The organism is Chloroflexaceae bacterium (assembly GCA_025057155.1).
Lineage (GTDB): Bacteria > Chloroflexota > Chloroflexia > Chloroflexales > Chloroflexaceae > JACAEO01.
This window is the reverse complement of the sequence record JANWYD010000015.1, coordinates 28337-86007: the sequence shown is the minus strand read 5'-3', so window position 1 is coordinate 86007 and position 57671 is coordinate 28337. Positions and strand designations below refer to the sequence as shown.

Sequence of the window (57671 nt, the reverse complement as noted above, 5' to 3'; positions counted from 1 at the left end):
TTCTCCCCGCGACCTGGCCCAGCCTTTATTAATCGCGTCGGACTGGCCATGGTCCGGCTCGCTGAGCCAGTGGAGCCGGGAGTCGCCGGCGAAGGCGCGCAGGATAGCCAGGGTCTCGTCCTGGCTCCCGCCGTCAATGACCCAGTACTCGAGGTTGGGGTAATCCTGTTCAAGGACGCTGCGCAGAGTGGCTTCAAGGAAGCGTCCCTGGTTGAGCGAAGGGGTGACGATGCTCACCAGCGGTCGCGCCGGATCGCGCATCCGGGGCGGCGGAAGCGGCTGCAGAGGGGCGTAGGCCGCCCAGGCGGGCGCCGTGAGGGCCAGGGGGAGAAGTTCCATCTTGATGCCGTTTCGGATTTTGGATTTTGGATTTTGGATTGCAGTATATGGCGTCCTGATAAGACATTTGACATTGTGGATCGGCTATGGCGCATCAGGTGAGCCGGGGTGTGGGGAAACCCGGTTTCTCCCTACCGTTTCAACGGGCCAGGTTCGCCTCAAGCATTGCCAATCTCCCGATACAGCGCCAGATGGCGCTCAACCATCAATTCTAAGCCATATTCGCGCTCGGCCACGGCGCGGCAAGGCTCGCGGAGATCGGCGCCAGCGGCAATGGCGTTTAGAGCCTCGGCGACAACCGCGGCCAGACCGGCGGCATCGGGCCTGGCGGCCAGCCAGCCCGTCTGGCCCGGTCGCACCAGGTCGGGCAGGCCGCCCACGGGCAGGGCGGCCACAGGCGTGCCGCAGGCCAGAGCTTCCTGAACGGTCAGGGGAGCGTTGTCCTGAGGCGCGGCGTGGATGAGCAGGTCAGCGGCGCTGTAGATGGTTGCCTGGCGATCTGCGGCGGCCACGAAGCCCAGGGAGACGACGCGCACCCCCGGCGCGCGCAGGGGCGGGCGGCCGGCGCCCATGGCCAGAAGGGTCAGACCGGGGGGCAGGGTGGGGCCCAGGGCGGGCAGCAGCCCGGCGCCCTTGCGGGGATCGCTCAGGTCAGGCATTGCCAGCAAAGCCACGGGGCCGTTGATGGGCAGACCCAGGGCGCGCCGGGCCGCGGCACGGGGCAGGGGCCGCCACTGGTCCAGCGGCAGGCCATTCGGGATATGCTCGACCCGGCGCCCCGCCCAGAGGCCCTGCCGGGCCGTGGCGGCCATCCAGCGCGAGGGGGTTACCGCGGCCAGGCGTGGCGTGGCGGCCACCAGCGCCCGACGTTCCTCCCAGGCCGGTCCTACCAGGTGGAGCGGCAGGGCGGGATAGACGCGGGGGGTAGGGCAGGCGGCGTTGCACCCGCTCATGAAACGCTCACAGGCATAGCTGTATACGCAGCGGCCCGTCAACGGCCACATGTCGTGGAGCGTCCAGACCACCGGGGCGTGCCGGGCGGCCACGGCCAGGAAGCGCGGCGACCATCCCGCTCCAATGCCGCCGTGGAGATTGTGCAGATGCACCACATCGGGTCGCAGGCGCCGCAGGGCCCGTTCCAGGGCCTCCTCAGCAGCGGGGCGCGCCAGGCGGTCGAGGAGAGCCTGCGCTGCCAGCGGCGCAACCCGACGCGCCGCCCGCCGCAAGGAGAACAACGGCGCGCCGAGGCGCTCCGTGTGCCACGGGTGGGGTTGGCGGTCGGGAAAGACCACCAGCCGCGTCACCCGCGCCCCGGCGGCCGCCAGGCCCATAGCCAGCCGGCTCGCCGCCACCGCCGCCCCGCCGCGCGTTTCCCAGTCTGAGAGCATAACGATGTGCATTGGTGTTCCAGGGCGCTGACTGTATTGATCCGCTGAGGACGCTGAGTGGTCTGTAAAGTAAGGCGCCTTGCATTTCCGCCCGCCTCCCGGTCTCCCCCCGCAGGTGGAGGAGCCGGACGCCCTCCCCCAGCGGGGGAGGGTTGGGGAGGGGGTGGGTTTAGCGAAAAACTTAGTTCACACACTACTGAGTGGTCTGTAAAGCAGGTTGCCTTGCATTTCCGCCCGCCTTCTGGCCCCCCTCCTGTTCGCCCCCTCCCTCTCCACCGCAGGTGGAGAGGGGGGGCAGGGGGAGGGTGAGGATCATACCCTTTTCCAACCCAGCCGCTCGCGGGCCAGGCGCCGCAGACGTCGCAGGCGCCAGGCGAGTTTGGCCCGCAGGTCCGGGTCGAACAACAGGCGCTGGGTGCGGGCATCCGAGCGTTCATCGGGCGCCAGCGCAGGCGGGTGGCGCAGGGGGAACGCCAGTTCGCCGGCCGGCAGATTGGCGGTGGGGCTATCGGGATTGGAGGTGTGGGTCGAGTCCGGGCCAAAGCCGATATTCTCGACCAGATTGACTGCCGGGAGCGCTGTCAGGCCACGGTGGCGCCAGCAACTGTACGTCCAGCGGTAGGCCCACGAATCGACCTGTCGGGCATAGACGGCGTCAAAGATGCCCCGCCAGCGGCGCGCAGCGCGCCGGTTGCGGAAGAGGTCCAGGAGCCAGCCGGTCTCGCGCAGGTGCGGCCAGTCGGCCATGGCCCCATCGTAGAGACGCCAGGCGCGCCGCCAGGTGGCCCAGCCAGAGCAATGGGGGAAGCGGGAGAAGGCGTAGCTGGCGTCAATGCTCATAGGGGTGAAGCGGTTGCCGGAGATGGCCATCACCCGCGGTTCGCCGGCGTAGTGTTCTAGCAATTCGGCGCAGAAGCGAAAGAAACTGTCGCCGGGCACGCAATCGTCCTCCAGAATGACAGCCCGATCCACGCTGGCGAAGACGGCGTCGAGGGCCGTCTCGAAACGCGCGGGCAGGCCCAGGTTCTGCGCTGCGTAATCGCGGGTCACTTCGCAGGGCCAGTCAATGTGTTCTACGACGGCGCGGGCGGCGGCGCAGGCGGCGGCCTCTCCGGGGCGGTCAGGGCGCGGGCCATCGGCGATCAGGAAGAGACGCCGAGGGCGGGCGCGGGCAATAGCAGCGAAGACGCGCGCCGTCAGAGCCGGCCGGCGGAAGAGGATCAGGACCACGGGAACATCGAGCGCTGTAGCGGGGGGCATGGCGGGAGCTGCGTTATGCGTTCGGCAAGTTCTTCGATGGGAGAGGCGCGGAAAACCTGGTTTCCCCGTGCCTCGTATAAGGCCTCGCGGGATGCCTATTCCGCGTCAAACACCTCGTCCACGCTCACCGCAAAACCTTCGAGCAGCCTGGATGCGGCCCGGTCTCCGCGACGAAAAATGCCATGCTCCGTGTATGCCTCACCCTCGAGTACGAGTACCGTGATGGTCTGGTCAAGCGGGTTGACAATCCAGTACTCAGGGATGCCAGCGCAGGCATAGTCCGCTCGCTTGACCCTGGTGTCACGCTCCGGGTCGTCCTCGCTAACGATTTCGACGACCAGATCAGCGCCAAGCCAGAAGCGATGCTGGCGCCGCGGGTCGCGCGCATCGCGAACCAGCAGAATATCAGGCTCGTAATACATCCCTTCGCGCACGCGCATCCGCAAAGGCGCAAACCGAACCTTGCCGCCGAGTTGCTCAATGAAGGTTTTGAGGGCGAGAAACAGCCATTCAATAATGGCCTGATGCTTATCGGTCGGCATTGGCAGGATATCGATGTAGCCGTCGGCGTACTCCAGCAGACGATTGGTCTGGTTGCTCAGCAACAGGTACTGTTCTTCGGTCCAATGTCCCTGGAGGGGATCGAGGCTCAGCACAAATTCATCGCCCTCTTCCCAGCGCATCCGAAGTCTGGCCTGACGCGCATCAACTGCCATGGCCCCTGACCTTCCCTATGTGACTGCTTTTTTTCTGCAGTATAGTCCGAGCACCGGTGGTTTCGCAATGCCGGCGCCGTTGCGCCTGCACATTTCAGGAATAACTTGCCCCTTCGCTCACCTGGAGGATCAGATGTTCCTCCTATCAGGCGATATGGCGTGTTACCCCGACACGAGGGCGGGGTTCGCAGAGGAGGGCGCGATGATCCGGCGCCGGGCCACATCTGGAAGAATCCGAACCCTGGGCCCAATAACGACACGTTGCACAACGGGCGCGTGTTCACCCTTACTTTCAACCGGGATGGGGAGAGCTTGCCCTCTCTGTGACCCTCCCTGCTGCAGCTTCAGGTGGGAGGTTGGTCACAGCGTCGCCCCGGACGTAGAACGTTGCTGCGCTAAAGATGGACGCGCCGGGCGTGGCCCCGGCATAAACGGTGGCGCTCCAGCCGTTGAACAGCGAGCCGAGGCGCGTCGTATAGTAAGCGCGATCGCTGTTATCGAGGATCAACGTACCGCCCGGGCGCACGCGCGGCGCGGCATGGGCAAGACACGACGGGCGCGCGCGTCCGTCAACCAGCACCAGGTCAAAGCTGCCCTCGGGAAACGCGTCAATCTGAGCCGCGTAGCGGGCGAAGCTCCACCCGGCGAAGGCGGGATCGCATGAGCGGTACGCTGCCGGGTCGGCGCAATCGGCGGAGTCGGCGGGGGCCGGTTCAGGCGGAACCAGCCGGTAGTCGAGCGGCGCGTCAGGCGGGATCGCCGCGCGCACCTGCTCATACCAGGCCGGGTCGTGCTCGATGGATACCACCGTGGCCCCCCGTCGCAGCCAGTAGAGCGTCGAGCCGCCGCTGCCATACTCGAATACTTGCCGCCCTCGAAGCTCCAGTCGCGCGAGGGCGTCGAGCGCGTCGAAGTTCAGCCAGGGCAGCCCGGCGCGCAGCAAGTAGCCGGGGCGTAACGAGATGAGCCAGCGGCCCAGGTATCGCCGCTGCCCCGGAAGGGCCAGCAGCCGGAAGGCGAAACGCAGGCGCGCCAGGCTGTCGCGTAATCCCAATTTCTGTTGAACAAAGTACATGCGTAGTACCGCCCGGTCTCTCTACAGGAATCCAGAATCTACAAGCCGAAATAGTATAACGTACCCATCACAAAAATCTCGCCAAAGCAGCGCGCGGGCCATAGTCACCCTGGTGGGGCGCAGGGCCGGGAACCGAAAGCACGAGCCGTGGACGGCCAGCCAGCAGGAGATCAGCGAGGCAATGGCCGCGCCTGGCCCGCCCAGGGGCGGGATGAGCCACCAGTTCAGCCCCAGGTTGGCCACGCAGCCCAGGGCCACGGCAGCCAGGTGCAGCCCGGTGGAGTTGTCAGCGGTGAGGAAGCTGCTGCGCGCCACTCCCGACGACCCGAACAAGCCGGCCCAGGTAAGCGCAACCAGCGACGGCGCTGCGTCAGCGTAGGCGGCGGCGAGTAGTAAGACGGTCAGCGGCCCGGCCAGCAGGGTCATCAGCAGGGCGAAGGCGATCAGCGGCGCGCCGGCCAGGATCAGGCCCGCCCGCAGCACCGCAGCCAGGTAGGCCAGCGCGTGGGCCAGGGCTGGGTCGCGGGCCGCCAGTCGCGCACGGAACCACAGGTCAATCATGGTAGAAGCCTGCAACACCCCGGTCACTCCGATAATCGCCGTCAGCGCCACCACGGCGGGATCATCGGGCCGCACACCGGCGGCCAGGGCGACGATCGCCAGGCTGGCCCCCAGGCCGCCCGCCAGGCGCAGCAGCGCGGTGCTGCCGAGCAGCCGTCCCGCGCCCGCCGGGTCGCGCACCGGTTCGCGCGCCAGGATGCCATCCCGCCCTGGGGTGGTCAGCGAGATGACGATGATGCTCAGGGCGATGGCGAAGTTATAGACCCCGAAGTCCGCCGGGCCGTAGTAGCGCGCCAGCCAGATCCCGACAAAGGTCCCCCCCGCAAGGCGAACCAGCCGTTCGGCGCGCATCCAGCCGGCGCTGCTCCCCGCTCGTCGCAGGCCGGCGTGCTGCCATGCGGAGCGGAGACGGGCGAGAGTTGTGGCGAGGAGGGTCATGGGGGTGAAGCTAGTTCAGGGGCGCGTTTCATGATTACATTTTTGAAATAAAGGGCAAAGCCCTCCGGGGCTTTTTCTTTCTCGACCGTTTATGTGGAGCGGTGGGGAAACCTGGTTTCCCTTTTTCTCTACCGAGCGAGGCTGGCAAGTCCTTTCTTGATCTGTAATTGATGATCTCTTGGTTAATAATGCGCATTTAAAAATGATCCTTACATGGCCGTTCAATAAATGACGTTTCATCCTCTGCGAAGGCCCCATGATTCCAGATGATATAAATGGGTTGTGCAGCGACCTTGCCACTCACGCGGCCGGATCCAGGAACGAGAAGACAGGGGGGCCTATGCAAGCACAGTGGTACGTCCTGCGCAGCAAGTCGCATAAAGAAGAAGCCCTTTACCATCACGCCACGTCCCAGGGCTGTACGATCTTCTACCCGCGCATTCCGGTACAGCGCGTCAACCCGCGAGCGAAGCCGATGGCGGCCTACTTTCCCGGCTACATGTTCGTGCGCACCAACCTGGCAGAGATGGGCGTCTCGACCTTCGAGTATATGCCCTATGCCCTTGGCCTGGTGGCCTTCGATGGCGAGCCTGCGGCCGTGGACGATGCAATCATCGCCGCGATCAAGGAGCGTGTCAAGGCGCTTGTGGCCGTCGGGGGCGAGACTTTCCTGGGCCTGAACCCCGGTGACCCGGTGGTGATCACCTCTGGTCCCCTCAAGGGTGTAGAGGCGATTTTCGACGCCCGCCTTAACGGCGGCGACCGTGTGCGTGTCCTGCTCGCCCTCCTTAGCAACCGCGCCGTCCCTGCGGAGCTCAGCGCGGCGCAGATCCGCAGGCGCGAGGTGTGAGGGGGCTGTAGCGCGATTTCGGATTGTGGATTTTGGATTTGCGATTGCCGGATATACCGTCGCGATTTCGGATTGTGGATTTTGAATTTGCGATTGCCGGATATGGCGTCTGAATGAGATCCGAGGATGATGCGCCGCACTCTATTCAACAGAAATTGGCATTAGTGAAGTTTCCCGCTGCGCTCGGCGCCCCCTCCCTCTCCGCCTGAGGTGGAGAGGGAGGGGGCAGGGGGGGAGGGTGAGGAGTGGCGCGCTACTGTGAGAGGACATAAATGCTTCACTACACTCAGTGTGTTAAAAACCAGGCAGTCCTGTTTACAGAGTTGAAGCCTGAAATAATGACCAGGTCTTCTGATCAGGTTCTGTAAAAACAAAACTGTTCGAAAACTTTCTCGCAAGCCAGGGCGCAGGAAAACCTGATTTCCCTGCTCTTCTCACTGACCATTCGGCGGAAGCGTTCCTGAAGGGCACGGCCCTCTCAGGGTCTTCCGATGGGATCGTTCGCTTATCGAGGGCGCCGCTTGAGGCGACGAATGTCGCAGTGGCGGAGCGTGCCTAGTGACGGGCGAGGCGAGGCGACGAATGTCGCAACGGCGGAGCGTGCCCGGTAAGCTAACGGGAGTAGCATGGCCCAGTACATTCAGATCGCAAAGCGCTGGTGGTGGCTCGTCGTGATTATGGGCGCGCTCGGCGCCGCCACCGGCTATGTAATCGCCCAGCGCCAGCCGCGCGTGTACGAGGCGCGGACGACGCTGCTCGTCGCAGCGGGAGCGCCAAGCCCCGAGGTCGCCGAGCGTCTCATCCCCGATAGTCGCAGCTCACTGGTAAAGACCTACCGCGAGTTGCTGCTCAAGCGCCCCGTGCTCGAGCAGGTGATCGCCGAGCTTGGGCTGGAAACCATTCCCGAGGAACTGGCCGAGCGGATGGCGATCAAAGACGTGCGCGACACGCAGATCATCGTTTTAAGCGCGCGCGACAGCGACCCCCAGCGGGCCGCGGCAATCGCCAACGCGACAGTGGCGGCTTTCAATCGGCAGGCCGGAACGCTGCTGGCTAACCCCTACGCGACCGGACGCGGCGGGCTGAACGTCGTCGAGCCGGCCTCCCCGCCGATTAGAGCGATCAGCTCAGGGCCGCTGCGCATGATCGCTATCGTGACCCTGGTCGCTCTGCTGCTCGCTGGCGCGCTTGTTTTTGCGATTGAGTTCTTCGATACGCGGGTGCGCTCCGAAATTGACATCGCCCAGCTCACGGGGCTGCCGACCATCATCGCGATGGGCTTCCTGGAGGGTCGCAAACCGCACCAGCGCCTGGTGACCCGCACCCGGCCCGCCTCGCACAGCGCCGAAGTCTACCGTATGCTGCGCCTGGTCCTGGAGAGCGACCCCGCCGCGCGCCCGATCCGCACCCTGATCGTCACCAGCCCTGACGCGGGTGAGGGTAAGAGCCTGACGGCGGCGAACCTGGCGATTGCCCTGGCGCAGACCGGGCTGCGGGTGATCCTGGTTGATGCCAATCTGCGCCGTCCTATGATCCACCAGTTGTTCGAGCAGCAGAATGACCGTGGGTTGACCACGGTGATGCGCCCCGACGGCGTCGGCGATCCCTACTTGCAGACGGTGGAGAGTGGCGTGGAGAACCTGCGGCTGCTGCTGAGCGGGCCGAAGCCCCAGCTCGGGCTGCTCAGCGCCGCGCGACTGTTGACCCCCGGCCGGTTGCTGACGCTGACCAGGGCCCTCCAACCGCACGCCGACGTCCTGGTGTTCGACAGCCCGCCCGTACTCGAGGTGATTGAGACGGCCCTGCTGGCCCGCTCGTGTGACGGTTCGCTGCTCGTGGTTGAGGCCGGCCGCACCCAGGCCGACAAGCTGCTGCGGGCGCGCCAGGCCCTGGCCCGCACGAAGGTTGACCTCCTTGGCGTCGTCCTCAACCAGGCCGAGCGCCCGGCGGTGGGGATGCTTGGCGCCCCCGAGCCCCAGCAGACGTTGCTGCGGGCCCCCGCGGCGCCCGGATACGGTCCGGCGCTGCCATATTCGCCGCTTGATGGGGCGAAGCCGCTCCCTGTTCTGGGAGAGGCCGGGCCACCAGCGAGGCTCGGCCCGCCAGGGGCGCCCGAACGCTGGCGTTAGTGCGATTGTCGATTGCAGATTTTGGATTGTGGATTGAGCCTGGCGCATCCGGGCGAGGTCTGCATCGTGCCGAAGCTCGAACGTTGATCGAGCGATCCCCAGTTCGTCGTGTCTGATGCGTGTGAGTTGATGTGGAGCGCCAGATGCGCCGCCTTGTTCGACCCGTTCTGGTGATTGTCGCCGTCGCCCTGATCGCCCTGGCGGCCTATCTCCTTGGCGGCCAGGCCGCGATCGGGACGCCGCCCGTCACCGTGGGGCCGGCGCCCACGGCGACCGCCGTGCCCGTTTCTTCGCGCCCCCCCTCAGTCGCGCAGGCCGCCGCGCCAAACCAACTGGTGGTTGAGGGGCTGGTGGCCCCGGTGCAGAGTGTGCAGTTGAGTGCGCCCCTCGCGGGCATTCCGGTCGTGGAGGTGCTGGTGCGCGAGGGCGACACGGTGAATGTTGGCGACCCCCTGCTGCGCCTGGACTCCCGCGACCTCGATCTGGAGGTGGCAGAGGCGCGAGCCGCCCTGAGCCGTGTCCAGGCCGAGTACGACCGTCTGGCCGCCGGCTCCAGCCCGGCCCAGATCGCCGAGGCCGAGGCCCAGGTGGCCGAGGCGCGCGCCCGTCAGGCCCAGATCGCCGGTCAGGTGACCCCCGCCGACATCGAGGCCGCCCGCGCCGCCGTCGAGCAGGCCAGGGCGCGGCTGCGACAGTTGGAGGCCGGCCCCCGTGACGCCGAGGTACGCAAGGCGCGGGCCGAGGTTGAGCGGGCGCGAGCGAACCTGGAGCAGCAACGGGCCACGCTCTCGGCGCGCAAGGAGGAAGCGCGTCGCCTGATGGAAGAGCGCGCCAACGACCTGCGAAATGCTCAGGTAACCTACAGCGCGGCGTATGCCGAGCGCCAACGCAACAGCGGCGACGATGCGCAGGGTCAGGCAGCCGCCGAGGCCCTGGCGCGGGCCGAGCTGGTCATGGCCAATGCCGAGTCGGCCCTTGAGCGGGCCAAAGTCGAGTATGAAGCCCGGCGCCAGGACGAAATCGCCGGCCTGGCCGCCGCCGAGGCGTCCGTGGCCGCGGCTCAGGCCAACCTCGACCTGCTCCTGGCAGGACCCCAGTCGGCCGAACTGGCCAGCGCCCGCGCGGCCCTCGTCGAGGCTGAAGCGCGCCTGGCGCGCCTGACTGGCGGCGAGCGAGCGGGTGCGCTCGCCGCGGCGGGCGCCGGGGTGGCGCAGGCCCAGGCCCGTCTGCAGGATTTGCTGACCGCGCCCAGCACTCTGGCCCTGGCCCGGGCGGCGGTGGTGGAGAGCCAGGTTCGGCTGCAACAGGCCGAATTGCGCCTGGCCCAGGCCACCCTTAGCGCGCCCATCGCCGGCACGGTCGTGGCGGTAAAGGTGGTGCCCGGTGAAACGCCCGGCGGCCGTGACCCCGTGATTGTGCTGGCCGACCTTTCCGCCTGGCGCGTGGAGGTCCGCGCTCTTACCGACCTCGAAATTGTGCGCGTGCGTGAGGGTGACCAGGTTTCGATCACCTCCTTTGCCCTCCCCGACCTCGCGTTGACGGGCCGTGTCGAGCGCATCCAGTTCCTCAGCCGCAGCGAGCAGGGCCAGACCCACTACACCGCAGTGATCGCTCCTGACACCTGGGACGATCGCCTGCGCTGGGGAATGACCGTGCAGGTCACCTTCGGGGCCTGAGCAAGCGGTGCACCGTCCCTTCCAGCAGGGGCAGGCATAGGGGCCGCCAGGTTCCCCGTCCCCTCCTGGCAGGGATTTGAACGACCCCGGGTTCCCCATACCTCCTCCAACCGCTCCTGTACGGGGAGGTTCGGAGGGGCGTAGCCCCTCCGAGATCTTCAACTCCGAATCAGAGAAAGAGAGCAAGACTAATGATTGATTATCGCCAACAGTTGCTCACAAAGATCGCCGATCGGGAGGCGCGGATCGCCGTGATTGGCATGGGCTACGTCGGCCTGCCGCTGGCCGTGGTTTTCGCCGAGGCCGGCTTCCGGGTGGTAGGCGTTGACGTTGACCGGCGCAAGGTTGAGGCGCTCAACGCCGGCCATTCGTATATCGAGGACATTCCCAGCGAGCGGCTGCGCCCGCTGGCTTCCGAAGGGCTGCTGGTCGCCACTACCGACTTCGCCGCGCTGCGCGAGTGCGACGCGGTGAGCATCTGCGTGCCCACGCCCCTGAACAAGACCGGCGACCCCGACATCTCCTACATCGCCGATGCCGCCGAGTCGATCGCCACCCGCCTGCGCCCCGGCATACTCATCGTGCTCGAAAGCACCACCTACCCGGGCACCACCACCGAGGTGCTGCTGCCGCGCCTCAGCCAGAACGATCCGGGGCTCAAGGTCGGCGAGAGCTTCTTCCTCTGCTTCTCGCCCGAGCGGGTTGACCCGGGGCGCAAGGACTGGACCACGGCCAACACCCCCAAGGTGATGGGCGGCGTAACCCCGGCCTGCCTGGAAGTCGGGCAGGCGCTCTACGGCGCGGCGATCGCCGCCATCGTCCCGGTTTCGTCGCCCGAGGCGGCCGAGATGGTCAAGCTACTGGAAAACACCTTCCGCGCGGTCAACATCGGCCTGGTCAACGAAGTGCTGCTGATGTGCGACAAGCTAGGCCTGGACGCCTGGGAAGTCATCGAGGCCGCGGCGACCAAGCCCTTCGGCTTCATGAAGTTCACGCCGGGGCCGGGACTGGGCGGGCACTGCATCCCGATCGACCCGCTTTACCTCTCATGGAAGCTGCGCACCCTCAACTACACCGCGCGCTTCATCGAACTGGCCAGCGAGATCAACACCGCCATGCCGCGCTACTGGGTGCAGAAGGTGCAGGACGCCCTGAACGACGCCGGGAAGGCGGTGAAGGGCAGCCGGGTGCTGGTGCTGGGGGTGGCCTACAAGAAAGACGTCAGCGACATCCGCGAGTCCCCGGCGCTGGACATCATCCACCTCCTGGCCGAAAAGGGCGCGCAGGTGAGCTACCACGACCCCTATGTGCCGAGCTTCAGCTACGACGGCGTGTCGCTGAGCGCGGTGAAGGACCTGGAGACCGCGCTGCAGTACGCCGACTGCGTGGTCGTGGCCACCGACCACTCGTCCTACGACTGGGCCGTGGTGCGAGAAACGGCGCGTCTGGTGGTGGATACGCGGCGCGCGCTCGGCCCCGTCCTGGCGAAGCGCGAGGTGGCGTAGACCTTCGCGCCTCCCCCAAACGACCGCGCGGCGAAACATGCCCGACGACCCGGCCAGGCAAGGAGAAAAACGTGGAAGCTATTAATCACCCGATCGGGCCGACTTTCCTTATTACGGGCGGCGCCGGCTTCATCGGCTCGCACCTGGCGGACGCGCTGATCGGCCGGGGTTACAGGGTGCTGGTTATTGACAACCTTTCGACCGGAAGCATTGATAACATCGCCCACCTGCTGAACAACCCGCTGTTTCATTTCGCCCGGGCCAGCATCACCGACGAGACCGTACTGGACCGGCTGGCCTCGCAGGCTCAGGTCGTGGTGCACCTGGCGGCGGCCGTAGGGGTGCAACTGATCGTCGATCACCCTGTACATACGATCGAAACAAACATCATGGGCACCGAGGTAGTGCTCAAGGCCGCGCTGCGCTACCGCTGCCGGACGCTGATCGCCAGCACCTCGGAGGTCTACGGCAAGGGCCTCAAGATCCCCTTCAGCGAAGACGACGACGTGCTGCTGGGGCCGACGGGGCGCAGCCGCTGGGCCTACGCGGCGAGCAAGATGGTGGATGAGTTTCTGGCCCTGGCCTACCAGCGCGAATTCGGCCTGGAGGTGGTGCCCTTCCGGCTGTTCAACACCGTGGGCCCGCGGCAGACCGGGCAGTACGGCATGGTCGTCCCGCGGTTCGTGCGCCAGGCGCTGCGGGGCGAGCCGATCACCGTGTTCGGCGACGGCACGCAGCGCCGCTGCTTCTGCGACGTGCGTGACGCAGTGGAGGCGATCATCGGGCTGGCGTTGCACCCCGAGGCGCCGGGGCGCCTCTACAATATCGGCAATCCCGAAGAGGTGAGCATCCGGGAGCTTGCCGAGCGCGTGCGGCGCCTGACCGGCAGCGCCTCGCCGATCGTCAGCGTGCCCTACAGCGAGGCCTACGGCCCCGGCTTCGAGGATATGCAGCGCCGCGTGCCCGACACCCGCCGCGTCCAGGCCCTGCTCGGCTGGCGGGCCACCCGTTCGCTCGATGAGATTCTGGTCTCGGTGGTGGAGTATGAGCGCAGCCGCGCCTGGTCAGCGGCCGATGCACCTCGTGTATGGGCGGTATAGCAATCTCTGAGCTCTTTCTAGAGATAAAACACGGTGATCTATGTGAAAGGAAAGGAGTGTAAAGAACATGGCTACTAGCAGCGATAATGTTAAACATCCACGCGCCGAACTGCGTAGCGAGGTGCAAAACAGAGATAAGGTGCGCACGGCTATACGGCGCGTAATCAATGTCAGAGGACCTATTTACCAGTCTGCTTCCCGGTTACTAAACCGGTATTGTGTTATCAAGTCAGAGGGGTTTGGCGTGTATCGAACATTGTACCGTCAACCTCTGCCTGGAGAGACTCAGCGCCATGTGAATTTTAAGAACTATCCCTACCCAATTTACTTTCGGCCAGGAACAACGGACGTGGGCGAGCTAGTTGATAATCTGATAAGACATCAGTATGGCCGAATCGACAGGTTTATTGAACCAGAACTTATCATTGATGCAGGTGGCTACATCGGAGATGTGTCTATTTATTTCTTGAATCGATTTAAAAACTGCACTGTCAAAGCCCTTGAACCTAATCCGGCAAATTTCGCGATTGCGAAACAAAATCTGCAGCCATATTCCGATCGTGTCAAGTTGCTCCAAAAGGGCCTCTGGAATAAAGAGATGACACTGTATTTATCGGGTTCGTTTTCCGGGGCATCAGTGATAAATGCTGATACACAGGGGGTAGAGATTGAGTGCACAACGATCAGTAATCTATTACAAAGCTCTGGAGCCGTCGCTCTGGACATCCTAAAAATAGATATTGAGGGTGCAGAGTTGGAAGTGTTGTTAAACGGTTCGGAATGGCTGCCACGAACCAGACTGATCATCGCAGAATTTCACGGCGAATACATACGAAAGTCATGCATTGACCAGTTGAAGATGCACGGTTTTCGAGGATATCAATATCGAAGTGTGAACTACTTTTGGAATGAACGGTTTCGGCAACAATAAGCAATTCAAATAATCAACCGTCTCAAGGAGTGTTAGTCATGATGCGCAAATTCTCGCTCGGCATTATTCAGCCTCGCGCAACCCAATTTGATGGGCCGCTGTTTCGCCGTATCGCCGCACTGCCCGATCTGGATTTAACTGTCTACTTTAATAAGTCAACAACTCCCGATATCTTTCATGATCCTGAATTAGGTCATACTCGTCAATGGGATAATGACACCTTGTCCGGATACCGCAAAATTGTCTCGCGCGGTGATGTGATCAGTCAGGTCAAGTTGCTTCGGATAATGCTTGCAGCCAACCATGATCTGATTGTAGTTTCGGGTTATCGAGAATGGTTGTATATTGCTATCGCATTAGCGGGAAAACTGCGCTCTATCCCGGTTGGCATTCGCACAGATAATGTGCTTCTCTATCAAAAGGAGAATTCGTGGAAGTGGCGCTTGAAAGAGGCGACGCTTCCGTGGTTTTTCAAGCTCTATGTTACGGGCCATCCTACAGGCACCCTGGCCAGGCAATACCTCAGACATTACAGGTTCAAGGACGAGGCGTTGTTTTTGTTTCCATACAATGTTGATAATGATTACCTGAAAAGCATTTCCAGCAAGATTTTTGCCGAGAGGGATAAGTCTCGGGCTAATCTGGGGATATCCCCAAAGGATTTCGTGGTTTTGGGTATTCTCAAGTTTGTGCCTCGCGAAGATCCTATGACGCTACTTCGCGCGTATGCGCGGCTGGTCAAGAAATGTCCTGACGCCCACCTGATCCTTGTAGGGGATGGTGAGCTTCGTGGCTCCATTGAACAGTTGATAGCGCAGGAGCAGCTTGATAAGGTCCATCTCGCCGGATTTGTCTCCTATTCGCAGTTGCCGCGATACCTTGCGATATCTGATGTCTTCGTACACCCGGCCACGCGGGAGTCGTGGGGCGTAACGGTGAATGAGGCCATGGCTTGCGGGGTTCCAGTGATCACAAGTGACAAGGTTGGCTCAAGCGCGGATCTTATCACGGTTGGTGAGACCGGATTTGTCTTTCGGGCGGGTGATCACCTGGCTCTGGAGGATCTTCTGATGAAGTTAAGGAATGACGAAAAACTGCGGGCTAAGCTGTCCAGGAATGGGTCTATCAGAATCAATGAGTGGTCATACGAGATGACCTGTAGAAACTTATTGATGGCGTTGCAGTATGTACAAGCAGTCCGAGGAACCCATTCACCGCAAACAGACATACACTGCTCTGGAGAAAAAAAGCCGTGAAGATCATCGGAGAACGGTCCCATGCGTTCAATCCAGGACATAAGCTTCAACCCCGCTCTTCGGCATGGCAGGCCTGCGGCACACATCGATGGCTTCTTTTACACTGGGATATAACGTCTTGAGACTTGCGGTCAGCAGCCAATGCCCGTCAATCTGCCATATGAACACAGCGCACGGGGATCGTTGAAAACTGTAAAAGCCATGTTTAACATAGACACGCTCCTGAGATTCGTGGGCCGCCAAGAGTGGCTCCGTGTCGGATTAAGATATTATACAATCAACCGATTTGTCAATCCAAAGAGGAGTGGCTCGCGTCATTTTGAGGTGAACTTCTATGGTTTGAAGTATAAGGGCGATCTGGGTCAATATATAGACTGGTGGGTCTATTACTTTGGAGCATACGAAAAGGCGGAACTGCTGCTGATGCGGGACATTGTTGCCCGCAGGAGGAATGCGGTTTGTGTCGATGTTGGTGCAAATGTCGGGCAGCACTCGTTGTTTCTATCGCGGTATTGTGCTGAAGTTCATGCCTTTGAGCCGTTGCAATATTTTGTTGCAGCCCTGCAATGCCAGATAATTCCTGCCGCTAATAAAAAATTCCGATGAACGTTTATGTTCGTAGAGGAACGACTGCGAATATGGCGCCCATTTTAAGAGGCGGCGCTTTAGAATGATATTGCGGATGCGAAGATACTATCATTACATTCTGTCGTCATCATCTTTTGGGAGCGCGCTCGCCCTTACGATGGGCGCCAATGTCTTCCTGGCCAGCCTGAGCCTAATCTCTGGAACCCTCGCGGCCCGGCTATTAGGTCCAATTGGACGAGGAGAGCTGGCTGCAATCCAGACCATTCCGATGTTACTCGCGATGTTGTCTACATTAGGTGTGCCAGATGCTTTGGTCTACTACTCCGCAAGGGAACCTGATAAAGCTCTCAGGTGGCTGTCCTCTGCTGTGTGCATTGCTTCCCTTGGTTGTTTGCCTTTTGTGATAATCGGTTACTTTTTGCTGCCCCTGGCATTAGAAGCCCAGCGTTCAGTTATTATCCAGGCCGCGCAAGTTTATCTTCTTTGGCTGCCGATCAGTGCCGTCTTTGGTTTTACAATTCATCCGCTCCGTGGTAGAAACGAACTTCTTGTCTGGAATGTACTGCGAATCGTTCCGCCACTCACATGGATTGGTGTCTTAGTCTTTCATACAGCAAGCTCACAGAGAGATCCTGTCGGTTTGTCTCAAGATTTCTTGATTTGGTACTCGATTACCGGTGTTCTGACCGCTGGTTTCGTCGCCATTCGAATGAGGGGAGGTTGGCGCCCTTCAACAGAAAGGATGAGGTCACTGCTGCGTTTCGGACTGCCCAACATGTTGGGAACCCTGCCAGCGGTTATAAATTTGCGACTCGATCAGATTTTAATTGCGGGCTTTCTTGGCCCGAAACTTCTTGGTCTATATGTTGCGAGCTTAGCGTGGAGCAACGCAGTAGTTCCGCTTGTGAATGCTATTGCAGCAGTTCTACTCCCCAGAGCGGCTGGTGCATCATCAGAAAAAAGGGGGGCGGTGATCGCTCAGGGTACGTGGCTGGGCCTTGCACTTTCAGTCGTGCTTGCCGGAATTGCGGCAGTTCTTTCACCAGTGATTATTCCGTTATTGTTCGGAGACGCTTTCAAACCGGCCATACCAACTGCCATTATCTTGTGTTTGGCCAGCGGTGTGTCCGCGTTCAATCAAGTTCTTACGGCTGCAATACAGAGCCTCGAACGGCCTCAGTACCTTTTTATAGCAGAGGGTGTAGGTGTTATCGTTACACTTTTATTACTCTGGTTGCTTTTGCCAGCATTTCAGTTGATCGGCGCCGCGATTACGTCACTGCTTGGTTATATGGTCGTCTCATTATTGCTTGGTGTATTTATAGGCAGAGAAACCGGGCCGAGCCTTTTATTCTCGAATCGCGAAATCTCTGCGTTGATCAATCGATTTCGAGAAAGAATTTTTGCTCAGTCAGATGATAGCAAGTGAGGATCATCTATTCGTACAAGATTGGGATGCCTGGCTATGAGCAGTGTTGGCACGTCTCGCGGACGCGATTGGCGGACTTCCAGATCGTTAATGCCTACTCTGGTACTGGTGTGCCTCTTTGCTGCGCTTCTTGTCGGCCTTTCTGCAATGTTTGACCCCGATACTGCTACCTATTCGGGAGCACTCTGGTTTTACATTGTCTTCCTCGGTTTGATGACAGCCCTACTTATGCTTGGAGGTCAGTTTCTTCGTTTACACGATCAAAGAATGCCTGTACTAGCTCATCCCCCATTCCTCATGACGATTTGGTGTGTTGCTCTTATCGGTATTCCTGGACTGGCGTCTTTCTTCAATCCGGTCTTGATAGACTCGATAGATGATCTTGTTGGTATTAATTACCCGTATGCTGCCTGGGCGTTGTTGCTGGTGACGACAGGACTTGCAAGTATTTGGCTTGGTTATGGATCTGGTTTGCTATTGTTTCGGCCAAGCATTCATAGTTCCAGGTTTTTTGCAGACCTGATCATTGTAACCCCCCACATCGTGTTGGTATTCTATTTCTTAGTTGTGCTAGTGCGACTGGTGCGAATCTCTGTGGTTGGCATTTCCTATGCTGCTGACCCGGGCGCCTGGGGAACCTTCTCAGCTTTTCATCAGTGGATTGGCTACCTGGAGAGCGGCGCGTACGTTGTGGTCTCACTGGTTGCGCTTCGAGTATTCCAAAGAAAATGGCCTTTCGGACTTCTGATCCTCGTTGGAGTTGTAGAATTAATCTTTGCTATAATTTCGGGAACAATGAAGCCGGCATTCTGGTTGATCGTACTATTGGCGCTTTCTGCCCTTTTCTGTGGTTATAATCTTTTGCGATATATTCCCTATATTCTTATTAGCCTGTATGTTGGAATAGCGATAGTGCCTGTGACCGAGTATTTGCGTCAAAATATAAACGATCTCAACGTCAATTCTCCATCATCAATGGTGCAGTCTTCCTTGAAAGCCTTCCGAGAGACATGGGGGCAGGGTGTGGATGTCGGTTGGAATATGTTTTCTGAAAAGGTAATGGGACGACAAGCTGAAATAAGTCAGAACATCGGCGTAATTCTCCGAAAAACACCTTCAGAATTGCCGTATGAGGGTTTTCATCAGTTTCTGGCAATTCCAGCCTATGTTGTCCCGCGCGCTCTCTGGCCGGATAAGCCGGTCATTACAGAAGGGGTTTCATTTAGCATTGCTTATTTAAATCATCCATCCAGCACGAAAACGTCTTCGGTGAGGACTATTTTTGGACAGGCATATATTTTTAGCGGTTGGCCAGGGGTAGTGCTGGCCTGCATCGTACTGGGATTTGCCCTTGCGCTATTTGTTCGAAAACTCGCCTATTCAGGCCTGGCGCCCGTTTATCTGGCTCTTATACCGGATTTAATAGACATCGAGAATTCATATGTCAGTTTAGTTATTCAAACCGCGCAAAGAGTTGTAGTGCTTTTGGTGATATGTGTATTTGTTGTATGGATTGCAAAAACTCTGAATGTTGGGAATGGAAGACGCAAGTATTTTGTGAAAAGGTTTGAAGATAAAGTGTTTTAGGAGGACTCACTTGAGCGTGGCGCCGTTTCGAATAGGTTTGGTAGTGCCCGCCCTCGCTGAAGGTGGTGGTGTGTCGTCCGTAGCTCAATTCTTGCACCAGGTGCTGGAGCGGTCAGGGCGCTATCGTCCTGCGATCGTCTCGTTGGCAACCTCGTCCCGTGATCCTAACAGTGTGCGCCTGGTTGCTCCAGGTAGTTGGCGGCGAGGCGCGCGGTGCACCGCAGGAGAGTGGCAAGGTTTACCATATCGCCATATTGGCGCTATTCTTGCCGAGCTTGAGTTTCAGCGCTACCAGCCGCGCCGCTGCCTCACTGAGCTGCTAGCCGAGTTTGATTTGATCCAGGTTGTGGCCGGGACGCCGGCATGGGCCCTTGTGACCCGTGAGGTTGGTCGCCCGGTATGCCTGTTTGTAGCGACTACCGTGCGGATGGAGCGTGTCGCGAGGCTCAAGCGTTTGCGGGGTTGGCGCAAGCTCTGGCTCGCGGCAATGACCCGTGCCGTTACGGCGATCGAGTTGGCTGCGTTACGACATACGGCCTGTGTGTTCGCCGAGAGCAGCTATACGCGACAATTGCTCGCCCCTCTGGTTCCACCCGAGCGGCTGGTCCTCAGCGTTCCGGGCATTGATACGGCCTTCTTCCGGCCGGGCGACTATCGCTATGATGGGCCTCTGTTGAGCGTCGGCCGCTGGGGTGACCCGCGCAAGAACTGCCGAATGCTCTTCGCAGCCTATGCCAGGTTAATCCAGGCGCTCCCCGCGGCGCCGAAGCTGATTTTAGCCGGCGCCACCGCCCCCTCGCCGGAGGACCTGACCTTTGCGCGGTCCCTCGGAATTGAGCGTCGCGTTGAGATACACGTTGACCTCTCCCGCGAGGCGCTCCGCGATCTTTTTCAGGAGGCTTCGCTGTTTGTGTTGCCCTCTGAAGAAGAGGGGTTGGGCATCGTGATCATCGAAGCGATGGCCTGCGGCCTCCCGGTGATCAGCACCCGCTGCGGCGGGCCGGAGACGGCCGTAGTCGAAGGCGAGACCGGCTACCTTACCCCGGTTGGTGACGCGCAGGCTCTGGCCAATCGCATGGCCGAGCTCATTGAGGCGCCCGAGTTGCGCCGCCGTATGGGCCAGGCCGGCCGGCGCGTCGCTGAGCAGCGCTTTTCGCTGGAGGCGGCCGGGAAGGTCTACCTTGACAAGTACGATGAACTGTTGAGCGCCAGGAGGCCTTAGCCTATGTGCGGCATCGCCGGATTGCTTTTCACCGGGTTATGGTCGGAGTCTCTCCTGGCCCGGCTGCAGGCCATGACCGATGCGCAGCGCCATCGCGGCCCCGACGACCAGGGTGTCGAGTTGCTCCGGGCAGCCGATCCGGCGGTCGGCTTCGGTCATCGCCGGCTGGCGATCATTGATCTCTCGCCCGCCGGCCACCAACCGATGGCTGATCCGGACCGTAACACCTGGATCACCTTCAATGGCGAGATCTACAACTTCCGCGCGTTGCGCCGGGAACTGGAGGCGCTCGGCCAGCGTTTCCGCAGCCAGAGCGATACGGAGGTCATTCTCAAAGCCTATGCCGCCTGGGGTCCCGACGCAGTGGCCCGTCTGCGCGGCATCTTCGCCTTCGCGATCTGGGACGAACGGGAGCAGACGCTGCTGCTGGCCCGCGACCAGTTGGGGGTGAAGCCGCTCTACGTCTGGCAGGGGCAGGGCCTGCTGCTCTTTGCTTCCGAGGTGCGCGCCCTGCTCGCGTCCGGGCTGGTTCCCCGCCGCCTGGATGCCGCCGGCCTGCAGTCGTACCTGGCCTATGGAGCGGTTCAGGAGCCGTTTACCCTCGTGGAGAGCGTCAGGTCCCTGCCGCCGGGGCATATGGCGCTCTGGCGGGCGGGCGCGCTCACAACCCGGCGCTACTGGCAACTGCCCGCTCCCGACCAGGTCCTGCCGCTGGCGCCGCCGGATGTATATGCGCAGATCGCCCAGCAACTCCGTGAAGCCGTGGGTTTGCAACTCGTGGCCGATGTGCCGCTCGGCGCCTTTCTCAGCGGCGGCATCGACAGCACCGCCATCGCTGCGCTTATGCGCCAGTCCGGCGGCGCCTCGGTCAGGACCTTCAGCGTCATCTTCGATGAGAAGGAGTACGATGAACGCGCCTATGCCCGGATCGCGGCTCGCCATATCGGCGCCGAGCATCACGAGTTGCTGCTGCGCGGCGATGAGGTGCGCCGAGCATTGCCAGAGGTGCTTGCCGCGTTCGACCAGCCCAGCATTGACGGGGTGAATACCTACTTCGTCTCGAAGGTGACCCGCGAAGCCGGCCTGACCGTCGCGCTCTCGGGGCTGGGCGGCGATGAGCTCTTTGGCGGCTATGAGGGCTACCGCAAACCCCTGCTGCTGGAACGCTGGGGCGCGCCGAAACGCTGGCTTCCCCCGGCTGTGCGGCGCGGAACGGCAACCCTGATGGAACGGGCGCCCGGCAGCCCGATGGTCCAGCGGGCGGGCGCGTTTCTACGCGCGGAGCGGCACCCGTACTTCGCGTCGCGCCAGATTTTCACGGAGCGCCAGATCGCCGCCCTGGTCGCGCCTGAGCTCCTGGACAGGGCGGCCGGATGGGAGGAGCGGTGCTTCGGCGAGCTGGAGGTCGAAACCAGGGCCTACGATCCGATCAACCGCGCCTCCGCCCTTGAAATGCGGACCTACATGCTCAGCATGCTTCTGCGTGACGCCGACCAGATGAGCATGGCCCACGCCCTGGAGTTGCGCGTCCCGCTGATCGACCACGTGCTGGTCGAGCGGGTCTTCGCGCTGCCGGGGGCGCTCAAAGTTGACCCGGCACAGCCCAAGCCGCTGCTTACCCGGGCGCTGGACGGCGCCCTGCCGCTGGCGTGTGTCAACCGGCCAAAGCACGGCTTCACTTTGCCGTTCGCGGTCTGGCTGCGCGAAAGCCTGCGTGCGGAGATGCGCGCGGTTCTGTGCGACGATGCCTCGCGGGGGAGCGGCCCGTTTCGCGGGGAAGGGCTGGCCAACCTCTGGCAGAGCTTCGAGCGCGGGCAGATTGGCTGGAGTCGCGTGTGGGGGATCTACGTTCTGCACGACTGGCTACAGCGGCAGAACATAGTTGCGTAAGGAAGGATGCAGGTGACATGGTCGAAGCGGCTGGCCGGCACACCACCCCAAGGATACTGATCGTCCTCGAATACTATTTGCCCGGATTCAAGTCAGGCGGACCCATTCGCTCGATCGCCAACCTCGTCGAGCGCCTGGGCGACCAGTTCGACTTCTACATTCTGGCGAGGGACCGGGACGCTGGCGACAGGCAACCCTACCCGGATGTGCAATGCAACGCCTGGGTACAGGTAGGCAAGGGCAAGGTGTACTACGCCTCGCCCGATCGGCTCTCGTTCCGTCACCTGCTGGCACTTGTCGGAGAGGTGCGCCCGGCCATTATCTACCTGAACAGCTTTTTCGCTCCGCTGGCGCGCAGGTTCCTCGTCCTCCGGCGACTGGGGCTCCTACCCGGCTCACAGGTCATCCTCGCGCCGCGAGGCGAGTTTTCGCCTGGCGCGCTCAAAATCCGGACGCGCAAGAAACAGCTCTATATCAACCTTTCGCTTCACGCCGGCCTGGCCAACCAGGTGATCTGGCAGGCTTCCACGCCGCTTGAGCAGGAGGATATTCGGCGCATCATCGGAGAACGCGCTCAGATACGCATCGCCTCGAATATGACCCCCGCGGCAGAGGTGCTAGCTCCAAAGATTTCCCGGATCTCAAAACGAGCCGGCAATGTACGTTTTGTATTTCTGTCACGGCTGGTGCCGAAGAAGAACCTCAAACAGGCAATTGCCATGCTCGCGCCGCTACAGGGCGAGATCTCGCTCGATGTCTATGGTCCCATTGAAGAGAAAGATCTAGCCTATTGGCACGAGTGTCAGGCATTGATAGCCCGGTCCCCAAAGCACGTTTCCATAACCTACCACGGAGAATTGGCGCACTCGGAGGTGGTGAGCACCCTGGCGCAAAGCCACTTCTTCCTCTTTCCGACCCTCGGCGAAAACTTCGGACACGTCATTCTTGAAGCGCTGCTCGCTGGCTGCCCGGTATTGTTGAGCGACCAGACGCCCTGGTTTACGTTCGCCGATCGGCCAATCGGCTGGGGTATTCCGCTCGATGACGAAATGGCCTGGAGAACCACGCTGCAGCACTGTGTTGACATGGACGATAAGGCCTACCAGCAGCATTCCGAGTCAGCCAGGGCCTTCGCTATGACCTTCGCCAATAACCCGGCGGCGATCCGGGAAAACGTGGAACTGTTTGCGAGCGCGCTGGGCTTGCCGCACGCGCAGCAACAGCGATCGCTGGCGCGTCCTTGAGATCGAGGCGGCCCCCTTTTGCGCCTCAACTCCATCCAGCGCGGCGCAAAGGGCACGTATCGCGCCGTCGTGGGCAAGCTGCCAAACAATTGAAAAGAGCCCGCTTTTGAGCCCTGACGGGTAGGCGTCAGGGCCCCGGAGCGTGAACAGGGTTGGCCGGTGCGTCTACCTGTCAGGTCTTTGCGTCATCTTCACGAGCGATAAGCAGCTGCCCTTCGCTTCGCAGATTGAACGATCGCTGGCAACATAGTCGCGAGGATCCCGCTCTGTTTCAGAATATGCCAATGGCAGCGCAAAAACGCGCCACGATATGCAGAGGTAATGGTATGTGTGGCATTGTCGGCACTGTTAACTGGGGGGACGCTGAGACGCTCTCAGCAATGAACACACTAATGGCTCATCGCGGCCCCGACGATGCGGGCCAGTGGCAGCACTTTGCCGCGGACGGCGCCTTCATCGGCCTCGGCAGCCGCCGGCTGGCGATCATTGATCTTTCGCCCGCCGGGCATATGCCGATGTGCAACGAGGATGGGATGGTCTGGATCGTCTTTAACGGCGAGATCTACAACTTCGCCCCGATCCGCGCCGAACTATGCCGCAAGGGCCACGTGTTTCGCTCCAATACCGATACTGAGGTCATCATTCACCTGTATGAGGAAGAGGGCCCCGACTGCGTCAGGCGTTTGAACGGTATGTTCGCCTTTGCCATCTGCGACCTGCGCGGGGCGGATCCGCTGCTGATGCTGGCCCGCGATCACTTCGGAATCAAGCCGCTCTACTACACGCAGCGCGGTGACCGGCTTGCCTTTGCCTCGGAGGTGAAATCGTTGCTTCAACTGCCTGAGATGAGCGTCGGCATAGATTTGGAGGCCCTGCACCAGTACCTTACCTTCCTCTGGGTGCCCGATCCGCTGACCCTGTTCCGAGGAGTCTACAAACTGCCCGCTGGCCACTACGCCCTATTTCGTAAGGGGCAGTTCGGGATCGTGCGCTACTGGGACGTGCGCTTCCCTGATCGTGGCGTAGCCTACAGGCTCTCTGAGGGTGAGGTGATCGAGGAGCTCCGCGCCCACTTCCGCCAGGCCGTTCGCTCGCAGTTGATCAGTGATGTGCCGCTTGGCGCGTTCCTAAGCAGCGGGCTCGACTCGAGCAGCATCGTGGCAATGATGGCGGAGGTCGCAGCAGAGCCCGTGAGAACCTTCACCATCACCTTTCCGCCTCACTACCGCATCGGCGAGTTGACCCTCGACGACCCGCAGGTTGCGGCGTTTGTGGCCCGCGCCTTCGGCTGCAACCATCGCGAGATCGTCGTCGAGCCCGATGTAGTGGACCTGCTGCCCCGCCTGGTATGGCACCTGGACGAGCCGGTCGGCGATCCCGCAATCATTATGGCCTACCTGGTCTCGCGTGAGGCCCGGCGCGATGTCAAAGTTCTGCTTTCCGGAGTGGGCGGCGACGAACTGTTTGCAGGCTACCGGCGCCATTACGCCCATCACTGGGCACAGGCTTACCGGCGGCTGCCGGCGCTGCTGCGTCGGAGGTTGGTCGAGCCCGTGGTTTACACGCTCCCTACCCTGCGCGGCTCAGCCTTGAAGGGGTGGATGCGGCTGGCGAAAAAGATGGTGCGCAGCGCATCCCTCTCGCCACAGGAAGCATTCCTAATGAACAACACGTTCTTGAATGATGCAGAAAAAGCAGAGCTGTATTGCGAAGCTATGCAGGCGCAGGTCGCGAACTATGAACCATTGAGTACGCATAAGGCACAACTTGGCCGGGTGGCTAACGCCGATTTGCTCAATCAGTTTCTCTACCTCGAGATGAAGACCTTTATGGTCAGCCTTAATCTAACCTATAGCGACAAGATGAGCATGGCCTCCTCGGTGGAGGTGCGCGTTCCGTTCCTCGACCGCGAGCTGGTCGAGTTTGTTGTGCGCAACGTCCCGCCCTCGCTCAAAGTGAAAGGTCAGCTCCGGCCCACAACGAAGTACATCTTCCGCCAGGCTATGCGCGGCATCCTGCCAGCCTGCGTTCTAGACCGACCCAAGACCTCGTTTGGCGCCCCGGCCGACTATTGGCTGAGCAACGATCTGCGGGAGATGGTTGACGACTTGCTCTCGGAGGAGCGTGTCCGCCGGCGAGGCTTCTTCGAACCAAAGGCTGTCCAGAAGCTGATTCGCGAACACCGCAATGCCCAGCAGGACTGGTCGCTACAGATCTGGCAACTTTTAACCCTTGAGCTCTGGATGCAGCAGTTCGTTGACGTTCGACGAACGTTATGCCCAATCTCCATACCACGGTGCGCCTAATCCCCCTGAAACAGATCACCCGGAACTGCCGCAGCGGCGCGTTGGCGGTCGCCGATGTGCCGCCGCCGGTCCTGCGCTCTGGCGGCGTGCTCGTCGCCGTCGCTGATAAGGTTAGATTGCGCTGCCACTGGATTATGTTGAAGTCACAGTCAACTACCTGCCCCGTAACGGCCCGCTTAGCAAGATTCCAGACTACGAGACATTTCACTTCACACCCCGCTTCGGCTGGAAGGGCCATATCGAGAGAGCAGGAATTCAGTTGTATGCAGAAGCCAACCTTCGATCGCGAGCAGCTCTACCTGCGCCTGCCGGCGCAGCTCCAGCACCTTGCCTGTAGCATCGAGGGCTGGTCGGTCCAGAGGCGGCGCTTTGGGGGCGACTTTCCCGCGCTCCTTGCCGAGGTGGAGGCGCGCAGCCGCTGGACGCCGGAGCGGATTGCAGCATATCGCGACCGGCGGCTCGCGGCGTTCGTCCAGACCGTGGCGGCTTCCTCACCCTTCTACCGTCGCCTGTTCGCCGACACGGGGATCGATCCCGCCTCGATCACCGGTCTCGACGACCTGCACCGTCTGCCTATCCTCACCAAAGATATCGTAAAGGCGCACTATCCCGAATTGATCTCCAGCGCCTTCCGACCCACTGACCTTGTCCCTGTGCACACCAGCGGCACCACCGGCGGCGGGCTGGGTTTTATGACAACACGCCGCGCTCTTCAGGAGCAGTGGGCGATCTGGTGGCGCTACCGGCGCTGGCACGGCATCACGCCGGAGACGTGGTGCGGCAGCTTTGCCGGGCGTCCTGTCGTGCCCCTCGCGCAGCGACGCCCGCCCTTCTGGCGCTACAACGTTCCGGGACGGCAGATCCTCTTCAGCGGGTATCATATGGCGCCCGACACCCTCGACGCATACGTCGCCGAGTTGCGCCGCCGGCGACCACCCTGGCTCCACGGCTACCCCTCGCTGCTGGCCCTCCTCGCCGCCCACATGCTGGATCGCTCCCTTGAACCGGGCTATCAGGTGCGCTGGGTGACAATCCGGTCCGAGAACTTGCTGCCGCAGCAGGCGACCCTCATCGAGCGGGCCTTCGGCGTGCGGCCGCGCCAGCATTACGGGTTGTCCGAGGCGGTCGCCAACATCTCCGAGTGCCCGCTCGGCAGGCTGCACGTTGATGAAGATTTCGCCGCAGTAGAGTTCTTGCCCAACCCCAATGGGCCAGGCTGCCGGATCATCGGCACTGGCTTCGCGAACCCGGCCTTTCCCTTTCTGCGCTATGACACGCAGGACCTGGTGACCGTCAGCGAGGAACGCTGCCCCTGCGGCCGTCCCGGGCGCATCGTCGCGCATATTGACGGGCGGCAAGAAGACTATATCGTGCTCGCGAACGGCAGCCGGGTGGGGCGAATGGATCCTATTTTCAAGGATCTGGTGCACATCCGCGAGGCGCAGATTGTGCAGCGGGAGCCCGGGGTCATCACCGTCCGCGTGGTGCGAGGGGCGGGCTACACGCAGGGCGACGAGCAACTCCTCAGGCAAGAGATAGCCAGGCGTGTCGGCGTGGATCTGGTGGTGCACGTTGAGTATGTTGAAAGCCTGCCGCGCTCCGGCGCGGGCAAGCTGCGCTTCGTAATCTCCGAACTAGATGCCGGAAAGCTGGAGCGGGTAACCCTATGAAACAGATCACCCAGAACTACCGCAGCGGCGAGCTCACCGTCGCCGATGTGCCGCCGCCGGCCCTGCGTCCCGGCGGCGTGCTCGTGGCCGTGGCCGCCTCGCTAGTCAGCGCCGGCACTGAGCGCGCGATGGTCACGCTGGCTCAGGCCAGTCTGCTCGACAAGGCCCGCCAGCGCCCCGACCTGGCGCGCCAGGTGCTGGAGAAGGTCCGCCAGGAGGGGCTGCTCACCACCTACCAGAAGGTAATGACCCGACTCGACAGTCTCTCGCCGCTGGGCTACTCCTGCGCTGGTACGGTGATCGCCGTCGGCGAGGGGGTCGCCGATCTGCAGGTCGGCGACGCGGTGGCCTGCGCCGGAGCCGGCTACGCCAATCACGCCGAGGTGGTCTTCATCCCCCGCAACCTGGCGGTGAAGATCCCTCCCTTTCAGCGCCCCGATCCAGACAGCGACCCCTCCCATCCCCAATCCAAAATCCAAAATCCAAAATCCCACATCTTCGAAGAGGCGGCCTTCACCACCGTGGGCGCGATCGCTCTCCAGGGCCTTCGCCAGGCCACGCCGACCCTCGGCGAGACAGTGATCGTCATCGGCCTGGGCCTGATAGGCCTGATCACCGTGCAGTTGCTCAGAGCCAATGGCTGTCGCGTCCTGGGTATGGATCTCAGCCCTGCCCGCTGCGAGCTGGCGCTGCGTTTCGGCGCCATCGGCGCGGCCGCTTCCGATGAGGACATGCGCGCCCTGGTGGCCAGGCATACCGGCGGCCTCGGTGTTGACGCGGCCCTGATCACTGCCTCCACCAGCTCCAGTGCGCCGCTGCGCCTTGCTGCCGAGCTGTGCCGCGATCGCGGGCGCGTGGTCGCTGTCGGTCTCGTGGGCCTTAATGTGCCGCGCAAACTCTTCTACGATAAGGAGCTCGACCTGCGCCTCTCGCGCTCCTATGGCCCCGGGCGCTACGACCCGAGCTACGAGGAGCAGGGTCACGACTACCCTATCGGCTACGTGCGCTGGACCGAGAACCGTAACATGCAGGCCTTCCTCGACCTGCTGGCCGAGGGGCGCGTGCAGGTCGCCCCGCTGATCACCCACCGCTTCCCGATCGCCGAAGCTGAGCGGGCCTACGCGCTGATCACCGGCGAGCGGGCGAGCGAGGCCCTGGGTGTAGTGATCAACTATCCCGAGACCGACTCCGCCGCCCGCCTGGCGCCGGTAGTCCGGCTGGAGCGGCCAGGCGCCGCACCTGCGACGCGCCTCGGTGTCGCCCGCGCCGGTCGGGGCGTGCCCAACGCGCGCCCGGTGGCCCTGGGCCTGATCGGTGCGGGCGCCTTCGCCCAGGGCGCTCTGCTGCCCGCACTGGCGAGCGTGCCCGGCGCGCCGCTACGGGCCGTGGCCAGCGCCACGGGCCTCTCCGCCCGCCACGTTGCCGCGCGCTACGGCGCAGCTTACTGCACTGCCGAGGCCAGCCGCATCCTGGAAGACCCCGAAGTTGATGCAGTGCTGGTGGCTACGCGCCACGGCTCCCACGCCGCCCTGGTGATCCGCGCCATCGCAGCGGGCAAGCCGGTCTTTGTCGAGAAGCCTCTGGCGGTAAGTGAGGAGCAGTTAGGGGCCGTGGTCACCGCCTACGAGGCGGCGCAGCAGCGCGCCGAGGGTGCGCCCAACGGCGCGTTGCCTGCAGCGCCGCCGCTGCTGCTCGTGGGCTTCAACCGCCGCTTTGCGCCGCTGGCAGTCACCATGCGTGATTTTCTGGCCGGGGCCGGCCCGTTGATGATGCACTACCGCGTCAACGCGGGGTTTGTGCCGGCCAGTTCATGGCTTCACGACCCGGCTGAGGGGGGCGGGCGCATTGTCGGCGAGGTCTGCCACTTTGTGGACCTGCTGCAGTTCCTCTGCGGGGCCGACCCGGTGAGCGTAGCCGCCACCGCCGCGCAGTCGCCGTCCGGCGCGCTCCAGGAGGACAATGTCAGCATTCACATTCGCTTCAGCGACGGCTCGGTGGGGAGCATTCTCTATGCGGCCGGGGGCGACAAGGCCTTTCCCAAGGAGCGGGTCGAGATCTTCGGCGGGGGGCGGGTCGCTGCCCTTGACGACTTCCGCACCCTCGAGCTGGCGCGCAACGGGAAGCGGCGCGTCGAGCGCACCCTGCTGCGCCAGGACAAGGGCCACGCCGCCGAGCTCCGGGCCTTCGTTGAGGCGGTGCGGGCCGGCGGCCCGGCGCCGATCCCCTTCGCCAGCCTGGTCCTCACCACCCGAGTCACCTTCCTCGCCCGCGAGGCGATCCACAGTGGGAGAGAGCTGCGCGTTTAGCGCCCTTTGCCTGGGATTGGTTTAAACCACTTGCAAACTCAGTGTACGGGCGCTTGTACGGTGGATGAAACGCCAGCACGATGTCACTTCTTGGAATACCCTGCGCGACCGGACGATTCGCGACGCCTTCTTCGGTTCGATTGTGTTGAATCCAGATTGTGCCATTACGAATGTCAATATGGATGAGCGTTCCCGGTCAGGCAATACACCACGTCTGACGCTGGTCGGTCCGTGGCAACAGCACCTATGCGCATTCTAATCCTCGCCCACTTCTATCCGCCCGAGATGGGCGGCCCGCCCGCGCGGCTGCACAGCCTGGCGCGCTGGCTGGCCGCGTTTGGCCACCAGGTTACGGTGATCACCGGCTTTCCCAACTACCCTACGGGCGTGGTAGCCGAGGAATACCGTGGCAAACTGCGCGCCATCGAGCGCCTGGACGGCGTTGATGTGCTGCGCACCTGGGTGTACGCTTCGTCGTTTCGCACAAGCTGGCGCCGGCTGGCCAATAACCTCTCGTTCGCCGGCTCGGCTATCGTAGCCGGCCTTACCTCCGGTCGCAGCTATGATGTGATCCTGGCCTCATCGCCGCCGCTGTTTGTGGGCCTGGCCGGCTGGTTCCTGGCCCGCACGCTGCGTATCCCATTCGTCTTCGACGTCCGTGACCTCTGGCCGGAGGTCGTGATCGAGGCCGGCGAGCTGGCCCCCAATGCGCCGCTGGCCCGCGCCCTGGCAGCGCTGGCCCGCTTCCTCTACCGCGGCGCGGACCATATCACGCCCGTTACGGAGCGCAAGCGCACCAAGCTAATCGCCGCCGGGGTGCCGCCGGAGAAGCTCACGGTGGTAAACAATGGCGCCGACCTCGATCGCGTGCCGGTAAATCTGAACGGTTACAAGCGGAGCGAACTAGGACTCGACGACAAGTTTGTCGTGCTCTACGCCGGCCTGATCGGCATTGCTCAGGGAGTTGAGATCGCCGTCCACGCTGCCGACCGGCTGCGCGAGCACAACGATGTGCATTTCTTGATCGTCGGCGACGGCGTGCGCAAACCTGAGCTGGTGGCTGAGGCCAAGCGCCTCAGCCTCAGCAATGTAACCGTGCTGCCCCGGCAGCCGCGCGAGTCCATCCCCGCCTTCCTCCGCGCTGCCGATGCCTGCCTGGTACCCCTTGTAAACGCCAGCCTCGACGACGCGGTACCCTCGAAGCTGCTCGAGGCCTGGGGCCACGGCTGCCCGGTGATCCTCGCGGCTGGCGGTGAGGCGGCCGATCTGGTAAGGCGCAGTGGCGGCGGCGTAGTTGTCTCGCCCAATGACCCCGGGCAGCTCGCCGAGGCTGTCCTTGCCCTCAAGCGCGACCGGACGCGGCTGGCCGACTATGCCCGAAGCGGGCGAGCCTTCGTGGCCAAGCACTTCGATCGCGAAGCGCTTGCCCGCCGTATGGAGCAGGTTCTGCAGCAGGTTGTTGCCGACCGCGCTGCGCACTGACAGACGGCTTCTCTCTACCCTGGCTTTTCCAGGGCAACTGGGTGCGTGTCTGAACCATCGGCATCAATGCTTTCGAAGCAAAGACAGACTCTGCTGCCCTCTGCGTCCTCTGCGGTGAATATCAAGAAATAGCAGCTTTCTCAAGGCTCCTCCGGTGATCTTTCCCATGCGTCTGGATCGCTCCCTCAAACTCCGCGCCGCCTGGCTGACCGCCCGCCGCGCGGGGCCGCGGCGCGTGCTTCGCCGCCTCGAACGCCGGCTCAGACTCGGTCTGGTGGACCCGTGGCTGGCCTCGCGACTCTACCCGGCGCCGGCGCTGGCCGGCGGCGCCAGCGGCCCCGCGCTGCCGACGCAGCTCGTCGCTCTGCGCCGCCTGGTCGCCCTGCGCCGGGCTACGCCCCTCGCGGCCGCCTGGGACGTGGCCGCGGGGACGGTTGCACTGCTCGGGCAGCCGCCGGAGCCCCTGGCCCCGCCGGCCAACTGGCTGGCGTCTCCGGTCGCCGACCCGCTCTGGGCCTTCAGGCTGCATAGCTGGGAGTGGGCCTGGCCTCACCTCGACGACCCAGCGCGGCGCGCGGCGCTGCTGGGCCTCTGGCGCGACTGGCTGGCGCGCGTGCCCGTTGGCCGCGGCCCGGCGTGGGAACCCCACCCCACCTCGCAGCGCCTGGTGGTCTGGTCCGCGGCCTGGCGCTTGCTGGGCGGCGATGAATCGCTGGCGGCGGCGATCGCCCGGCAGGCCGCCTTCCTCGCCGATCACCTGGAGCGTGACCTCGACAACAACCACCTGGTCGCTAACGCGAAGGCTCTGGCATGGGTGGGCCTGTTGCTGCCCGGTCTGCCCGACGCGCCCCGCTGGCAGCGCCAGGGCCTTGAACTCTTCTGGGCCACCCTGGACGCCCAGGTGCTGGCCGATGGGGGCCACAACGAGCGTTCCGCTGGCTACCACATGGCCGTCTGGCTGGACGCACTTGAGCTTGCGCTCCTCTGCCTGGCGAGCGGAGAGGCGCCCCCGCCAAGGGCATGGGCGGCTCTGGAGCGCATGCGGGCCTTCGCCCTGTCCCTGCGCCGGCCCGACGGGCGCCTGCCCCTGCTTAACGACAGTGTCGAGGACGAGCCGCTACCGGCCCCTGCGATCTTCGCCCTGGCCGAGGGGCTGCTCGGCGCTCCCCGCCGTGCTGCGGGACCTTGCCCCTCCGTGACGGCGTTGCGCGACAGCGGCTATGCCGTGCTGCGCGCGGGTAGCGGCGCCGAGGCCGTCTACCTGGTTTTCGATGCGGGTGACCTGGGGCCACCGCACTTTCTGGGCCACGGCCACGCCGATACGCTGAGCTTCGAGTTGTGGGCGCGCGGCCAGGCCCTCGTGGTTGACCCGGGCGTGTACCAGTATCCCGCCGGCCACTGGCGCGACTACTTCCGCAGCGCCGCGGCCCACTCCACTGTCACCGTCGACGGCTATGACCAGTCGATCTTCGCCGGCCCCTTTCGGGTGGCCGAGGCCGCCCGCGGGCGCATCGTCGCTGTCAGCGAGGACGCCGATGGCCCCACCGTCACCGGCGAGCACGACGGCTACCGCCGCCTGGCCAGCCCCGTCAGCCATCGCCGCAGCGTGCGGCTCCACGGCCCCTCGCGCCTCACGCTGGCCGACCAGCTCGACGGTGCCTGGCAACACGCCCTTGTCGGGCGGCTGCACCTGGCGCCCTGCCGGGTGGAACTTGAGTCCCCGCGGGTGGCCCGGGCAGTCTACCCCGGCGGGGCGCGGGTGGCCTACCGCCTCGTCAGCGACGCCGCGGCGTGGCGGATCGAGGAGGGCTGGACGAGCCGCCACTGGTACCGGCGCGAGCCTTCCCCGGTGCTGGCCTGGGCGGTGGAAACGTTGCTGCCCTTCACCCTGACAACCGAGATCACCATCGAACAGTGACAGGAGATTGGGGAAACCCACTGTCCCCGGGCTCTCAGGTGTAGGGTTTTTCGAGCGCGAAGGGGTTTTCGGCATTCCAATGCGCTTGTGAACCCCCCTGCCCCCCCTCTCACCTACGCGGAGAGGGGGAGTTGGGCGTCCCAATGCCCCGGATGGCGACTGGAGGATGTGCCGGAAAACCCTACACCTGAGAACTGTCCCCAGGCCCCTGCCTGACTGAAGGATGACCCGGGTATCCACACAGGCGCCAGGCGTCTCACCACATCAACACTCCCACACGGAGAACATCAGATGCGACTCCTGCATATTGTCGGCGCGCGCCCGAACTTCATGAAGGCGGCGCCGGTCTGGCTGGCTGTTGCCGAGGCCGGGGGCTTCGAGCAGGAACTGGTCCACACCGGCCAGCACTACGACGTCAACATGTCGGACATCTTCTTCGCCGAACTGGGATTGCCGGCGCCCCACTACCACCTGGGCGTCGGTTCAGGCACCCACGCCCAGCAAACAGCGGCGGTGATGGTGGCCTTTGAGAAAACCCTGGCCGAGGCCCGGCCCGACCTGGTGCTGGTCTACGGCGACGTGAACTCCACCGTGGCGGCGGCCCTGGTCTGCGCCAAGCTGCTGGTGCCAGTGGCCCACGTGGAGGCCGGGCTGCGCTCGGGCGACCGGACCATGCCCGAGGAGATTAACCGCCTGCTCACCGACCAGATTGCCGACTTGCTGTTCACGCCCTCGGCTGACGGCGACGCCAACCTGCTGCGCGAGGGCGTCGCGCCGGAGAAGATCGTTCGCGTCGGTAACGTAATGATCGACAGCCTGGTGCGGCTGCTACCCCTGGCCCGGCGCTCAGGCGTGCTGGAGCGGCTAGGACTCGCGCCCCGGGGCTACGCCGCCCTCACCCTGCACCGGCCCTCCAACGTAGACGACCCCGCGCGTCTGCGTGACCTGCTGGCGACACTCGGCGCCCTCTCAGCGCGGCTGCCGATCGTCTTCCCCGTCCACCCGCGCACCCGCAAGCGCATCGAGGACCTGGGCCTGAGCGCGATGGGCGACCTCAGGCTGACCGAACCTCTGGGCTACCTGGAGTTTCTGCACCTGATGAGCGAGGCACGTCTGGTGCTGACCGATTCAGGCGGTATTCAGGAAGAGACGAGCTACCTGGGCGTCCCCTGCCTGACCCTGCGGGCCAACACCGAGCGGCCGATTACCGTGGATCACGGCACCAACACCCTGGTCGGCCCCCGGGTCGAGCGGCTCGCGGCCCTCTTCAACGCCATCCTCGACGGCGATTATCACTGGGACCGCCGGCCATCCGGCGGGATTCCTCTGTGGGACGGCCAGGCCGCGCGGCGCATTGTGGCGGCCCTTGAGCGACTACATAGCGACACGCTCCACAGCGTTCACGCAACTTCGAAGGAGGCAACGCGATGATCAACGCGACGACGAAGGATACAACTATACCTGCGACCACCCGTTTCGAGCTGATCCCCCGCTTCTCCGAGCGCCGTCTACTCCTGATCGTAGGCGACATTGTAATGATCGCGCTGGCCGGCGGGTTGGCCATCTGGCTCAACGGGCTATTGCGCTAAGACGCCACCCAACTACGGCGACTGCACGGGAGACCTGACAGGCAGGCGCGGAGATCCTGCGGCGCGCACAAAGACAGCCCGTGTGCCTGCTGGTCAGGTCTTTGCGTTATTCTACGTAAATAGTAGCGTGGGAGCTGGAGGAGGAAACCATGCTCTGGCTGATATTCACCGTTGCCGTCTGGCTGTTGCTGCTTATGCTGATCGACGGCTACGACCTGCAGATCTCGGGCAACCGCTTGCAGGTAATGAGCCGCGTGGTGTCGGCAACGCTGCTTACCGGCCTGATCTACCTCTTCATCTTTTTCATCTTCGGACGCCAGGCCTTGCTGGCAGAGCAGATCTCGCCGAGCTGGCTGAACCTGTTGGACCTGAGCCCGCCGCCGCGGCTTGTCCCGGCGTTACTAATCGGTCTGGGGCTGCCACTGCTGCTGACCTGGCGCCTTGCCTACATCAGGCTCTTCAACAACCCGGCCCTGCGCCATCGAGCCGTGATTGTTGGCGCGGGCGAGACCGGCTCAATGCTGGTGCGCGACACGCAGCAGGCGACCGCCGGGTACGAGTACGTCGGCTTCATTGAGCGTGACCCGACTCTGCACGACCAGACCGTCGCCGGAATCAAGGTGCTGGGAGGGTACGATGTGCTCGACCGGCTGGTACGCACGCGTAGCATTGACGAGGTAATCGTCGCCGTCACGAACCACGGCGAGGACCGCTTCCTCAAGTCGTTGGCACTCTGCCATGAGTACGGTGTGAAGATCCGCTCGGTCGCGAACATCTATGAGGAGGTGCTCGGCCAGGTGCCGGTAGAGCACCTGGGACCGGAGTGGTTCGTTGACACCTTCAATAGTAACTTTCCAACTGTCTATCGGCTGTTCAAGCGCCTGCTCGACATCATTGTGGGGTTAGTGGGGATGGCGGGACTGGCGTTGATCTTCCCCTTTATCGCCCTGGCGATCTACCTCGACAGTCCCGGGCCGATCTTCTACCGTCAGGAGCGTCACGGACGGTACGGGCGGCGTTTCTACGCACTCAAGTTCCGTTCAATGATCCCCAACGCTGAGAAGATCGGTCTGGAGAAGCTAGGGCTTGATAAGTGGACCGAGAAGAACGACCCGCGCATTACACGGGTGGGCCGGCTGATCCGCAAGGCGCGCATTGATGAACTGCCGCAGGTCTGGAACATCCTCAAGGGCGACATGAGCGTGGTTGGCCCACGGCCTGAGGTGTCGCGCATGGTCGAGCGGCTGGAGCGTGAGGTGCCGTACTACCGGCTGCGCTTCGGCGTGAAACCAGGCCTCACGGGCTGGGCGCAGGTGCGCTACCGCTACGGGGCTACGATTGAGGATCAATTGGCCAAATTGCGCTACGACCTGTATTATATAAAGCATCAGAGCCTGGTGCTCGATCTACTGATCATCATCCGCACCCTGCGGGTGGTGTTATCCTTCCGCGGAGTGTGAACCCAATCTAATGCGCTGTTTCCTGGAACAAAGCTACCACGCATCACCGACTCTAGCGGTCCGTCGCGCCAGCGCTGCTCCAGCACAGAAGCACCCAGGTACGCACCTCACGTGGCGTAGCAGGGCCGCGAGGGCATGAACCGAGAGATGGGGAAGCGAGGCGGTCAGGATCGGGTCCGGCTTCGTCGGGTCCTCAGCCTGGGGGCGCTGCTGGCGCTGGTGCTGATCGCCTTCACTGCCGAGGACTGGCTGGGCGCCCTCGGGCGCTGGCTGGCGATCCCTTCGGCGCCCCGCCCGGCCGAGGTGATCGCCGTGCTGGGCGGAGGCCTCGAGCGCCTCCGCTATGCTGCCGAGCTGCGCGACCGAGGCCTTGCCCCCGAACTCTGGCAGACGGGAGGACCTGGAGACCGCGAGGCGGTGCTGGCCATCCGCTACGAGCGGGGCTGGCCAGCGGAGAGCGTCGCCTTCCTTCCCTCCGAGAGCACCTGGGAAGATGTCGCAGTGATCATCGCTGAAGCGGAGCGACGCGGCGTGCGGCGCATTCTGGTCGTCACCAGTTGGTACCACAGCCGCCGGGCGGTCTGTAGCCTGGAGAAGCAGCTCGCCGGGCGGGGCATCAGCGTCGCCTTTGCCTCACCGCCCGCCGCCGACCGCTGGTGGAATATCCCTGCCAGCCGCCGCCATGTCGCCAATGAGCTGGCGAAGCTGGCCGCCTACACTGCTCTCTACGGCCTGAATCCCTGGAACTGTACGTTGCCGTATACGACAAGCCACCCAGGCGATCAAGACGCCACGCATTCGCAGAAGGATGGGTAGTGGCCAAACCCTGGGCTGGACACCAAAGCCGGCCCGAACAAAGTGTTGATCAAAAGCGAAGACTACAACGCTTCTCTGCTATATTAGTATTAGTGTAGCCCAGGCGTATCAGGCGACGATCCAGGATCACATCCTCGACATACAGCTTCGAGCGCCTGCGCCGACCGCAATAAGGCGTGAGTCAGGATCTGTTCAACGCTCCTGGCTCACGCCTTCTGTTTTCGCGCCTCGGGCAGCTCCCGGCCGCAGCGTGTCTATCCTGCCTCGATGGTCCGAGCCAGCCCCTCACGCAGCGTAACGCGGGCCCGAAAGCCAGCGGCGGCAAAGGCGCTCACATCCGCGCGCGACCGCCGCACCTCGCCTTCGCGGGGCGGCGCAAAGATCGGGTGCACCTCTCGGCCGAGACAGGCACCGATCGTCTCCGCCAGGTCCAGCACGCTGGTCTCCTCGCCCCGCCCCACGTTGAAGACGGCCCCCGCAATCCCGGGCAGGGTAGCCGCTGCCCGCAGACTCTCCACGATGTCGCCGACATAGATGAAGTCGCGCGTCTGCAGGCCGTCACCATAGATCGTAGGTTGTCCTCCCGCGCGCAAGGCGGCGATGAAGCGCGGCACGACCGCCGCATAGGGCGAGGTCGGGTCCTGCCGCGGCCCGTAAACGTTGAAGAAGCGGAGAGAGACGGTTTCGAGACCGTGTAGCCGGGTGTAGAGCTTGAGGGCCTCCTCGGCGGCCAGCTTCGAGGCCGCGTAGGGCGAGAGTGGGGCTGGCGGGTCCTGCTCGCTGACGGGGAGCTTGTGCGTGTCACCATAGACGGCGCAGGTGGAGGCGAGGATCACGCGACGAATGCCTGCGCGCCGCGCTGCTTCCAGCACCTGCAGCGTCCCGGTCAGGTTGACGTCAAAGGTCTCAACCGGTTGCGCTACTGATTGGACCACGGAAACTATTGCCGCGAGATGGTAGATAACCTCCGTCCCTTCCGCAGCGGCAGCGAGCGCGCCAGTGTCGCGTACATCACCCGTATGCACTTGCACGTCCGTTCCGAGGTGCGCGAGCCGATCGAGCGAACCAGTGGAGAAATTGTCCAGTACCCGCACGTGATCGCCCGTCGCGACCAGATGTTCGACCAGGTGTGAGCCTATGAACCCCGCGCCCCCCGTCACAAGGACCTGCATCGTCGTTCCCTATCGCGTCGTCGTGGAATATCATTTTAGCATAGCAGGGACGGCCCGCCGGGCCGTCCCCCCCGTGGCCCCGCGGGCCAGACCGCACGACGCTGGCGCGCCCTACGGTTCAACCTGTGAAAATGACGCGCCGTGACCGCCATACAGTATAGCGTTTCTCGAAAAGGTTGCTCTGCAACGATGGCGGCACGCGCACCGCAAGCCACGCGGTTCCGTGTCCACGCTGAATCAAGCGTTCTGGTCAGTGCTCTAGCTGTTCAGGTTTGCCGCAGAGCACGAAGAGAATGAGCTTTTTGAAGCCCTTTGCGGCGGTGCGAACGTGTTCGGTAGAGGCGCACACTATCCCCATCCGCCTCCCTTGACACATCCCCGCGCCGGTGGTACCGTTCCCTCTGCTGCGCCTGACCGTCTGTGACGAGAACGCCGATGCTCGGCCACCTCCGTACCGTCCCGCTGCTGCTGGGCCAGCCCGTCCGCTTGCTGCGGCATTACCCGCGGGGCGCCCTGCGCGATGATCTGCTCGCCGGGGTTACGGTGGGCCTGGTGTTGCTCCCCCAGGCCCTGGCCTTCTCGCTGCTGGCAGGTCTGCCCCCGGCAATGGGGCTGTACTCGGCGATGGTGGCCTCGATTGCCGGCGCGCTCTGGGGGTCATCGAGCCATCTCCACAGTGGCCCCACCAATACCGCCTCGATCGTGACGCTCTCGGTGTTGCTGCCGATCGCCGCCCCCGGCTCGCCCGAGTTTGTCGCCGCCGCCGGGCTGATCGCGGTGATGGCTGGCGTCATTCGGTTGCTGCTGGGCATGGCGCGCCTGGGGCTGCTGGTCAATTTCGTTTCTGACTCGGTGGCGGTCGGCTTTACGGCCGGGGCCGGCATCCTGATCATCTCCAATCAGATCGAACCGCTTTTGCGCATTGATCTGCCCCCCTCGGCGGGTCTGTTCGAAACGCTGGTCGGCGCCGCCCGCCAACTTGGCGCTGCCCATCTCCCCTCGATCCTGCTGGGCGTGGCTACGATGCTGATTATCTTTCTCTGGCCGCGCATCACCCGTCAGGTGCCGGCGGTGCTGGTTGGCGTGACCGTGGTGGCCGTCGCCGCCTATGTGCTCGGCTTTGAAGGAATGGGCGTGAGCGTACTTGGTCCCCAACCCGCCGGGCTGCCCCCCCTGGCCAGTCTGCCCCTGCTCGACCTGGAGCTGATCGGCCATCTGGCGAACGGCGCCCTGGCCCTGGCTATCATCGGCCTGGTGGAAGCCGTCGCCATCGCCCGGGCCATCGCCAGCCACTCGCGGCAGCGCCTCGACAGCAACCAGGAGTTCGTAGGTCAGGGGATGGCCAACATCGCCGCCGGGTTCTTTTCGGGGTATCCCTGCTCCGGCTCTTTTAACCGCTCGGCGCTGAGCTTCCAGTCCGGAGCGAAAACGGCCCTCGGCAATGCCTTCTCGGGTCTGTTCATTCTGGGGGCGATGTTCCTCCTCGCGCCCCTGCTGGCGCACCTGCCCCGCCCGGTACTGGCCGGCGCGCTGGTGGTGACGGCCTGGAGCATGATCGATCTCAGGTCAATGCAGCGTCTGCGCCGCGGCGATCCTGGCGACGCGCTGATTATGGGTGTGACCCTGGTGGCCACACTGCTGCTGCCGTTGCAGTTCGCCATTCTGATCGGCGTGCTGATGTCATTGGGTTATTATTTGCTCCGCACCAGCGCGCCACGAGTGGTCGCCGTCCTTCCCGACGCCGAGTTCAAGCACTGGGAGCCCCACGCCGGGCGGCCACAATGCCCGCAACTGGCCGTGGTTGATATTCTCGGCGATCTGTACTTCGGCGCCGTTAATCACGTCGAAGAGGCTCTCAACGCCATTCTTGCCGCCACGCCCGGCCAGCGCTTCCTGCTGCTGCGCATGCACAGCGTGCAGCATATTGACATCAGCGGCATCAGAATGCTTGAAAATCTGCGCCAGAAGCTCCTCGAACAGGGCGGCGAACTGTTCTTCACCCGCGTGCGCGGCCCGGTGCTGGAGCGGATGCAGGCCAGCGGCTTCTTCGAGCACCTTGACCCCCGGCAGATTCTCGACGAGGATACGGCTATTGATACGCTCTTCTACCGCGTGCTCGATCCGGCGGTGTGCGTGTATGAGTGTGAGCGGCGTGCTTTTCTGGAGTGCCAGAGCCTGCCCAAGCGCACCCTGCCGGGGGGCGGCGCGCCTCACATTCCGCTCCTGCCGCTCGATGCCCGGCCTGCTCCAGTGGTGGCGCCGCGCGAGTTGTGGGCCGAGTTGCATAGCCCTGACCCGCCGCTGGTCGTGGATGTGCGCGAACCACGCGAGTTTCGCAACGGGCGCGTGCCCGGCTCGATGCTTGTGCCGCTGCCCACCCTGCTCAGCGACCCGCAGGCAGTGCCGCGCGACCGGCGACTGGTGCTGGTGTGTCGCAGCGGGCGCCGCAGCACCCGCGCGGCAGCCGTGCTCGTCGGTCGGGGCTATAATAATCTGGCCGTACTGGAGGGCGGCCTGCTGGCCTGGGAGGGGCAAAACTTGCTGACCGCGGTGGGAGAGGAGGAGGGCGCCCGGTCGCTCGCGTAGGATGCGGAGGGGCGCGGAGAGACGCCGAGGTGCACGTTTCTGGTCGTCCGCGGCGGGTTCGCGCCCGCTGCATCTCCCCCGAACAGGTGCGCAAGGGACCGCGCAGCCAGATCTACTCAAGGGGACCAGCATGTCCGAACCATGCCTGAACCGCAATACCGGCCTTGACCTGGTGCGGGCCACCGAGGCGGCGGCGCTGGCCGCGGCCCGCTGGATGGGCCTCGGGCGGCGTGAAGAGGCTGATCAGGCTGCAACGGCTGCCATGGTGGCGGCCCTGAACGAACTGGAGTTCGATGGGCGGATTGTCTGCGGCGAAGAGGGCCGCCAGGTGGTGCCCGAGGCCCTGGTGGGAGGCGCGCGGGTGGGCAGCGGGCGCGGAATCGCCGTGGATGTGGTGGTTGACGCGATTGATGGGCGTCGCCTGCTGGCCCGCGGGCGACCCGGCGCCGTGGCCGTTGCCGCCGTCTCCGTGCGCGGAGCAATGTGGGCCCCGGCGCCCGCAGTGTATATGGACAAACTCGTGGTTGACCGCGCCGTCGCTCCGGCGCTGGTCCCGGAGTGTCTCGACGCCCCCGCCGCCTGGACCCTGGGGCTGATTGCCCGCGCCAAACGTAAGCTGGTGCGTGACCTGACGGTCTTCGTGCTGGAGCGCCCGCGCCATGCCGACCTGATCGAAGAGATCCGCGCCGCCGGGGCGCGGGTGATGCTTGCCGACGATGGCGATATTTCCGGCGCGGTGCTCGCCGCCTCCCATGATAGCCCCGTGGATGCGTTGATGGGTGTTGGCGGCACGGCAGAGGGGGTGATTGCCGCCTGCGCCGTCAAAGCTCTCGGTGGCGGCATGCTGGGGCGCCTGTCTCCGCAGAGCCGCGACGAGGCGGCCGCCGTCGCCGCCGCCGGTCTTGACACCCGTTGCGTGTTCTCGCTCGATGATATGGTGCGCAGCAATCAGATCTTCTTCGTTGCCACCGGCATCACCGATGGCCTGCTGCTCAAAGGCGTGCGCTTCGAGGGCGACCGGGCCACCACCAACTCGCTCATCCTCCGCTCCGAGACCCGCACCCGGCGCCTGATTTTCGCCGAGCACTTGCTGGAATGATGAGGTTGGATGCGGCAATCCGGAAGGCAGGGCCGGCTCTAACCCTCGCCGGCCTGGCGCTTTGCCTTGACATCCTTCCGCCCACGGCGTACACTCTGCTCGTTGTGCCACTTCACACAAAGGAACACGCAGAATGGCCCTCGAACATATTCTCACCGATCCTCGCCGGCTCGTGCTCCTCTACGGTACCACACCTCCCCGCGCCAACACCCCTCCAGAGCGTATCCACCTCGCTGCGACCCGACTTGCAGGGCGCGTCGCCGCCCTGCCCCTCGATGGCCTCGTCGTCTACGATGTCCAGGACGAATCCGCCCGCACTGCCGAGCCCCGTCCCTTTCCCTTCCTGCCCACCATTGAACCGCCGATCTACGCCGCGCTGCTCCGCGAGTTGACCGGTCTGGCCACAGTGACCTACAAGTGCATCGTCAATGAAACCGAAGCAAGCTGGCCCGCCTGGCTCGACGAGGCCCACGAACGCTATGGGGTGCGTTACCTGTCACTGGTGGGGTTGTCGAGTTCCAAACTGGCTCACAGCAGCATCGCTCTCAGCCGCGCCTCGGAGATCGCCGCCGCCCATGCTGCGGGCTTCGTGCTCGGCGGTGTTACTATTGCCGAGCGCCACTCAGCCCAGCGTAGCGAGAGCCTGCGGATCATTCAGAAAACCGAACGCGGGTGCCGCTACTTTATCTCTCAGGCTGTCTACGACGCTGAACCAACCGTGCGCCTGCTCAACGACTACGCCCGCGACTGCGCCGAGCGCGGTCTCACACCCCGGCGCATTCTGCTCGACTTCGTTCCCGTCGGGCGCGAGCCGACTATGGCCTTTATTCGCTGGCTGGGCATTGCCATTCCCGACGCGACCGCGGCGGCTATCCTGAACGATGACGCCCCCCTCAGCCGTTCCATCGCCGTCTGTCGCGACATCCTGCGCCGCGTGCTCGATCAGCCCTACACCGGGCACATTCCCCTCGGCCTGTGCATTGAGAGCGTTTCGATCAACAAAGACGAAATCGCCGCTTCGATTGAACTCGCCGCGGTGCTGCTCGAAGTGGCCCGTGAGTACGGGCTGGAGGTTCATCGAGAGTTGCCGGATTGAGGGAGGGATCTACGAGGGTTCTGCACCCCTGGAGAAAGGGAGGGTCTGGAAAGACAAAGCTATCCCAGACCCTCCACACCTCCACACCTCCACACCTCCACGCCTCCACATCATCCACACCTCCTCACCCCCCATACAGCAGCCGAATAATCAGGGGTGAAATCAGTCCCTCCACAGCGGCTGCGACGGCTATCAGCGGCAGCAGCACCAGCACCCAGACCTTGGCGAAGGCAGCCAGGCTCCACAGCAGGTTTTCGCCTATCGTGAAGCCTGGCGGCGTCGCCAGCAGCGCCGCGCCGATGCGCAGGCCCAGCGCGGCGCTGAGCACAAAGGCCGGCAACTCGATCACCCCGTGGGGTAGCACGTAGGCCAGTAGAAACTGCGATGGACTATCCGCGCCCAGGGCCAGCCACTCTCCTCCCCGCGCCGTGAGCGCCCCGGCCACGAAGCCGATCTGGGTGAAGGCCACGAACGGCACGAGGAAGGCGAACAGCCCCAGGCTCAGCGCCGAGAGCAGGTTGGAGAGCAGGGAGACCCGCAGATTGTTGGCAAAGATCCCCAGCGCCAGGCCCGGCGATGGCGCCGGGGTGTCGCCCAGGCCCTCCAGCAGCCGGACAAGCGGGCGCAGCGGGGCCTGGGTTCCGTAGTACCAGCCCAGGGCCAGGCCGGAAGCCACGGCCAGCAGCGCGCAGAGCAACGGCAGGCGCAGCTCGCGCAGCAGGGCGGGGAACTCCTGGCGATAAAACCGGCCGGGTGAAAAGGGCAGCCCGGCATAGCTGGCGGACAATACCCCCGCGGGCTGGTGCTCGCAAAAGAAAAGCCGGAAGCGCGCCCGGAGCAGTCCCAGGCTAAGATCCTCATGCTCCCGCGACAGGATCTCCTCACGGTTGAATCCGGCCAGCCCGCTGCGGATCAACGCCAGAGCGACGAGCGCCATTGCCGCCAGCATGTACCAGAGCACATCGTAGCGTCGGGCGATGAACAGCAGCGCCTGCAACTGCACTGCCACTGCCGTCGGCAACAGCACCGCCGAGGCCAGCAGCGTCGCCGCGCGCACGCTGCCGGTATGCGTCGAGATCACCACCGCGCCGGCGACCATCAACACGCAGATCGCTATTAGCATCAGCGTGATCTGAGTGAGAACCTCCGGCGTCATTCCCGCTGCATACAGCGCCGGATGGATCAGTCGCGTCAGCCCCAGGAACACGCCCATGGCCGCCAGACTGCCGGCCAGCGGCGCCAGCAGCGCGGCCACGAGCTTGCCCGTGTACAACTGCCGGTCGTTGAGAGGCATGGCCAGGAGCGCCTCCAGGCTATTCCGCTCGCGTTCGCCCACAAACGACTCGATCGCCGTAATCAAGGCGAAGCTGGCCGGCACGAAACCCACCAGCACGCCCACGAATGGCACGAGGCGTCCCAGCACCTCGGCGCTGGCCACAAAGCCAAGCGCCCAGTTTGTCGCGGCCACCAGCGCCGCCGGCAGGCCCACTGTCAGGACGCCCAGCGGCAGCAGTACCCGCCAGTCGCTCAGGGTTTCGGCCAGTTCACGCCGGGCGATCACCAGGGCCAGGGGCGGGGGCGCCAGCAGCGCGGCGCGCGCCGCCGGTCGTCGGCGCAGCGGTTGCCACTGCCCCTGGCGGTGCTCGCGGGCCAGCAGTTCCTCGCGGTTGAAGGTGCGCATCCCGGCGCGGACAAGGATCGCCGCCAGCACGCCCAGCGCCGCTGCGATCAGCCAGAGCTGCGCCCAGCGCTCGTTGATGATCCAGAACGCCGCCAGTTGCATCACCCCGGCCATCGGCACCAGAATGAAGCTCGACATAAGATTGGCGGCGCGCACAGTCGAAATATGCGCCGAGATCACGACCGCGCCGCTCACCATCACCAGGGCCATGCAGCACACCAGCAGAATGAGCAGCAGCAGGCGCGGCAGGGTCATCATTCCGAAGTACAGCTCCGGCATGAACCCGAGCAACAATCCCACGTAGATCTGCATCGCCGCCAGACTGGCGACCAGCGGCGTCAGCAGAGCGGCGAGAAACTTGCCCAGGTAGAGCTCGGCATCTGAGAGCGGCATCGCCAGCAACGTTTCGAGACTGTTCCGCTCGCGTTCGCCCACGAAGGACTCGAGCGCAGCGATCAGCGAAAAACTGGCCGGCAGAAAGCCCACCAGCAGCGCGCCGAAAGGGATCAGGCGTATGGCGAAACTGGCATCTTCCAGAAAGCCGACGATCCGCCCCGCGGCGGCGACGAGCAGCATTGGCAGCGCCAGCGCCAGCAGCAGGATCGGCGTCACAATGCGCCAGTCGCCCAGCAGTTCGCGCGCTTCGCGCCGGACGATGAGCATGATTATGTCGCGGCGCGTAACTGCGCTGTCTGATGTGGCCATCGTTCCCCTTCAACGGTAGCGGTCGTCCTCGGAGGAGGCGGACCTTCTGCACCCTGCGCTAGAAGGGGTGCGGGGAAACCCGGTTTCCCTGCACCCTTTAACCAGCGACGCCGGTTGCGGTTCATCCGATGCGCTCATCGCGGCGGCGCGCCGCCTCGAGCAGCAACTCTTCAGGTGGCACGGCCATCGTGGCCTGAACATTGGCCGGCAGTCGCACGACCCTGAACAGGCCATCGGGCCACTCAATCAGACGAAATACCGCCTCAGGGCCTTCGCGCCCTTCGCATTGCGCGGCAATCACCAGGCCTTCGTCCACCCAGACGCGCGCCACGGCTTTCTCGCGCCAGGCTTCGATCTGCGCCGCGCGCCGCTCGTTGCAGAGCGTCTGAATCAGGGCTGCGGCGCTGATGGTGCTGAAACTGCCCTGCAAAAACATCACCGCTACCTCCGCGACTACACGGCGCGTCGCACGGCTGCCACCACGCTGTTCATGCTCGCTTTCAGCGTATCGAAGACCCCGTAGCCTTTGATCGCCGACGCCTCGAAGCAGGGGCGCCCTTCAATCGGCAGGCGCCGGCGCAACTCCTGGACGGGCAGGGCGTGCGGCAGGTCGCGCTTGTTGAACTGGACCACAATCGGAAACGTGTTGAGGTCATGGCCCAGTTCGATCAGGTGCTGTTCCATAGTGTACCAGGACTCCTCGTTTTCCGACATGCGTCCAGCCTGCGAGTCGACCACAAAAACGACGCCGTCGGTGCCCTGGAGGATCAGGCGCCGGCTGGCGGCGTAGTAGACCTGACCGGGCACAGTGTAGAGCTTGAACTTTGGTCTAAGGTTGGCAACCTTCCCGATCTCCAGTTGCAGAAAATCAAACAGCAGCGTGCGATCCTGCTGGGTCTTCAACGAGATAAGCCGTCCGCGCAAATTAGCTGGCGTGCGCGCATAGATGAACTGCAAATTAGTAGTCTTGCCGCTCAATGCCGCGCCGTAGTATACAATCTTCAAATTGATTTCGCCCAGCGCCCAGTTGATAAACATACATTCCTCCTACCAGATATTATCAAGGTGGGCGGCGAAATTGCGCACAAAATCGTCGTTTACAGCCGAGGGCGGCGGCGTCATGGCGGCCTTGCCGACGATCGCCAGGATGCGTTCCGCTGCACGTTTGATTGCCAGTCGCGACCATCCCAGGGGCACGTCTTTGGCTGTGGCCAGCAACAGGAACAGCCCCTCGCCAACCCGCGAGACGAGGATGGTCATATCGTCATGTTCCTGGACAATCAGATTACAGGTGCGCTTACCCCCCAGCAGTTGCGCGATCTCCATCGTGGCCATGAGATCGCCCGCGGCCAGCGCGGCGACGCTCGACACATCGAGCTGCCCGCGACCTTCCCAGCTTGCCAGTTCCTGGCCGCTCAGGTCGCCCAGAAATGCGCACCGTACATCGGCCTGCTGGCCGAATTGGGCGAGCAAGTTCTGGATAGCCGCCAGATGGGCTGGAGACAGAACGATAGAAGAACGTGACATGCTGGCGCTCCTGGTCATTCTTGATGCTGTAACGTGTCGCCAAACAGGCGCTCGAATTCGCGGTTCAGGGAGGCGCTGAGTTCGGCGGCGATGACTTCGCCCGGCGTTCCTTTCACCAGACGCATCCCCTTGAGTTGCTGGGCGCTGCGCTTGAGTTGCAGCCAGATATAGCCCAGCCGCGGTTCCACGAACTCTTTGGCGAACACAAGGGCAAGGAGGTGCTGGCTGCCCACGTTGGTCGCATAAATATCAAATTGGACCCCTTCCAGCACAATCAGGCAGCCGACCTGCTGGTCGCCCAGCGCCCGTCCTAGTTCGGCAATGTTGATTGAACTGCTGGCAATCAACGAGGTGATGGCGTCCACCTCCAGGTTCGCGGCATCCCCCTGCTGGGCCACGGTGTTGCCGAGATTATCGGTGTAGATCACAAATTGCGCCTGCGTCTGCCGCCGCAACATATCAAGGAGCAGCAGCACATCGGCCATCGTCGCCGCCGGGCGATCAGTGTCGGGCTGCGGCGCCGGCCCGATCCCTAACGGCAGCTCGAGGGCCTTGCCTACCGCCGCAACCAGATCTCTGGCCGACGCCGGCTGCGGCGCGAGGCTGCAACCGGCCAGTTCCGCTTCGCGCAGGCTGACCGCGCTCGCGTCGGGCGGGTGGAGCAACAGGGCGCGGAGGTTGGGCCATCGTTTGCGAAGCCGGCGGATGAGACTGAGGCTCTCGACCTGTAGACTGGCAATGACCAGATCGAAGGGCTGGCGTCCGGCCACAAGTTGGCCGGCAGCGACCGAACGCACGCTCTGCACATGGACCTGCAAGCCGTGGTCGGCCCCTGCAGCGGTGAGCGCCTGTTCCCAACTCTGGCTCAGCGCCGGATTCGCCTGAACGATCAGCACCCGGTACTTCATCCCCGTACATCCCCTCTTCGCGCGATTGTTAATCGCAAAGGCTGGATCGCAGATTGGACGGAGCGCGTCAGGGTGAGGTTGGGGTCGCGCTGTTCCCAGCCGCTCGCCTGGCGCTGGATCAGGCGTCCTTGAATCTCGAATCTCGCCAGGCGGTCTGGCCCTCGCCCCTTTACCTCCACACCTCCACACTGTACTCTGCGCGGCGGAGGAGCGCCTGTCAGGCAGGGCCGCCCAGAGATCTGAAACCCTCATTCGCAGCATTACGCTCCCCCGGCGGCGTCTGTATCAGCGCAGGGCAGCCGGAACGTGAAGGTGCTGCCGCCCTCGGGACGGCTGTCAACCCAGATCTGGCCGCCGTGTTGCTCGATCACTGCTTTGGCGATTGTCAGCCCCAGACCTCGGCCCGATACGCCCGCGCGTTCGGCGCTTTCGGCCCGGTAGAAGGGTTCAAAGACCTGCGCCGCCTCCTCTTCGCTCAGTCCATACCCGCTATCTTCGACCATGACCAGAACATTGCCGGCTTCGTGGCGCGCGGCGACGCGGATGTGCGCCCCGCCGGGGCTGTACTTGATCGCATTGTCAATCAAGGCATTGATCGCCCGGCCCAGCCCTTCTTCAGAGCCGATCACCCGCGGCAGGCCGGGCGCCAGGTCCACTGTCACGTGCTGGCCCCGTCGCCCGAACTCGGCGTATTGCAGGCCGACGGCGGCTTCGATCAGCAGATCGAGGCGCAATGGCGCGCCGACTTCCTGGGCCTGAAGGCGGATCTGCCCTAGCGAGAGCAGGTCGTTCACCAGCATTGTTAACTCGCTGTTCAGCCGCACCACCTGCCCGATCAGGCGCGACTGTTGCTCGTTGAGTTCGCCTGCTGCCGGCACGCTGGTGATCAGGGTGCGCAACTCCCGTAATGGAACCTGAATGACGCGCGAAAAGTTGCTCAGGAAGGTCTCTTGCTGCTCGCGTTCGCTCAGGGCGGCCGGCTGCTTCGGCTGCGGCGCCGGCGGGGCGCTCTTCGGCTCGCCGGCGGGGAAGATGAGGAAGCTCCAGAGGGCATCGTCAATGCCGCGCACCGTGACGTTTGCCTGCCCGCCCCGCGGCAACTGCACCGTTCCCTCCACTGGCCCATCGGCCATCAGCGCCTCGCTCAGCAGTGGCGTCAGGCACGACGCGCCGCTCTCGACCAGGCTGTGTCCGCGCGCCGCTTGCCCCAGGCCCAGGGCCGCCGCCGCCGCGGAGGTGTAACTCACCAGCCGGCCCTGGCCGTCCACCAGCACCACCGCATCGGTCAGGCGCTCGAACAATGCGCCGATATCGCCAGCCAGCGCCGCCTGGCGGCGCGCGCGCATCGGCCCGACCTCACCGGTTCGCGGAGCGGGCGCCGCGGCGCCCGGTCGGGGGGAGCGGGCGGCAGAAGCTGGCGAAGCGGCCTCGCCGACGGTTGGCGCGGCGATCCCGTGCGTGGCGCTGATGAGCGCGCCCAGACCGTGCAACGCTGCCCGCGCGGCGTTCGCCAGCGGGCGCTGGCTCGCCGCCAGCAGCAGCCCCCAGAGAGTGCCGTCCCGTTGCAGGGGGATCGCCGTCAGCGTCGAGGTTCCCAGCCAGCGTTGCCCCTCGGCGTCCAGGCCGCTCTCGGCGGCGCTGGCGGTGCTGCCGGGGCGTCTGCTGCGCAGCACCGTGTCAACCAGACGTCCCTGCAACCCGATCGTCGCCGGTCCTTTGCCGCCTATCGCAGCGAGCACCCGCATCTGGCGCCGGTCGGCGCTCAACGTCCCGATCAGCGCGCGATCCACCCCTTGCTCGTGGAGCGCCTGGCGCAGGTCGGGAGTGGCAAAGAGGGCGGGCAGGTCGGGGCAGCGGCCAGAGACCCGCGCCAGCTCGATCCAGCGCCGCTCGGCGGGCATCAGCGCGGGCAGATCGATCGCGTTCAAGCGCGGATCGGCCACCAGCGCCGCAACCAGTGTTCCCACAAAGGCGCGTTGCGGCTCGGGCGCGGCCAGTTCCGGCAGGCTCAGCGTCTCGTCGCCGAACTGGGAGAGCGCCATCACCGCGTGGTCCACCCGCTCCGGGTCGCTCAGCATCACGCAGCGAAAGCGCTCTCCCTCGGCGCGCGACACCAGGGCCAGGGCCCCCTGCTCGCCGGCAATAATCAAAAACGGCGCGTTCTGCCACGGATCGCCCCACAGCGTACCCTCTTCCAGATCGCCAAGCGGCCCGCCGAAGATAATCCGCGCATGCAGATCCGCCGGGCGGCGCTGTACTGCCAGCATCGCCAGATGCCGCACCTGATCGAGACTGAGCAGGCATCCGGCGCTGGCCGAAACTCCCAGCAAAGCTGGAAGCGAAACGGACGCCGCAGAACTGATCATGAACATCTCTCCTTCACAGGTTAAGACATCGTTGCGCTGCGCGACCTTCCGGGTTGCCGTTCGGACGCAGCCCGCAGGGTTAACGTTCCGCGATCCGGTAGTTCCGCCCGCGGCGGGCGCGCCCCCCAGCGATGCCGGGTCGGGTCTGCCGTCGCGGGCGGAACGGGAGTTGAGAGGAGGCGCAGCCTTCCCGCGGCCCTCCAGATGATGCCCCGGGTTTGAACCATCGCCGGGGCAGGTTGAAGATCTTTCAGGTGGAGAGCGCCCGGTGAGCGACCTGGAGCACGGCTAACGCCTCATGGGCGGCATAGTCTGGCGCCAGACGGGTGATGGCTTCCCCCAGGGCCTCGTAGCTCAGCCGTAGCGGGCTGTCGGGCAACCCCTGGTGAGCAAGCCAGTGCTGCATCCAGCGGGTGTAGTTGACAAGTGGATCGGCAGCTCCGGCAGCCATGCTGTCAAGCAGGTAGGCGATGTACCAGCTTACTTCCGTCGTTGTTTCCTCGCCGCCGGGGGCGACGCCCGCCGCCATCAGCCGTTCCGCCGTCTGCTCAATCAATTCGTCCTGTATTGACTGGAGCGCCTGGCAACTCTCACGTTGATAGGCCAGCGCCCCCTCGACCTCCGCCAGCGCGTTCCGGGCCTCCTGCGCCTGCCCCGGGGCGAGCCGCGCCGACAGCGCTTCGCCCAGCAGCCAGAGGACGTGCTGCATGTGGCCGGTGCACAGGCCGCGCCTGATCCACGCATCACGTTGCCATTGGACGTGCTGGCCCAGCGTGGTGGCGCTGCGCACGCCCAGGGCGTCAACCAGATAGTCAATCAGATACCAGCATTCGTACACCAGCCGCGCGCGCCCGTCGGCGCGATAGGCCGCCTGCCAGTGCCAGTGCCGGTCAAAGGTCGCCCTGGCCAGATCTTCGGCAAGGAGGTTCTGCTGCTCGGCGACCGCCCGTGCCGTAGCGTCGGCAAAGGCCAGCTTTTCCAGCGCTGTTTGCATGTATCCGAAAATGAACGAATGCCACTGCTCCGGCACATGCCTGGTAATGGCGCGCCACAGGTTGCCGTACATCTCGCGGATATGACCGGTCGAGCAGCCGAAGCCCCGGATCTGGTCGCGCCGCCAGCGGGTGTGATCCTCGAAAATCATTGGCGAACGGTAGCGAATACTCTGGATCAACACCCCAAAATTGCGATCCAGGTCCAGTTTCAAGCGCACGTGGATCCCTTCGCCATACCGTTGCACCCAGAACGGTTCCCGCATCGCCTGATTGATGGTGTCCTCGATGATCGCCAGGCGCTGATCTTCAAGCCGTTGCACAATTTCGAAGCTGTCCATAGCCTTTCCCTGATCCGCTTCCGCGACGCCCATGCCCGCCCGGGGCGTGCTGTCAAGGTAAAGAGCGAGTGGCATGGCGCTTATCCCCTGATAAACTGAGCCGCCAGACGGCGCGCGATGCTCCGCGGATCGCCGTCCATGTACTGGCCTCCCTGGACGCGCGCCCGCAGATCGGGCCGCTCAAAGAAGGCCATGCCGCCAAAGATGAACAGCGGACGTGGCGGTTCGATCCGGCTGAGGATCTGTCCGGCCTCGGTTAGATGGTGCGCCGCTTCTACCGTGGTTGCCGATAGCCCCAGGATCTGGGGGCGCAGGGTGCGCACCAGCGATTCCAGGGTTGAGTTTGGCACCGTTTGCCCCAGGTAGTTTACCCGAAATCCGGCCCATTTCAAGAACAGCGCGACGGTAAGCGGGCCAAGCTCGTGCAGTTCGCCCTGGGCGCAGCCGATGACCGCCAGCGGCCCGTGGGGATTATCCCGGTGGGCGGTAAACAGATTGTGCAACTTGCTCTCTACGAAGCGGCTGGCGAAATGCTCCATAGCTACCGAGACTTCGCCCCGGTGCCAGCCCTCGCCGATCGCCACCTGCACCGGCATCAGCAACTCGGTGCACAGCGCCTCCGCCGGGTAAAGCGCCCCGGCTTCGCGCCAGACCTCCTCGGCAGTATTCTGGTCAAATGCCACCAGCGCGCCCAGCAGGCGCCGCTGGTAGATCGGGAAGCCCTGGCTGGGCGGCAGCGATCCCGCCTGAGGCCCGGGCGTCACAACCGCCGGGCCAGCAGCCACGCCGCCAGTCGCCGCTTCTGCAGCTCCTGGAGGCAACCATGTCGGCAGGCCAAACGACGGAGCCGATGGCCCTGGCAGCGGTGCGCTCGCAGCGGAGATCGCGCTGAACGCCAGCGATGGCGCGGCCGCTGGCGACCCCGGAGCGGGCGCCGCCGCGAATCCTTCCGCCGCTCTGCCCGGTCCGAAGATCTCCGCTCCGGGCAAGTTCAAACCGCCATTCGCAAAGGGGGCGGCGGTGGGGGCGGGGGTGCCGGGGCCGAAGGGCGCGGCAGCAGCGGGGGCGGGGGCGCCGGGGCCGAAGGGCGCGGCGCCGAAGGGAGCGGCGGCGGCTGTGGCGCCGAAGGCCGTCTTCCGGGCCGCTGGCGCGCGCGGCGCAGGCTGGCCGGCGCTCTCCCCGCTAGAATCAATTAACTGTTCCAGCAACGTTGCCAGGCCCACCGCCCGTGCCAGCCCTTCCGCCTCGTGCGGATCGGGTTCCGCCTGGCCGATCAGCAGCACGCCCCAGGGCTGGCCGCGGGCGCTGATCGGGATGGCAAGCGCCGAAGCGGCCCCGCCGAGAAGGGCATACTCGGGATCGGTGGGCACCAGCGCCTGCATAGCGAGCTGGCGCTTCTGAAAAGCCTGCCCTACCAGTCCTTCGGTCAGCGAGTGCGGCGGCGGCGGACTGGCCGCGCTCCAGGCAACCGGCACCAGGGAACCGTCCGTGTAGCGATAGAGCAACTCGCCTACCGTGCCACAGAAGCGGCGCAGGGCGTCCATCGCCAGCGGCACCATCTGGTCGTACTCCAGTGAGGACTCGGCCAGCAGCGACTGCAATTCGGGCAGCTCGCCGAGGCAATCAACCAGCTTGAGGCGCTGCGCTTCCGAGTGGCTTGCCAGGGCGTAGGCGATCCTGGCCCAGCGGGCCGCATTACTCACCGGATCGCGCTGAGGCGCCTCGGGAGGCGCCTGGCCCCGCGCCAGGCTGAGGAGCAGACTGGCGCGGCTGACCACCCGCTCCTCGGCTGTCAGCACCCCCTCGAACTGGTAACGTCGCGCTGCGCTATTGGCGCGATCCACACTGACCCGGCTGATCATCGAGGCCCAGAATACCGGACTGTCAACGATCAGAAACCATTCCTGGCTTAACGGCGATCCTGCCGGCATCGGCACAAAGGTCACATGGGGGATCTTTGGCGGCTCAACATCGGCCTCGCCATACACTGTCACGCTCCGGCACAGAGGCGCCAGTTGCGCGATGCGTCCCTGGTGCAGATGAAAGAGCGAGAAACGCAGCGTGCCCAGCGCGACGTGCGCCTCGACTCCGCGCTCCTGCGCCATCAGCTCGAATTGCCGGCCGATGACGATCAGAGCGTCAGCCTGGCGGCGCCAGCGGCGCGTCTCGGGAATATGCTGCACCAGTTTCATCAGGGATGGCCCGGACCCGCGCGCGGCGGATGTTGCAGGAGTAGTCATAGACCTCTTCCTCAGAATGCTCCGGCAGCCGATATGCGTGGACGCAAGGACGGTCCCGCCCTGGGAGGCCGATGCGGGACAGTGGTGTTGTACTCTATTGACAGTATGGCACGCCGTTGGAACGAGGCTATTAGGGTGTCACAAGCGTTGCGTTAGGGATGCGTTAGGATTCGCAACGTGGAGGTTGCATAACATACGATGGTTTGTAGTTATCTGGACTCTCGTAACCGGTATCTTGTATACTACGGCCAATACGATGAAGTATAGTCATTTCGTGTCGTAAAATATTTGCTTTCCAACAATATGTTTCATTGACAAAATCGGGTTTTGCGTGTGCAAAGCGTGGTGAATTAACAGCTTAGCGGCGCTGGTTCTCTCACCCGTATGCAGCAACCGGTTATTTCGCCCGATACCGCCCGCATCTGGCAGCCAACCCTGGCCTCGCTGTTCGACCTGTGGCAGCATGTGCTGCAGGACCGGCGCAGCCCGAACAGCCTGGGGCGCGCGTTGCTCGGCGTGGTCGCCGAGGCCACCCGCGCCGCCTGGGCCTCGCTAATGACCTTTGACCCTGAACGGCACCACCTGCAGATCACCGAGGCCATCGGTCTCTCCGAAACGATCGTTCAAACTACCCGTGTCGCCCTCGGAGAAGGCATCGCCGGGTGGGTCGCTATGCACCGCCAGCCGCTCCTGCTCTCGCCAGACCGTCCTGCCCCCGCCCACCTGGTCGGGCATATGCGCCGCGACGCCATCGGTTCGGCCCTCTGCGTGCCGATGATCAGCGATGGCGAACTCTACGGCGTCTTGAACCTGGCCCGCAAGGAGGGTGAGCCGCCATTCACCGAGGAGGATCTGTGGTTCGCCGCCCTGGTGGCCGAGCGGCAGGCCCTTGCGCTCAAAACAGCGCAACTGTACGCCGAACTGGCCCATCGTGAACGGTTCATGGAGCGCATCCTGGAGAGTCTGCCGATCTCCCTGGTCGTGCTCAACCGGCGTCTCCAGGTCGTTCTGGCCAATCAGAACTTCTTCCTCAAACTGCGGCGCAATCCCGTCCAGACCATTGGACGCACCATCAAGCATCTGTTTCCCGCGGTGCTGTTGCAGTATATGCGCCTGGAAGAGCGCGTCAAAGAAGTGTTTGCCAGTGGAGCGGCGTTCGATGGAGGAAAGGTGGCTTTTACCGCTCCTGGCCTGGGCAAACGGAATTATTACTACCGCCTCGTTCCGCTCAAACAGGGCGCCGACGTTGATCATGTCTTGCTCTTGATTGAAGACGTGACCGAACGCGAGAAGCTGGGCGAGGAGGTGCGCCGCGTCGAGCGGCACCTTGCCGGCGTGGTCAATCAGGCCAGCGATCTGGTAGTCTCGCTGACCCCGGATGGGAAGATCATTACCTGGAACCCGGCTGCCGAGCAGGTCTCAGGCTTGCGAGCCGAGCAGGTTTGCGGCGAGCCGTTCGTCAAGCTCTGCGCGCCTGATCAACACTGGGCGGTGCAGGACATGCTCAAGCGTCTCGCGGCGGGTGAGCAGGTCAAGGAAACCGAGATCAGCCTGCTCGCCGCCGATCCGCAGCATCCAATCACTGTGGCCTGGAATTGTTCGGCCATGCGCGACGACGCGGGCAAGGTAGTGGGCATCATTGCCGTAGGTCGCGATCTCACCGAGCGGCGACGCCTCGAAGCGCAGGTGGTGCAGGCGGCCAAGATGGCCTCCCTGGGGGTCATGGCGGGCGGCATCGCCCACGAATTGCGTAATCCGCTGGCGATTATCCAGACCAACGCGCAGTTGCTTGAAGAGTACCACGATGCTCCAGAACTGGCCCGGCAGTGCCTCCAGCACATCGTCGCTTCCACCAGGCGCGCGGCGCTGATTATCGAGAACCTGCTGAAGTTCGCCCGTCCGCCTCAGGACCGCTACCGGTTGCTGAATGTCCACGACGTGCTGGAGGAGACCTTTGCCCTGCTCGCCAACCAGCTTCTGATGGCAAACGTTGACCTGGTTCGCGCGTTCGGTCCTGATGTGCCGATGATCTACGGCAATCCGGTGCTGCTCCAGCAGGTCTTTACCAACCTGATCCTCAATGCGATGGCGGCGATGCCTCAGGGCGGGCGCATTACGGTGACAACCCGCAGCGCTGGCGAGCAGATCGAAATCCTGGTGTGTGATACCGGCGTCGGCATCGCTCCCGAGCATCTGTCGCGCATTTTTGACCCGTTCTTCACCACGCGACCCGTCGGGATGGGCACCGGCCTGGGCCTGTCAATCAGCTATAGCATCGTGCAGCAGCATCATGGTCACATCAGCGTCGAGAGCCAGCCTGGCCGCGGCGCCTGTTTCACCATCCGTCTGCCCGCCGATGTGTAATGACAGGAGGAACTCTCTCGCAATCCCGCCTGCTGCGTGATATTCTCGGCTGCGTATTCCGATGCGTGCAAGGAGATGATCATGCGCCAGATACTTATCGTTGACGATGAAGCCGACCTTGTCTGGGCCGTCGGTCAGGCTCTGCGCCAGGAGGGATACACGCTCAGGGTCGCTTATGACGGCAACGAGGCCCTGGAACTCTGTCGCTACATTATGCCGGATCTGATCATCCTCGATGTCTCTATGCCGCACATGGACGGCCTCACCCTCTGCCGCGCCCTGCGCCGCGATCCAGGCCTGGCCGACGTGCCGGTGCTCTTCCTGACGGGACGGGATATGATTGAGGATCGCCTGCGCGGGTTCGAGGTGGGCGGCGATGATTACCTGGTTAAGCCCTTCGATCTCCGTGAGCTGAAGGCGCGCGTGCATGCCCTGCTGCGCCGCACCGCCCGGTCAGCGCCCAACCTGGCCGAAACCGGCGTGCTCCGCGTCGGCGCCCTGAGCCTGAACCTGCAAACCCGAACCGTACAGATTGACGACGAGGTGCGCCAGCTTACCCCGGCCGAGTTCGAGTTGCTCAACTTTCTGATGCGCCACCCCGATGAGGTCTACTCTAGCGAACAATTATTGCGGCACGTGTGGGGATATGCGCCCGATGCCGCCGAACCAGGGCTGGTGCGCTGGCACGTGATGAACCTGCGCAACAAGATCGAACGCGATCCCGCCCGGCCTGCCTACCTCTGCACCGTGCCGCGCCACGGGTATATTCTGCGGAATGGTTTATCCGAGCAGCCGGCAAAAGCGCAGGGTAACCAGGCTGCCGCACGCTAGCAACAGCGCCCGACGCCTAACACATCCCTAACTGAACGCTCGCGAAGGGCTAACACCCACACGCGAGCTTTTCGTATCTAATGGATTGCGGGTTCCGCACCCATGTTGTGTACGTTCTAGCACAGGAGGAACTTATGGCCGTCGAGAAGGTGAATGCGTCGAGCAGCCTGGCCGAAGTCGTGGATCGCATTCTGGACAAGGGCGTGGTGATTGACGCCTGGGCCCGCGTCTCCCTGGTCGGTATCGAGTTGCTGGCCATTGAGGCCCGCGTGGTGATCGCCGGCGTTGATACGTACCTCAAGTATGCTGAGGCCGTGGGCCTGACGGCTTCGGCAGCGGCGCCGGCCTAGAACCATTGTCGTTCGGATGCGGTTTGCGCGCACACGGCCGGCGTCGCGCTGAGACCTGAACGGGTCGCCCGGATTCCTGTCCCATCGCGCGTAGGTGGTGGGCATTCTCCTCATCCCTCCGCCACCAGCGCGGCCCCCCTCATCCCGCCCGCGGGATGAGGGGGCCAGGGAGTGAGGGTCAGAAGTGGCGGACAGACAGGTGTTCCGGTTGTGCCAGACAGTCATGCGCATCGTCGCCAGGTCCCATGGGGCTCCAGAACCAACAATCCAAAATCCAAAATCCAAGATCCGAAATAAACATTTGTGTCTGATCAACGGTCCGCTGCGGAAAAGGCCTGACTACCCGGAGGAACAGCATGATCACCAACGCGACTTCGGAACCACACGCTCGCGGTTTTTTCAATCCGCAGCATGCTGCTCTGAACACGCCTCGCTCCGATGGCGTGGCCAGGCTGCTGGCGGAGTTGCATGCAGCGCGCCTGGCGGAGGCAGCAACCGGGCGCATCGAGCGGGCGCGCACGCAGGCGGAGCGCCGGGCGGAAGTGGCCGAACTGCTGGCGGAGTGGCATACGGCGCGGGTGGCGGCGGCGGCGACGGCGCGCGCGGAGCGGGCGCGCACGCAGGCGGAGCGCCGGGCGGAAGTGGCCGAACTGCTGGCGGAGTGGCATACGGCGCGGGTGGC

44 protein-coding genes (1 of these 44 cut by a window edge) are annotated in these 57671 nt (G+C 63.8%); 29 read left to right on the top strand and 15 right to left on the bottom strand.

Features of this window, described 5'->3' with window-relative positions; genetic code table 11:
* The 6 genes from NZU74_14500 to NZU74_14475 form a co-directional block, all read right to left on the bottom strand.
* On the bottom strand, nucleotides 1-339 hold the 5' portion of the coding sequence (locus tag NZU74_14500) for a glycosyltransferase (protein ID MCS6882542.1). The gene continues 675 nt to the left of window position 1, outside the view; the window shows 339 of its 1014 coding nt (coding positions 1-339); its start codon is at nucleotides 337-339; its stop codon lies beyond the left edge, outside the window.
* A gap of 158 nt (nucleotides 340-497) precedes the next feature.
* On the bottom strand, nucleotides 498-1739 hold the full coding sequence (locus tag NZU74_14495) for a glycosyltransferase (protein MCS6882541.1): 1242 nt from the start codon (nucleotides 1737-1739) through the stop codon (nucleotides 498-500).
* Nucleotides 1740-2039: 300 nt separating this feature from the next.
* Nucleotides 2040-2987 carry a hypothetical protein gene (locus NZU74_14490; GenBank protein MCS6882540.1) on the bottom strand — a complete coding sequence of 316 codons (948 nt, stop codon included), beginning with the start codon at nucleotides 2985-2987 and terminating at the stop codon, nucleotides 2040-2042.
* A gap of 95 nt (nucleotides 2988-3082) precedes the next feature.
* The gene (locus NZU74_14485) at nucleotides 3083-3703 is read right to left on the bottom strand and encodes a Uma2 family endonuclease (protein MCS6882539.1); all 621 of its coding nucleotides are present in this window, start codon (nucleotides 3701-3703) and stop codon (nucleotides 3083-3085) included.
* Nucleotides 3704-3995: 292 nt separating this feature from the next.
* Complete coding sequence (locus NZU74_14480; GenBank protein MCS6882538.1) at nucleotides 3996-4778, bottom strand: hypothetical protein; 783 nt, start codon at nucleotides 4776-4778, stop codon at nucleotides 3996-3998.
* A gap of 21 nt (nucleotides 4779-4799) precedes the next feature.
* Nucleotides 4800-5777 carry a polysaccharide biosynthesis C-terminal domain-containing protein gene (locus NZU74_14475; protein ID MCS6882537.1) on the bottom strand — a complete coding sequence of 326 codons (978 nt, stop codon included), beginning with the start codon at nucleotides 5775-5777 and terminating at the stop codon, nucleotides 4800-4802.
* 340 nt (nucleotides 5778-6117) lie between these two features.
* Here NZU74_14475 and NZU74_14470 point away from each other — a divergent pair, with 340 nt between their 5' ends.
* The 22 genes from NZU74_14470 (at nucleotide 6118) to NZU74_14365 (ending at nucleotide 36731) form a co-directional block, all read left to right on the top strand.
* Nucleotides 6118-6627, top strand: a complete 510-nt coding sequence (locus tag NZU74_14470; GenBank protein MCS6882536.1) for a hypothetical protein — start codon at nucleotides 6118-6120, stop codon at nucleotides 6625-6627.
* A gap of 626 nt (nucleotides 6628-7253) precedes the next feature.
* Nucleotides 7254-8756: a polysaccharide biosynthesis tyrosine autokinase gene (locus NZU74_14465; GenBank protein ID MCS6882535.1), complete on the top strand. Its 1503-nt coding sequence runs from the start codon at nucleotides 7254-7256 to the stop codon at nucleotides 8754-8756.
* 143 nt (nucleotides 8757-8899) lie between these two features.
* Nucleotides 8900-10432 (top strand): biotin/lipoyl-binding protein, encoded by a 1533-nt coding sequence (locus NZU74_14460; protein ID MCS6882534.1) that lies wholly within the window; start codon nucleotides 8900-8902, stop codon nucleotides 10430-10432.
* 191 nt (nucleotides 10433-10623) lie between these two features.
* Nucleotides 10624-11937, top strand: a complete 1314-nt coding sequence (locus NZU74_14455; GenBank protein ID MCS6882533.1) for a nucleotide sugar dehydrogenase — start codon at nucleotides 10624-10626, stop codon at nucleotides 11935-11937.
* A 71-nt stretch (nucleotides 11938-12008) separates the two neighbouring features.
* Nucleotides 12009-13037 (top strand): GDP-mannose 4,6-dehydratase, encoded by a 1029-nt coding sequence (locus NZU74_14450; protein MCS6882532.1) that lies wholly within the window; start codon nucleotides 12009-12011, stop codon nucleotides 13035-13037.
* 67 nt (nucleotides 13038-13104) lie between these two features.
* Nucleotides 13105-13968: an FkbM family methyltransferase gene (locus tag NZU74_14445; protein MCS6882531.1), complete on the top strand. Its 864-nt coding sequence runs from the start codon at nucleotides 13105-13107 to the stop codon at nucleotides 13966-13968.
* A 38-nt stretch (nucleotides 13969-14006) separates the two neighbouring features.
* Nucleotides 14007-15224, top strand: a complete 1218-nt coding sequence (locus NZU74_14440) for a glycosyltransferase (protein MCS6882530.1) — start codon at nucleotides 14007-14009, stop codon at nucleotides 15222-15224.
* A gap of 141 nt (nucleotides 15225-15365) precedes the next feature.
* Entirely contained in the window at nucleotides 15366-15830 is a 465-nt protein-coding gene (locus NZU74_14435) for a hypothetical protein (protein ID MCS6882529.1), read from the top strand.
* A 76-nt stretch (nucleotides 15831-15906) separates the two neighbouring features.
* Nucleotides 15907-17241 (top strand): oligosaccharide flippase family protein, encoded by a 1335-nt coding sequence (locus tag NZU74_14430; GenBank protein ID MCS6882528.1) that lies wholly within the window; start codon nucleotides 15907-15909, stop codon nucleotides 17239-17241.
* Between the two features lie 90 nt (nucleotides 17242-17331).
* Nucleotides 17332-18828 carry a hypothetical protein gene (locus tag NZU74_14425; protein ID MCS6882527.1) on the top strand — a complete coding sequence of 499 codons (1497 nt, stop codon included), beginning with the start codon at nucleotides 17332-17334 and terminating at the stop codon, nucleotides 18826-18828.
* 70 nt (nucleotides 18829-18898) lie between these two features.
* On the top strand, nucleotides 18899-20050 hold the full coding sequence (locus NZU74_14420) for a glycosyltransferase (GenBank protein MCS6882526.1): 1152 nt from the start codon (nucleotides 18899-18901) through the stop codon (nucleotides 20048-20050).
* A gap of 3 nt (nucleotides 20051-20053) precedes the next feature.
* Nucleotides 20054-21940 carry an asparagine synthase (glutamine-hydrolyzing) gene (gene asnB / locus NZU74_14415; GenBank protein MCS6882525.1) on the top strand — a complete coding sequence of 629 codons (1887 nt, stop codon included), beginning with the start codon at nucleotides 20054-20056 and terminating at the stop codon, nucleotides 21938-21940.
* Nucleotides 21941-21957: 17 nt separating this feature from the next.
* Nucleotides 21958-23184, top strand: coding sequence for a glycosyltransferase (locus NZU74_14410; GenBank protein ID MCS6882524.1), 1227 nt, complete (start codon nucleotides 21958-21960; stop codon nucleotides 23182-23184).
* A gap of 326 nt (nucleotides 23185-23510) precedes the next feature.
* Nucleotides 23511-25490 (top strand): asparagine synthase (glutamine-hydrolyzing), encoded by a 1980-nt coding sequence (gene asnB, locus NZU74_14405; protein MCS6882523.1) that lies wholly within the window; start codon nucleotides 23511-23513, stop codon nucleotides 25488-25490.
* Between the two features lie 263 nt (nucleotides 25491-25753).
* Entirely contained in the window at nucleotides 25754-27160 is a 1407-nt protein-coding gene (locus NZU74_14400) for a hypothetical protein (protein MCS6882522.1), read from the top strand.
* The gene (locus tag NZU74_14395; protein MCS6882521.1) at nucleotides 27157-29466 is read left to right on the top strand and encodes a bi-domain-containing oxidoreductase; all 2310 of its coding nucleotides are present in this window, start codon (nucleotides 27157-27159) and stop codon (nucleotides 29464-29466) included. Before NZU74_14400 ends, NZU74_14395 begins: the two co-directional genes overlap by 4 nt.
* A 246-nt stretch (nucleotides 29467-29712) precedes the next feature.
* A complete protein-coding gene (locus NZU74_14390) occupies nucleotides 29713-30948 on the top strand; it encodes a glycosyltransferase family 4 protein (GenBank protein MCS6882520.1) in 1236 nt (411 codons plus the stop codon).
* 154 nt (nucleotides 30949-31102) lie between these two features.
* Nucleotides 31103-32866, top strand: coding sequence for a heparinase II/III family protein (locus NZU74_14385; GenBank protein ID MCS6882519.1), 1764 nt, complete (start codon nucleotides 31103-31105; stop codon nucleotides 32864-32866).
* A gap of 291 nt (nucleotides 32867-33157) precedes the next feature.
* Nucleotides 33158-34297 carry a UDP-N-acetylglucosamine 2-epimerase (non-hydrolyzing) gene (gene wecB / locus NZU74_14380; protein MCS6882518.1) on the top strand — a complete coding sequence of 380 codons (1140 nt, stop codon included), beginning with the start codon at nucleotides 33158-33160 and terminating at the stop codon, nucleotides 34295-34297.
* The gene (locus NZU74_14375) at nucleotides 34294-34455 is read left to right on the top strand and encodes a hypothetical protein (GenBank protein ID MCS6882517.1); all 162 of its coding nucleotides are present in this window, start codon (nucleotides 34294-34296) and stop codon (nucleotides 34453-34455) included. The genes wecB and NZU74_14375 overlap by 4 nt, the downstream gene beginning before the upstream one ends.
* A 149-nt stretch (nucleotides 34456-34604) precedes the next feature.
* The gene (locus NZU74_14370; protein ID MCS6882516.1) at nucleotides 34605-35915 is read left to right on the top strand and encodes a sugar transferase; all 1311 of its coding nucleotides are present in this window, start codon (nucleotides 34605-34607) and stop codon (nucleotides 35913-35915) included.
* A 147-nt stretch (nucleotides 35916-36062) separates the two neighbouring features.
* The gene (locus NZU74_14365; GenBank protein ID MCS6882515.1) at nucleotides 36063-36731 is read left to right on the top strand and encodes a YdcF family protein; all 669 of its coding nucleotides are present in this window, start codon (nucleotides 36063-36065) and stop codon (nucleotides 36729-36731) included.
* Between the two features lie 254 nt (nucleotides 36732-36985).
* Here NZU74_14365 and NZU74_14360 read toward each other — a convergent pair whose 3' ends face one another.
* Entirely contained in the window at nucleotides 36986-37903 is a 918-nt protein-coding gene (locus NZU74_14360; GenBank protein MCS6882514.1) for a GDP-mannose 4,6-dehydratase, read from the bottom strand.
* 435 nt (nucleotides 37904-38338) lie between these two features.
* On the opposite strand from NZU74_14360, the gene NZU74_14355 reads away from it, so the two are divergent.
* The 3 genes from NZU74_14355 to NZU74_14345 all read left to right on the top strand — a co-directional run bounded on the left by NZU74_14355 (nucleotide 38339) and on the right by NZU74_14345 (nucleotide 42684).
* On the top strand, nucleotides 38339-40489 hold the full coding sequence (locus NZU74_14355) for a SulP family inorganic anion transporter (protein MCS6882513.1): 2151 nt from the start codon (nucleotides 38339-38341) through the stop codon (nucleotides 40487-40489).
* Nucleotides 40490-40619: 130 nt separating this feature from the next.
* The gene (gene glpX / locus NZU74_14350; protein MCS6882512.1) at nucleotides 40620-41588 is read left to right on the top strand and encodes a class II fructose-bisphosphatase; all 969 of its coding nucleotides are present in this window, start codon (nucleotides 40620-40622) and stop codon (nucleotides 41586-41588) included.
* 133 nt (nucleotides 41589-41721) lie between these two features.
* The gene (locus tag NZU74_14345) at nucleotides 41722-42684 is read left to right on the top strand and encodes a hypothetical protein (GenBank protein MCS6882511.1); all 963 of its coding nucleotides are present in this window, start codon (nucleotides 41722-41724) and stop codon (nucleotides 42682-42684) included.
* Nucleotides 42685-42808: 124 nt separating this feature from the next.
* Here NZU74_14345 and NZU74_14340 read toward each other — a convergent pair whose 3' ends face one another.
* From NZU74_14340 to NZU74_14305, 8 genes are all read right to left on the bottom strand, one after another.
* Nucleotides 42809-45070 (bottom strand): stage II sporulation protein M, encoded by a 2262-nt coding sequence (locus tag NZU74_14340; protein MCS6882510.1) that lies wholly within the window; start codon nucleotides 45068-45070, stop codon nucleotides 42809-42811.
* Nucleotides 45071-45191: 121 nt separating this feature from the next.
* Nucleotides 45192-45506: a DUF4388 domain-containing protein gene (locus NZU74_14335; GenBank protein MCS6882509.1), complete on the bottom strand. Its 315-nt coding sequence runs from the start codon at nucleotides 45504-45506 to the stop codon at nucleotides 45192-45194.
* Between the two features lie 17 nt (nucleotides 45507-45523).
* A complete protein-coding gene (locus NZU74_14330; protein ID MCS6882508.1) occupies nucleotides 45524-46108 on the bottom strand; it encodes an ADP-ribosylation factor-like protein in 585 nt (194 codons plus the stop codon).
* Between the two features lie 9 nt (nucleotides 46109-46117).
* Nucleotides 46118-46597, bottom strand: coding sequence for a roadblock/LC7 domain-containing protein (locus NZU74_14325; protein ID MCS6882507.1), 480 nt, complete (start codon nucleotides 46595-46597; stop codon nucleotides 46118-46120).
* Between the two features lie 14 nt (nucleotides 46598-46611).
* Nucleotides 46612-47505, bottom strand: coding sequence for a hypothetical protein (locus NZU74_14320; GenBank protein MCS6882506.1), 894 nt, complete (start codon nucleotides 47503-47505; stop codon nucleotides 46612-46614).
* 260 nt (nucleotides 47506-47765) lie between these two features.
* Complete coding sequence (locus NZU74_14315) at nucleotides 47766-49871, bottom strand: HAMP domain-containing histidine kinase (GenBank protein MCS6882505.1); 2106 nt, start codon at nucleotides 49869-49871, stop codon at nucleotides 47766-47768.
* Between the two features lie 250 nt (nucleotides 49872-50121).
* Entirely contained in the window at nucleotides 50122-51279 is a 1158-nt protein-coding gene (locus NZU74_14310; protein ID MCS6882504.1) for a hypothetical protein, read from the bottom strand.
* A 5-nt stretch (nucleotides 51280-51284) separates the two neighbouring features.
* The gene (locus NZU74_14305; protein ID MCS6882503.1) at nucleotides 51285-53444 is read right to left on the bottom strand and encodes a cobalamin-dependent protein; all 2160 of its coding nucleotides are present in this window, start codon (nucleotides 53442-53444) and stop codon (nucleotides 51285-51287) included.
* Nucleotides 53445-53828: 384 nt separating this feature from the next.
* Here NZU74_14305 and NZU74_14300 point away from each other — a divergent pair, with 384 nt between their 5' ends.
* The 4 genes from NZU74_14300 to NZU74_14285 all read left to right on the top strand — a co-directional run.
* Nucleotides 53829-55808, top strand: coding sequence for a PAS domain-containing protein (locus NZU74_14300; protein ID MCS6882502.1), 1980 nt, complete (start codon nucleotides 53829-53831; stop codon nucleotides 55806-55808).
* An 81-nt stretch (nucleotides 55809-55889) separates the two neighbouring features.
* The gene (locus NZU74_14295; GenBank protein ID MCS6882501.1) at nucleotides 55890-56639 is read left to right on the top strand and encodes a response regulator transcription factor; all 750 of its coding nucleotides are present in this window, start codon (nucleotides 55890-55892) and stop codon (nucleotides 56637-56639) included.
* Between the two features lie 134 nt (nucleotides 56640-56773).
* A complete protein-coding gene (gene gvpA / locus NZU74_14290; GenBank protein ID MCS6882500.1) occupies nucleotides 56774-56989 on the top strand; it encodes a gas vesicle structural protein GvpA in 216 nt (71 codons plus the stop codon).
* A gap of 356 nt (nucleotides 56990-57345) precedes the next feature.
* Nucleotides 57346-57671, top strand: a 326-nt coding sequence (locus tag NZU74_14285) for a hypothetical protein (protein ID MCS6882499.1), incomplete at its 3' end; no start/stop codon positions are given.

Bases quoted from the DNA above. Each gene is read 5' to 3' on its own strand.
- NZU74_14495 (MCS6882541.1), bottom strand. From the start codon at position 1,739: ATGCACATCGTTATGCTCTCAGACTGGGAAACGCGCGGCGGGGCGGCG.
- NZU74_14490 (MCS6882540.1), bottom strand. From the start codon at position 2,987: ATGCCCCCCGCTACAGCGCTCGATGTTCCCGTGGTCCTGATCCTCTTC.
- NZU74_14485 (MCS6882539.1), bottom strand. From the start codon at position 3,703: ATGGCAGTTGATGCGCGTCAGGCCAGACTTCGGATGCGCTGGGAAGAG.
- NZU74_14480 (MCS6882538.1), bottom strand. From the start codon at position 4,778: ATGTACTTTGTTCAACAGAAATTGGGATTACGCGACAGCCTGGCGCGC.
- NZU74_14475 (MCS6882537.1), bottom strand. From the start codon at position 5,777: ATGACCCTCCTCGCCACAACTCTCGCCCGTCTCCGCTCCGCATGGCAG.
- NZU74_14470 (MCS6882536.1), top strand. From the start codon at position 6,118: ATGCAAGCACAGTGGTACGTCCTGCGCAGCAAGTCGCATAAAGAAGAA.
- NZU74_14465 (MCS6882535.1), top strand. From the start codon at position 7,254: ATGGCCCAGTACATTCAGATCGCAAAGCGCTGGTGGTGGCTCGTCGTG.
- NZU74_14460 (MCS6882534.1), top strand. From the start codon at position 8,900: ATGCGCCGCCTTGTTCGACCCGTTCTGGTGATTGTCGCCGTCGCCCTG.
- NZU74_14455 (MCS6882533.1), top strand. From the start codon at position 10,624: ATGATTGATTATCGCCAACAGTTGCTCACAAAGATCGCCGATCGGGAG.
- NZU74_14445 (MCS6882531.1), top strand. From the start codon at position 13,105: ATGGCTACTAGCAGCGATAATGTTAAACATCCACGCGCCGAACTGCGT.
- NZU74_14440 (MCS6882530.1), top strand. From the start codon at position 14,007: ATGATGCGCAAATTCTCGCTCGGCATTATTCAGCCTCGCGCAACCCAA.
- NZU74_14435 (MCS6882529.1), top strand. From the start codon at position 15,366: ATGCCCGTCAATCTGCCATATGAACACAGCGCACGGGGATCGTTGAAA.
- NZU74_14430 (MCS6882528.1), top strand. From the start codon at position 15,907: ATGCGAAGATACTATCATTACATTCTGTCGTCATCATCTTTTGGGAGC.
- NZU74_14425 (MCS6882527.1), top strand. From the start codon at position 17,332: ATGCCTACTCTGGTACTGGTGTGCCTCTTTGCTGCGCTTCTTGTCGGC.
- asnB (MCS6882525.1), top strand. From the start codon at position 20,054: ATGTGCGGCATCGCCGGATTGCTTTTCACCGGGTTATGGTCGGAGTCT.
- NZU74_14410 (MCS6882524.1), top strand. From the start codon at position 21,958: ATGGTCGAAGCGGCTGGCCGGCACACCACCCCAAGGATACTGATCGTC.
- asnB (MCS6882523.1), top strand. From the start codon at position 23,511: ATGTGTGGCATTGTCGGCACTGTTAACTGGGGGGACGCTGAGACGCTC.
- NZU74_14400 (MCS6882522.1), top strand. From the start codon at position 25,754: ATGCAGAAGCCAACCTTCGATCGCGAGCAGCTCTACCTGCGCCTGCCG.
- NZU74_14395 (MCS6882521.1), top strand. From the start codon at position 27,157: ATGAAACAGATCACCCAGAACTACCGCAGCGGCGAGCTCACCGTCGCC.
- NZU74_14390 (MCS6882520.1), top strand. From the start codon at position 29,713: ATGCGCATTCTAATCCTCGCCCACTTCTATCCGCCCGAGATGGGCGGC.
- wecB (MCS6882518.1), top strand. From the start codon at position 33,158: ATGCGACTCCTGCATATTGTCGGCGCGCGCCCGAACTTCATGAAGGCG.
- NZU74_14375 (MCS6882517.1), top strand. From the start codon at position 34,294: ATGATCAACGCGACGACGAAGGATACAACTATACCTGCGACCACCCGT.
- NZU74_14370 (MCS6882516.1), top strand. From the start codon at position 34,605: ATGCTCTGGCTGATATTCACCGTTGCCGTCTGGCTGTTGCTGCTTATG.
- NZU74_14365 (MCS6882515.1), top strand. From the start codon at position 36,063: ATGGGGAAGCGAGGCGGTCAGGATCGGGTCCGGCTTCGTCGGGTCCTC.
- NZU74_14360 (MCS6882514.1), bottom strand. From the start codon at position 37,903: ATGCAGGTCCTTGTGACGGGGGGCGCGGGGTTCATAGGCTCACACCTG.
- NZU74_14355 (MCS6882513.1), top strand. From the start codon at position 38,339: ATGCTCGGCCACCTCCGTACCGTCCCGCTGCTGCTGGGCCAGCCCGTC.
- glpX (MCS6882512.1), top strand. From the start codon at position 40,620: ATGTCCGAACCATGCCTGAACCGCAATACCGGCCTTGACCTGGTGCGG.
- NZU74_14345 (MCS6882511.1), top strand. From the start codon at position 41,722: ATGGCCCTCGAACATATTCTCACCGATCCTCGCCGGCTCGTGCTCCTC.
- NZU74_14340 (MCS6882510.1), bottom strand. From the start codon at position 45,070: ATGGCCACATCAGACAGCGCAGTTACGCGCCGCGACATAATCATGCTC.
- NZU74_14335 (MCS6882509.1), bottom strand. From the start codon at position 45,506: ATGTTTTTGCAGGGCAGTTTCAGCACCATCAGCGCCGCAGCCCTGATT.
- NZU74_14330 (MCS6882508.1), bottom strand. From the start codon at position 46,108: ATGTTTATCAACTGGGCGCTGGGCGAAATCAATTTGAAGATTGTATAC.
- NZU74_14325 (MCS6882507.1), bottom strand. From the start codon at position 46,597: ATGTCACGTTCTTCTATCGTTCTGTCTCCAGCCCATCTGGCGGCTATC.
- NZU74_14320 (MCS6882506.1), bottom strand. From the start codon at position 47,505: ATGAAGTACCGGGTGCTGATCGTTCAGGCGAATCCGGCGCTGAGCCAG.
- NZU74_14315 (MCS6882505.1), bottom strand. From the start codon at position 49,871: ATGATCAGTTCTGCGGCGTCCGTTTCGCTTCCAGCTTTGCTGGGAGTT.
- NZU74_14310 (MCS6882504.1), bottom strand. From the start codon at position 51,279: ATGCCACTCGCTCTTTACCTTGACAGCACGCCCCGGGCGGGCATGGGC.
- NZU74_14305 (MCS6882503.1), bottom strand. From the start codon at position 53,444: ATGACTACTCCTGCAACATCCGCCGCGCGCGGGTCCGGGCCATCCCTG.
- NZU74_14300 (MCS6882502.1), top strand. From the start codon at position 53,829: ATGCAGCAACCGGTTATTTCGCCCGATACCGCCCGCATCTGGCAGCCA.
- NZU74_14295 (MCS6882501.1), top strand. From the start codon at position 55,890: ATGCGCCAGATACTTATCGTTGACGATGAAGCCGACCTTGTCTGGGCC.
- gvpA (MCS6882500.1), top strand. From the start codon at position 56,774: ATGGCCGTCGAGAAGGTGAATGCGTCGAGCAGCCTGGCCGAAGTCGTG.